Here is a 57,671-nt window from a genome sequence, read left to right as displayed (position 1 = left end):
CCGCTGGCTGGAGCAGTTCCTACCCACGGTGCTGGCCCACGCCGACGGTGCCACGGTGGTAGTAGCCGACAATGCCTCCACCGACGACTCGGTGGCCTTGGTAGCGTGCGATTTCCCACAGGTTCGACTTATCCAAAACGCTGACAACCTGGGGTTTTGCGAAGGATACAACCAAGCACTGGAGGTCCTGCGCACTACAGCAGCGTTTCGGTATTACGTACTGCTCAATTCTGATGTAGAAGTGACGGCCGGCTGGCTGCCGCCCCTGCGCACCTTGCTGGAGCAGCAGCCCAACGTGGCCGCCGTGCAGCCCAAAATCTTGCAGTACAGCACCGATACAGCGGAACGAGCACAGTTTGAGTACGCTGGCGCTGGTGGGGGCTACCTCGACCGCCTGGGCTACCCCTTCTGCCGGGGCCGGTTGTTCGACACGCTCGAAACCGACCGCGGCCAGTACAACGACGCGCGCCCGGTGGCATGGGCCACCGGCGCGTGCCTATTGGTGCGCGCCGCGGCCTGGCACGCTATGGATGGGCTGGATGCGGCCTACTTTGCTCATATGGAGGAGATAGACCTGTGTTGGCGCCTCTGGAACGCCGGGCACGAGGTGTGGTACCAGGGTAGCAGCACTGTTTTTCATGTGGGCGGCGGCACGCTGGCGAAGTCCAACCCGCACAAAACCTACCTTAATTTCCGCAATGGCTTAGCGCTGGTTTACAAAAACTCTCCTACCAGCGAGTTGCCAAGCGTGCTGGCCCAGCGGTTGCTGCTGGATTGGGTAGCCGCCCTACGCCTGCTCGCCCAAGGCCAAGTAGCCGATTGCCGGGCCGTATTGCGGGCACACTGGTATGTGGTGCGCCATGTGCGGCACTGGCAGCTGCGGCGACGCCAGTTTCCGCCCCGCCTGCGCATTGCCGAGCGCCCCGGCGTGTACCGGGGCAGCTTGGTTTGGGCCTATTTTGCTAAAGGCAAACGCGTATTTCCGGCGCTAAACAGGAAACTATTTAAGAAGATGTAATGGTAGTATCCGCTGCTCAACGAGTTATCAAACCGTTATGCCGAGCTCGTTGAGGCAGCTCGCGGGCCAGCCCTACCCCCATCTGACCTGATTAAAGGCGGCAAGCTAACGTTCCAAATGGCCGATACGCCCGCGCCGGCCGACGCACCCCTTTCGAGTGAAAATAAAGAAAGCCCGCAAAACGGATTTTACGGACCTTTCAGTACTGATGCCGAATGGATGTTGCCTACCTACAAATCCCACACCGTGTAGCGCTGGCGGCGCATGGCCTGGCGCACGTTCATCCAGAACGCCAGCACAAAATACAGCACGATGGGCGAGCCAAACGTGAAAAAGGATGCATAGACAAACGACAGGCGCACGCTGCTGCGGGAGAAGCCCAAGCGGTTTCCCAACGCATTGCAAACGCCGAAGCTTTGCTTTTCGATGAAATCCGTAATTCGCCTCATGGTTTCTCGTTCGTAGAAGTGAATACTACTCTAGCAGAAATTCAAAATAACACTAATTCAATCAGGTAACAAGCTCAACGACGCAAATCGGGCGAAAACGCAGCCTTCGGGGAAAGTTTTGCGTTTGTTGACCGACCTTTCGTCCGCATTATCCTCCCTGTATGAGAAATTCGCTGCGCCTTGTACCTGCCTTGCTGACCGTAGCCGTCTGTGTGCTACCGGGTTGTACGTTGCCCCGGATGCTAAAGGTTGCACAAGGCGGGCAGCAAGTGCGCGTGGCGCCCAGTGTACTGGAAAGCAACGGCGAAAATGTATTGTTTGAAGTGACGGCTAAAGTGCCCGCTCAGCACTTGCACAAAGGCGCTGCCTACCAATTGCAATTCTCCTACCGCTACGACAATGGCCTGTACCAGGACACGGTAGGCACGTTGCGCTTTATTTCGGGCGAGTACGTGTACGACGACTCAGTGAAAAACCAATTGGTCATTCGGCGGCAGCTGTCGTTTCCATACGCGGCGCGCAAGTCGCCGGGCGAGCTGGTGGTGCAGCCGGTGGCGCGGGAGCTGAAGCCAGACGGCAAGCAGCTGCCGGGCAAACCCTTTGTGGCGGCCCGCGGCATCGTAACAACCGACCGCCTGGTGGTGCGTGAGGACACGGCCATTGCCCTGCTACCCGAATCGGTGAGCAACAACATGAGTGGTACGCGGGTACTGCCGTTTTTCTTTGATGCGGGGCAGGCCAAAATCCGCAACTACCTGGGCACCAACGTAGCGGCGCTGGAAGATTTCATCGAGGCCAACCAGCACACCGAGAAAGTGATGATTGCGGCCGGTCACTCGCCCGACTCGCTCGACCGCCACGACCCGCGCCTCGCCGATAAGCGCGTGCGCGTGCTGCTGGACTACTATAAACACCACGTCGACACGGATTCCTACCTTAACTCCGTCAAGAATATCGACTTTGAGACCCAGGCCTACCACCGCCGCTGGGACCTGTTTCTGACGAAGGTGCAAAGCTCGGCCCTCAAGCCGGCGCAAATCGATTCGGTGGTGCAGCTCATCAACGACACGCCCGGCACCTACGCTCAGAAAGAGCAGAGCCTGCACCAGCTCAGCTACTTCGACTATATCGAGCAATATATCTATCCCGTGATGCGCTTCGGCACGGTGGCCGTGAAGTACACTGCCCCCAAGCGCTACGATTCGGAAATCTACTTGCTTTCCAAGAAGATAGTGGAAAAGCAGACCGAGCTAGATGCCCTCACGCCCGAGGAGCTACGCTACTCGGCCCAACTCACGCCCCTGTTAGCTGAAAAGCAGCGCATCTATGAAACCTCGGCCGCGGCTACCGGCAGCTGGCAATCCTACCACAACCTGGCGGTAGTGCTACTGCAACGCGCCGAGAAAGAGCCCACCGACAAAGTGCGGCGGGCCTACCTGCGCCGGGCGGCTGTCAATTTCACGCTGGCGGCACACCGCAACCCCACGGCCCAACAGTTTTTCTACGTGGCCACCGCCTACCACCGCGCCAACGACCGGCTGGAAGCCCTCCAGAACTACGATTACGCCATCAAGCTGGGCGGCCCGCGGCCGTTGCTGGAAAAGGTATTCGCCGATAAAGCCGCCCTGGAAATCGAAATCGGCCAGCTCAGCGACGCCTACGCCAGCCTGGGCTACTCCGGCACATCATATCAAAATACCATGAATCGGGCCCTTATTTACCTCTTGAAAGGCAATTACCCCGGCGCCGCTGGCATCTATCAGCAAGCTCAGGAAATGCGCCCCCAAGACCCACTGGTGCACTATTGCCTGGCCGTGGTAGCCGCCCGCCAGCACAACGAAGCGGCCGTGGGCAATCTGCTCCGCCAGGCCGTACAGCTCGACCGCAAGTACGCCAACCGCGCCGTGGAAGACCTGGAATTTGCGGAAGTGGCGAAGTCGAAGGCGTTTTTGGAGGCCGTGCGGTAAATCAATATATAATTATGAAGCTTCTAAACTTTACTATTAATAGCCTTATTACATTGAAATGGTCTGATGGTGGATATGCCGATTTACATAATGATTTTGTATTCAATCAATTAATCTACGAGCCGCAAATTGCTAGCGTAACTTTACATTGGACGAAATCGACAGAAGAATGGGCAAAACGAGTTCAGATTGCTTCGCTTAAGATTGTCTTCACCAACGTTAACTTTTTGTGCGTGAAGGAACGTGATGCATCTTACCCATTGTCGGATGATGAATGCCTTTCTGAAATTGGTTGGTCTCTACCAGATGAAAAGGACAATTTCGACAACTTCTACCTTGATCAAGACGCGCAATTCACCTACGATTTGATTATTTGCTTCCAGAGCGAATGGGCTGTAAAACTCAATGCCGATACTGCTCAATTATTTATTGATACGTTATAAGCTCTTTACCCGCACTCGCTCGGCTGTGCCGAGTGAGCCCTACGCTTGAGGGGCTTTGCCCCGAATCCGAATGCGCCGCTTGAACGAACCATACGTCGGGCAGACGCGCGCAGCAGAGCTGCTGGGGCGTAATGCTCACTCGGCACAGCCGAGCGAGGGCGAAGTGCGGCAGTAAACGCTAAACGCAACAACGATTCGTACGGGTGCGAAAACGTCCTTCGCACTGTTCAGGCAGACAAACGGGTAGGCGCGAATCCGATTTGCCCAACCCGGCTACTCGTCGTAGCTTTACGGGCCGGATATTGCCGGTTTTTCTGTTTTCTGATTGTTGTCATTTACTGTCTATGCGGACTATTCAATTCCGGGAAGCCCTGCGCGAAGCCATGTCGGAGGAAATGCGGCGCGATGAGCGCGTGTTTCTGATGGGCGAAGAAGTTGCCGAATACAACGGCGCCTATAAAGTAAGCCAGGGGATGCTCGACGAGTTCGGCCCGGAGCGCGTGATTGATACGCCGATTGCCGAGCTGGGCTTTGCCGGCATCGGGGTAGGCGCGGCGGCCAACGGCCTGCTGCCCATCATCGAGTTCATGACCTTCAACTTCTCACTGGTTGCCATTGACCAGGTGATTAACTCGGCCGCCAAGATTTACTCGATGTCGGGCGGTCAGTACTCCTGCCCCATCGTGTTCCGTGGGCCTACGGGTAGCGCCGGTATGTTGTCGTCGCAGCACTCGCAAAACTTCGAGAACTGGTTTGCCAACACGCCCGGCCTGAAAGTAGTAGTGCCTTCGGACCCTTACGACGCGAAAGGCCTGCTGAAATCGGCCATCCGCGACCCCAACCCCGTGATTTTCATGGAGTCGGAGCAGATGTACGGCGACAAAGGCGAAGTACCGGAGGAAGAGTACCTGCTGCCCATCGGCAAAGCCGCCGTGAAGCGCGAAGGCAAAGACGTGACGCTGGTGAGCTTCGGCAAGATGATGAAAGTAGCTTTCGGGGCTGCCGAGGAGCTGGCCAAAGACGGCGTAGACGTGGAAGTAATCGACCTGCGCTCGGTTCGTCCTATCGACTACGATACCATCATCGAATCGGTGAAGAAAACGCACCGCCTCGTGATTGTGGAAGAAGCTTGGCCCTTGGCTAGCATCAGCGCCGACATCGCCTTCATGATTCAGCGCCGCGCCTTCGACCACCTCGATGCCCCCGTGGAGCGTATCACCTGCGCCGACGTGCCCCTGCCCTACGCCCCTACCCTCATTGAGGCCTCGCTGCCGAACGTGTCGCGGGCTATCAAGGCCATCAAATCGGTGATGTACGCGGAGAAATAAAGTTGTGAAATTGTGAGGGGTGAAGTTGTGAAGTAAACACAGCTGTCATCCTGAGCTTGCGAAGGACCTTATCACGGCTGAACAAATGTGTTTGGCTGTGGTAAGGTCCTTTTGCGTTGACTATTCTCGAGCGCATCAACAACAGAACGTCATGCTGAGCGCAGCTGAGCGGAGTCGAAGCATCTCGGCGTGCTGACTAAAGATACTATCTGCCATCAGCACGCAAGATGCTTCGACTCCGCTCTGCTGCGCTCAGCATGACGTTCTTTTTCATTTCTTTGTCTTTATACCCTACCCCCATGAACTACCGCCTGAGTATCCGCCTGGAGCAACTGGAACGTGCCACGGAACGCCTGATCCAGTCGGCGGAGGCGCTGGGCGAGCGGGCGCACCAGTCGCCGGGGCCGGGGCGGTGGTCGGCGGCGCAGGTGGTGCAGCACCTGCTGGTGTCAGAAACGGGCATCAATCAATATTTGGAGAAGAAAATTCAGGAAGCAGAGGGGTTGCGGCACGCGGGGGTAGGGCACTTTCTGCGTAGCCGGTTGCTGCGCGTGCTGCTACGGCTGCCCTTCCTGCGTTTCAAGACGCCGGCCTACCTCGCCGCCAGAACGCCCGAAACGGCCCCGTCCCTACCCGAGCTGCGTCAGCAATGGGGTAGCGTACGGCGCCATCTGGAGCAAATCCTAAATGAATATCCCGAGCCCTTGATGCGCCGCGCCATCTTCAAGCACCCGCGCTCCGGCATGCTCACCATGGCTCAGACACTAGACTTTATGGTCGACCATGTGCTGCATCATCAAAAGCAGATAGAGCGAATTGGGAAGGTGGTGAAGTAGAGGCAGTAACTGAAGTCATCCTGAGCTTGCGAAGGACCTTTTCACGTGTGAACGATAGGCGTCACAACGACTCGTTCTACGGGCATAAGGTCCTTCGCAAGCTCAGGATGACACACGTTTTTTTAAGTACTCCTTACTACTTCGCCTCTTTCACAATATCCTGATAACTCTCGTGACGGGCGGCGCTGGCCATGGCAGCGGCCAGCTCGGCCGGTGGCACGGTGAGCTTGCGGCGCTGCAAATCCAGCCACGCACCATCTACAGTGACGGTGGCGGCTACTACCCCATCGGGCTTGCGAATGGTGTGAATGATGCGCCACCGCGAGCCGTCGGCGTTCAGTCCCGCCACTTCCGACGATACCGTGATGGACTCGCCCAGGCGTACTTCGCGCAGAAAACGCGTGTCTTCCCGAAACAGAATTGGCCCGAGTTGGTGCTCAGCAAAATACTGCATCGTGAAGCCCGCTTCGGATAAATATTCCAAGCGGGTATGGGCGGCGTAGTCGGTGTAGGCGGAGTGGCGCATGTGGCCGTTGGGGTCCATATCGGCCCACAGGGCAGTGTAGTTTTTTTCGTAGGCGGGCATACAGAAAATTAGCTGATTGTTGCGGGATAGAACGCGGGAGCCTTCCGGTTGTTCAAAAAACAGCCCCACTGGAAGGCCAGCGGGGCTGCATAATGCAACGCGTTCCTACCCTAAATAGCCGGGTCGGCGGGCACGTTGGGGTTGGTGAGGCGCTCCTGTTGCGGGTAGGGGTAGAAATTGCGGGTGCGCTCTACCAGCGAAGCCGGCGGCGCAGGCCGGCCCAAGCGGCGACTATCGGGTAGGCGCAAGCCGGTCATGAACAGCTCGGCGGCCCGCTGCCGGTAGATTTCCGTGAGCAGCGCATCGGCCGTGACGGCGCCGGCGTAGGCGGGTAGGCTCGCCCCTACCCCAAACGCGTCGGCGCTGGGGGCCTGGGTGCGCACGGCATTAATGAGCGTCACGGCCTGGGCCAAGTCACCGTTCTGACGTACAATGGCTTCGGCCTGAATCAGGCGCATCTCGTCGGGCAAGTACACCGGAATGGAAGTGGTCTGCGCGGCGAAGAAGCCCGCTACGGAGCGCAGTGTATCACGGCCTAACACAGGGTCTGATACTACATCTGTGGGATTGGTGAGGTAGAAGCTCAGGCGTGCATCGCGACGGTTCACCAGCGTGGTGGGTAGGCCGAAAAGATTGCGTGGCCGGAAGTTTCTACCAATTATAATGCTTTGATAAATCGGATTAGGATTTTGCACGTTGTAAATGAAGGCCGAGCGGCTGGAGAGGTTTACTGCCGCCGCGGCCGAGGCAGCGGCGGCGTAGTTGCCGGCGGCCAGATTGTAGCGCGCCAAGTGCGCGTTGATGGTGTTGGTCAGGTCCAGCGTACCGGCCGTTACTTTGGTCGTAAATTCCGCTGAGGGCGCGGTGGCGGTAATCAACTGCCGGGCTTCGGTGAGCAGGCGGATGGCTTCAGCCAGTAATTCCGCCCGTGGTACAAAGGTGGCCTGCCCGGTACGGTCGGAGCTGCTTGGGGCTTGCTCGAAGTATTGCGCCAGCGTACCCAAGGCAATGGCCTTGAACAGGTTGGCGTGGGCCAGCACGGCGTCGCGGGTGGCGGGGTCGGTGCTGAGCACGGTGGGCGCGTTGGCTTGCAGGTCCTCCGCCATCGACATCACCCGGTAGAGCTGCGACCAAAGGTTGCTCACGTAACTGTTGAAGTTAGGGAGGGCAGCCGTGCCGGCTTCAATTTCCAGCACACTAGTAAAAGTAGCCACCCCGCGCAGCTCGCGGGCGGTGGCGCCCGGTCCCAGAATCACGGAGCCTAGTGTGTTGTTGGCGTAGTACTGGCGCATGCCCACGCTCAGGGCCAGCAGGCCGTCGCGGGTGGTGAGCACCACGGCATCGGAGGCACTGTTGGGGTTTGGAATATTCAGGTCGCAGCCGGGTGCTGTGAGCAGCAGCAGACTGCCGGCCGCTAGCGTGGCCAAACGGGTTATGTATCGTTTCATCGAGAAGAAAGTCAGCAGTTAGAAGGTAGCACTCAGACCCAGGCGCACGGTGCGCGGAATGGGCACCTCCACGAAATCGAAGCCCCGCACCACGGTGCTTTGGCCGGCGGCGTTTACCTCGGGGTCGTAGCCGCTGTAGTTGGTGAACACAAACAGGTTGCGGCCCGCTACGGTAGCCCGGATATTCTTCAGCCCCAGAAACTTCGGTGCAAACAGGTAGCTCACCGAGGCCTCGCGCACTTTCACAAAAGAGCCGTCCTCAATCCAGTTCTCGAAGATGCTGAACAGCGCCGCGCTGGTGCCTTTGGGCACCTCGCCACGCAGCTCGGGCTCGTAGCCAGCCAGACCGCCGTACAGGTCCCGGTCGCCTACCCGCCGCGTGAAATTGAACACGTCGAAGCCCTGCACGGCGTCCAGCTGCACCCGGAAGGAGAGCTTCTCGTTCACCGTCACCTCATTGATCAGCGAAGCCAGGTACTTGGGATTGGGGTTGCCAATCACCTTGCTTAGCACGGAGCCCGTGGGCTGCCCGGCGGCGTTGCGCTGGGGCACGCCGTTGGTACCCAGCTCGCGTTGGGGTAGGCCGGCGGCGTTCAGCAGCAGAGAGCCATCGGGGTTGCGGGCGAAGTAGGTGCTGTAGAACACGCCCACGGGCTGGCCGTTCACTGCCGCTACCTGGCCGAAGCCGCCCGCAAAAGGCAGCACGCCGTTGCCCTCAATGCCGTTCACCTCGTTGCGGTTGTGGGTGAAGGTGCCAGTGATGTTCCAGAGCACTTTGCTGGTTTGCACGGGCACGGCGCGCACCAGCAGCTCCACGCCGCGGTTGTCCATGGTACCCACGTTCTCGTTGCGGTTGAGGTAGCCGGTGGTAGGCGACAAGGTGCGGTTGAGTAGCAGGTCGGTCACATGCTTGTCGAAATACGTGAACTCGATGCCTATCCGGTTGTTAAGCAGGCCAATATCAGTGCCTACCTCAAACTCGCGCTGGCGCTCCGGTATCAGGCCCGAGTTACCCAGCACCGAGCCGGGGTACAGGCCCTGCTGGCCGTTCAGGCTCACAGGTTGATAGATCGTAAATTGGTCGTAAGCGCCCAGGGCAGTCAGGTTGCCAGCCTGGCCCCAGGAGCTGCGCAGCTTCACCTGGGGGATGATTTCGGCCAGGCGGCTGTCTTTCCAGAATTTTTCCTCCGATAGCAGGTAGGAGCCGCTGGCCTTCAGGTAGCGCTGCCAGTTGCGGTCCTGGTTGATGTTGTCGTAAAATGGCGAGGCGGCGTCGTAGCGGATGGCGCCGGTGAGGTACAGGCGCTGGCCCAGGCCCAGGGTTTGCTGCAAAAAGTACCCCTCAATGCGGCGCTCGGCCCGGAAATCGTTGGCCAGGTAGGTACCGTTGGTAGAGGTTTCGGCCCCGATAACCAGCTGCTGAGCCGCAATGCTGGTGAGCAAGGTGCGGTCGAACTGCCAGGTGCCGCCCAGCGAAGTCGTTGACTCCAGCCAGTCGTTGAACGTGTGACGGTAGCCGAATGTCAGGTCGTTGTTGTATTGTAGCACCGTTTGGTCGCCGCGGCGGGCGTAGCCGCCCGTGTAGGTAGGCGTGGTGTTGCCTGGCGGAATGTAGGCCGTACCAATCTGCGTGTAGGTATCAAAGCCGAACACGTTGTCTACCGTAAAGCCCTCAAACGGCGTGAGATTCAACTGAATATCACCCACCACGCGCGAGGTGCGCTGCTGAAACTTGAAGCGGTTGATAGCCTCCAGCGGGTTGGTACGCGTCACAATACTGGTAGGCGTGGTGCTGGGGTAGACGCCCGTGGCCTCGTTGGGCGCGGGGTTGATGAAGTTGTTGCTGAAAATAAAGCCCGTAAGGGCGCCGTAGGCCTCGTTGATGCCGCCGTTGGGCACCTCGTTGCTGGTGCTGAGCGTGTAGCTGGCCCCGCCCGATACGCTGGCCCAGTTAGTAAGCGTCTGCTGCAAGCGCAGGCGGCCGGTGTTGCGGTTGAAGTCGGTGGCGTCGATGATGCCCTGGTTTTTGAAGTAGGAGCCCGACAGCAGATACTTGGTACTCTGGCTGCCGCCCGACACCGAGGCGTAGTTTTCGGTGCCCACGGCTGTCCGGAAAATCTGGTCCTGGTAGTCGTAGCGCTCTGCGGGCACCTGCGTCAGGTCGGAGGCCGTGGTGTTGGTAAAGCGGAACGGATACTTGTTGTAGTCCAGTGTTTTCCGCACTTTCGACACGATAAACTCGCTGGAAACCGTGACGGAAGGCTTGCCTTCCTTGCCGCGCTTCGTGAAAATCTGCACCACGCCGTTGGCCGCGCGCGAGCCATAGATGGCCGCCGCCGCCGCGCCCTTAATCACCTCGATGCGCTCAATGTCGTTGGGGTCGATGTCAGCGAGGCGGTTTTGGGCGTAGCCGCCCAGGTCCAGCAACTGGGGCGAGTCGTTGTTGATAATCACACCATCCACCAGATACAGCGGCTCCGAGGAGCCCAGAATAGTGCTGGTGCCGCGCAAGCGCACCGAAATACCCCCGGCCGGATTACCCGAGTTCTGCGAAATCTGCGCGCCGGCCACTTTGCCCTGTAAGGCCTGGTCGATTTGGGTAGGGGCGCCGGCCGTCAGCTCGCGCCCGCCTACCGTGCTAATAGCGTTGCCGAGCTGCTGCTTGCTGGTGGCCACGGAAGTACCCGTCACTACCACTTCTTTCAGGCCAATCAGGTCCTGCCGCAGCTGCACGTTGGCCGTCACGGTCGGCTCGGCGCCCAGCGTAATGGTTTGGGTGCTGTTGGCATAGCCTACCGAGCTGACGACCAACTGATACGTGCCTGGCGCCACGGCGGCGCGCAAATCGTAATTCCCTTCGGCATTGGTAGCGCCGCCTAACACCGTGCCCGTGAGGCGCACTGTGGCGCCGGGCACACCTTGGCTGTTGGCAATATCCGTGACGGTGCCCCGAATGGTGTAAGTTGTATTTTGCGCCCAAGCGGGCACACTGCTCAGCAATAGCACCAGCAGCCACCAACCGGCGGCCCCGCGGGGCCGCCTACCCAGGCGCTTAGAAAAGGATGCGTAGAGTTCACTCATGCACTACAAAAAGTTAGGGTGAAAGAAAGACCAACCGGCTGCGTGTGCCTGCGGAGTAGGCAGTACACATTGCCAGTCAATTGCTCAATGTAAGCGGTTTTGTCTTTTCTTGTAGCGCTTTCTCAGTATCAGCTTCTTCCTTTTTCTATGAACCCCAACCTGCTTCACCTCGTCCGGATTGCGCAACAGCCCGTGCGCCGCATCATTGGTCTGATGTCGGGCACTTCGCTCGATGGGCTGGATGTGGCCTTGTGCCGGTGCGAGGGAAGCGGCTTGCATACGCGGGTACAGGTAGAGCATTTTCACACCGTGCCCTACCCCGAAGCAGTCAAAAACCAAATCCGGCAGGTGTTTGCCAGGGCCGAAATCAGCTTCGAGCAGCTGTGCCTGCTGCACCCCTGGATTGGCCACCTGCACGCCGACATGGTGCTGGACTGCCTGCGCCAGTGGCAGGTAGCGCCCACCGACGTCGACTGCATTGCCAGCCACGGCCAGACGGTGTACCACGCCCCCCACCACCAGCACGGCCGCCCCGATTTTCCCAACGCTACCCTCCAGCTCGGCGACGGCGACCATGTGGCCATCCGCACGGGCATCCTCACCCTCAGCGACTTTCGGCAAAAGCACTTGGCGGCCGGTGGCGAGGGCGCACCCCTGGCCGTGTACGGCGACTATCTGTTGTTCTCAAAGGCCGACGAGGACCGCATACTGCTGAACATGGGCGGCATTGCTAACTTCACCTACCTACCCGGCTCTCTGCAATTAGCCGGTATCTTCTCCACTGATGTTGGCCCTGGCAATACCCTGCTCGACGCTTTCACGCAGCACCACTTCCCCCCCCTCAGCTACGATGCCGACGGCGCGCTTGCCGCCCAGGGGCAGGTGCACGAAGCGTTGTTGGCCGCCCTCCTCGACCATCCGTTTTTTCAGGCTGAGTTTCCGAAGACTACTGGCCCCGAGCTATTTAACAAGGAGTACGTGCGGCAGGCGCAGCAGCGTAGCCACTGCCCTACCCTCGCGCCACACGATTTGCTGGCTACCCTCACGCAGTTTAGCGCTGAGGGGATTGTACGGGCAGTAGAAAGATGTTTCCCTACCCCCAACCTCACGGTATATGCCAGCGGCGGCGGCATGCACAATCCCGTGCTGATGCGTTCCCTACGCCAGCGCCTCCCGCACTGCCGCTTCACCACCACCAACGAGCTGGGCATCCTCCCCGATGCCAAAGAAGCCGTGCTCTTCGCTGTACTGGCCAACGAAGCCCTGGCCGGCACACCCGAAACCTTCCAGGGCGGCCAGCCCGGCAACCCCGCCGTGAGCATGGGCAAGATTTCCTTTGCGCGGTGAGTGGTGAGATGGTGAAGTGGTGAGATGGTGAAGTGGTGAGTAGTGAGTAGTGAGTAGTGAGTAGTGAGTAAAGAATACGGGTGTCATCCTGAGCTTGCGAAGGACCTTTTCACATGTGAACGACTAACGTTTTTACGACTCGTTCTGCAGGCATAAGGTCCTTCGCAAGCTCAGGATGACAGACGCTTTCTTATAGTCACTACTTCACCATTTCACCATTTACAACAAGGTGAGGCGCACGAGGTATTGGTCCTGCTCGTCGTGGTCCAGGAACTCGACGGTGTAGCCGGCGGCTTCGGCGTAGTCTTGCAGGATGCTGGCATCGGCAAAGAGCCAATGGAAAGGTGCGCCGGTTTCTTCTTTGTAGCTCATGCGGTACTCTACTTCACCGTAATAAGGGCCATTGAGGTTGAGGACAAGGGCGCCTTCTTCGTCTTCGTAGAGGTAGGCAATGTCGGCGGAAGTAGCTAGGATCTGGCCGCCGGGCGCCAGCAGGCCGCGGGCGTGCACCAAAAATTTCTCGAGCCCGTCGAGGGTTCCCACCAGCCCCAGGCCGTTCATCAGCATTAGAATGGTATCGTAGGGCTGGTCGTCGCGCAGGATGGGGTCGAACAGGTCGTGGCAGGCCACTTGCTGCACGCCGCGCTGCTGCATCACCTGCACCGCGCCCGGCGAGGCGTCTAGCGCTTTCACTGTGTAGCCGCGCTGTTGCAGTTCTAGGGCGTGGCAGCCGGCGCCAGCGCCTACGTCTAGCACCCTACCTTGGCAGACCTCTAGGGCTGTGCGCTCCAGCTCGGGCATTTCCCAAAGCGTACGAAACAAGTAACTAGCTGGCAGGGGCTCGTCTTCGGCCACGTTGCTGTGCACTGTAAGCGTAGCCGATAGGTGGCCGTGGTGAAAGTCGAGCAGGGCGTGGCCCAGGGGGTCGTGGGCAACAGAGGGAGAAGAAGACATATGAGCTGGCAAAAGACCGAAGAACTACTTCCGTTTGGGGATGCAAGTTACGCTGCATTGTGTGAGTGCACACTTCATTTGCGGGTTGCTGTATCCTTCGCTGGGTGCGCTGCGTTTGTAGGAAGTACACTCACTCCTACCTTATCCCCTTCGGCCATGGCCAGCAACCTCGACTACCTGAACCCCGATCTGCTACCCCTCGAAGAAAAACTGAACGCCTACCTCGAAGCCGAGCAGGAATATCGCCGGGCCGCTACGCAGGCAACTAATCTGCCCGTTGACCACGCTGCCACCTCATCAAACGCCGACGGCGACTTTGCACAGCGCCCCGCCACTGGTAGCTTCGACCAGGCTACCGACGAGGTAACGCAGCAATTAGACAACATGCGCGCGGATTTGGACGCGCTGCGCCACCAGATTATCGAGTTGCTGCCCGTGCGCGACGAGTTCATGAAAGTAAACCTTGGCTACGGTCCTAGCCGGGTAGGTGCCTTTCGCCTACCCAACGCCCCGGCCGACGCACCGGAATATGAGTTGCGCATTGTGCATTAAGTAGAACGGCCGTTTCCTACCCTACCTGCTTCAACAAGCAAAAGCCCCGCTGCTCCTGTGTCACCTACAGAAGCAGCGGGGCTTTTCTATTGTCTAAAGAGTAACTCCTACCTCGGAGAGCTACCCAATTGAGCATAAAAAAAGCGGAACCAACGGCTCCGCTCTTTCCCACAACCAAAACACCTAAAAACTATTCTTTCGTGTTGGCTATATCAAATCGCGGGCCAACTATTTTCATCCATCTTCTTCTAACGGTATTATTCAAATGAAATTTTCTATCTAATTAATAAAATCACACCCACTTGCAAATAATTAGCGCTTTGCGGATTAGGTAGTACTATTTTTGAAGAGGTTGTGGTGAAAATAGAGCTCTTGACACGGGTTTATTTTTCTTCTTATAATAATACTACAAAGCACTCCAAATTCCTTTCCACTTCACCTTTTCCAGACGCATATGAAAGCACTTTTATCTAGTAGGTACCGATGCTATAGTACCTTCGTTAGGTATGTAGCAGTGGCTTTGTTTGTAGCGGGATACAGCAGGCCAGCCGCAGCGCAGTTTCCACGCCAAGTTAGCTTTAGTACTAGTTCTGCTTCTGGCTTTAGAGTAGGCGGTAGTGCCACGCTTACCAGCACCAACGCTAATGGTACCGATGGCGTCTTACGCCTCACCAGTAACGTAGCCGACCAAGCTGGCTTTGCCATTGACGACTCCAAATTTCCGGCACCATCTGGCTTTAGTATTTCTTTTGAGTTCTTCTCATATGGCGGAACAGGTGCCGATGGTTTCTCAGTTTTCTTAATTGACGCCGACAAAACCACTGCTGCGGCATTTACTAGTGGCGCTTCCGGTGGCTCGCTCGGCTATGCTCAAAAAAGTATTGCCCCCGTCAGTAAAGGGGTACCAAATGGCTACATTGGTATTGGCCTTGATGAGTTTGGCAACTTCTCGAACCCCACAGAAGGGCGCGTAGGCGGCCCAGGGTCTGTGCAGGACGCCGTTGTTATTCGAGGCTCTGGCTTAGGGCAGGATGCCGCCAGTACCACGGACTATCCCTATTTAGCTGGTAGTGGTCGGTTGCCCTACAGCTTGGATGTAAACACAACCACACGCGTCACGGATCCTAACGACGCTAATTACCGTCGGGCTTATATCGATGTGGTACCGCAGAGCGACGGCACGTACAAAATTAAAGTACGTATCCAGCACGGGTTAATTGTTGAGACTGCCATTAACAATATAACCGTACCAGTACCACCTGCTAATCTGCGTATTGGCTTTGCAGGCTCTACGGGGGGAAGCACCAACTTTCACGAGATTCGGAACCTGAGCATTTTGCAAGCTCCGATTGCCAACGATGACCGTGTAGCAACTAAATATGGTCAGCCGATTACGTTTAGTGCCATAGCCAACGACGCTTTCTTCTCCTATAGCAATTACAATCCAGGTGGCGTTGATTTAAATCCTTCCGTAGCAGGTATTCAAAATACGTATACGGTAAATGGACAAGGCACCTTTACGGTTACCAACGACGGGCAGGTTACGTTCACGCCTGTTAGCACGTTCTCTGGTATAGTGACAATTCCTTATACGGTGCAGGATGGAGCAGGCGCTAGCGCTACTCCTGCGTACTCGTCGAACCCGGCTAACATCACGGTTGTTGTAACAGGTGCTGATGTGGCCACAACGATTAGTGGGCCCTCTTCTGTGAACCCAGGGTCTACTACTTCTTATGCCGTAACGGCTACAAACAATGGGCAAGAGGCCGCTATTGATCTGATTCCTACGCTAACGTTACCAGCCAACGTTACCTACGTTTCGGGGGGTTCTTATAACGCCACTACTCGAGTGGTTTCGTTTCCTCAAACTACACTCAACTCCGGCGAGTCGGTGACGAACAACGTGGTGGTGACTATGCCCACTACTACTGGTAACCAGACGTTCACTTCTAATTACACATATCCAACCGGCGCTGCTATTCCCGATGCAGTATCAACTAATAACAGCTCAACCCTGACGGTTGCCACGACAGGCGCGGGCAATGTGGCGGGCGTGTGCTCCGTACCAGGCAAAGATGGCCCAGCCACGCTCACATCCACTACTGTTCCGAATACCTACTACGCCGGCTCCGGCACTGCTACGGCTGGCAATAAATTCTTGACTGTCAGCACTACTCCTACGGGAAGCGCCACTCCTATTACTGCCGGAGATCTACTGCTCATCCTACAAACACAGGGTGCTCAGATGACCACAGCAAACGACGCTACGTTCGGTGACGTTAATAATATTACGGCAGGCACCTACGAATACGCTGTAGCAGCTAGTGAAGTTAATGCGACTACTGGCCAGTTAGACCTAGCCGGTGCTTTGCAGAATACCTATACGACTAGTACCACAACAACCAATAGTCAGACTACTGCCTACCAAACGTTCCAGGTTATTCGCATCCCGCAGTATTCAGCCCTGACCATATCGGGCACCGTAACGGGGGCGGTTTGGAACGGTAACACAGGCGGCGTATTAGCGCTGGAAGTAGCAGGCGCAACTAACTTTACCAATTCTGGCTCTCTGAATATGGATGGTAAAGGGTTCCGTGGTGGAGCAGCCAGAACGAGTACCAGCAACGGGTCTGCTACCGTATACCGATCTACAGGCAATGGCTATGGCACTAAGGGTGAAAGCATTGCAGGCCTTCCCGTTGCTACATATGATGGTTCTGCTTCAAACCCTGCAAATCCAAGCTATAATATTTTTGCTGTTGGCAGTAACTCTTTTGGTAAAGCAGCCAATGGTGGTGGCGGCGGTGTCCGGGTTAATAGCAACCATAGTGGTGGTGGCGGCGGCTCTAACGGCGGCGCTGGTGGAGCAGGACAATCTTACGCAGTGAGTGGAATCACCTACCCAGGAGGTATTGCTGGGGTAATTAATGGTGCATCCACTAGCCGCTTGTATCTGGGTGGCGGCGGCGGCAGTGGCACTACTACCTCAACAACATCTATTTTGCCCTCAAGTGGCCAAGTTGGCGGTGGTATCATTCTCCTACGCACTGGCGTAGTAAGCAACGCTGGTAACATATCAGCTAATGGTTTCAATGCCGCTAATACGAGTGGCACTAATACTAGTGCTGGTGGTGGTGGTGCTGGGGGCACTGTGGTAGTACGCGGCAATGCTACACTGAACCAATTGACCATTACCGCTACAGGTGGAAATGGTGGTGCCGCTACCAACACCACCACCAATGCTACCAATATACTGGGCTACGGCGGCGGCGGCGGCGGCGGGGTTATCCTCAGTAATGCGGCCGTTGGCACTAGCTCATCGGTAGCTGGAGGGGCATATAACGGTGGCAACACTGGTACTGGCGCTGCCGGTATTACCAACACTTCCACTGCCTTAGGTACTGATTGCATGCCTAGCCTCAGGGTAGCACTGAGCACGACCACTCCCCAAGTAAACCGTTCGGCTGCGATGCAGGCAGCGTATGTGCTGGTGGTTTCCAACACGGGGGGCGGCGTAACGGGTGCTTCGGTCACGGCAACAATGAATTCCTTATTCACCTATACCAACACCGCCGGTACCACGAAAGCAGAACTGGTCCTGGCTGATGGTACCACTCTACCTGTTGCAAATTCAGATTACAGCGTCAATACAACTACTGCTAACAGCCCGGTATTTTCTGGCCTAAACATTCCTTCGGGGGCTTCCTTGCGCATCTCCTTCCTGGCAGCTGTTGCATCCTCTGCCGTGAATGGCACTGCGTATCAAGCTAGTGGGAACACGACGTATCTTGACCCTACACGTACGACAGCCAGTCGTACCGTTGGTCCGGGTAGCGCTATGGCTACCGGTGCAAATGCGCCTGGTAGCAACTATGCCTCCGCAAGTAGCACGCGGGAGGACGTCACTATCACGCAGCCCCTACCTGTGGAGCTAAAGCAGTTCAATGTGGCTGCTGTCCGCCAGGATGCACAACTGACGTGGAGCACGGCTTCGGAAAAGAACAACGACCGGTTTGAGGTAGAGCGCTCCTTAGACGGGGAGGTATTTGAGCGTATCGGCACGGTAAAAGGAGCCGGCTACAGCACGCAGGTAAAAACTTACCACTACTTCGATGCAAACGCTGCGCGCCTGAGTGCCGGGCACCCATTGTACTACCGTCTGCGCCAAGTGGATACGGATGGTACCGATGCTTACAGCCCCGTACGGGCCATCCAGTTTGCAGCGGCGCTGGAAACCACCGTTAGCGTATATCCCAACCCTACCCACACGCAGGCCACCCTGGAGCTTACCAGCCTACCAGCTGGCAACTACCAGGTACGAATTCTGGATATGACGGGCCGCGTGTTGCGCGAGCAGACCCTAGCGGGTAAACAGCTGCACCAACTCTCCGTGGCTGACCTGCCAATGGGCACTTACCTAGTGCAGGTGCGCGGAGCCAACACCAGCCTAACGCTGCCGTTGTTGCGGAACTAGTCTACCCTGTTAACCAGTTGAAAAGCGGTCTGGCACCTTGCCGGACCGCTTTTTTTGTGCATTTTGGCCCGCTTCTGCCCCTTTTAAGGGTAGGGGCCCCGTTTTTCTGCTCCTGTTTTCCTGATTTCGTATCCAGATGGATTCTCCCCAACCTGAGTTCATGCGCGAAGCCATTCGCCTTTCTATTGAAAAAATGCAGGCCGGCCACGGCGGCCCGTTTGGTGCCGTGGTGGTGAAAGATGGGCAAATTATTGCCCGCGGCTTCAACCAAGTGACTAGCACCAACGACCCTACCTGCCACGCCGAGGTAGATGCCATCCGAAAAGCCTGCACAGCGCTGGGAACGCACCAACTAGATGGGTGCGACCTGTATACCTCCTGCGAGCCGTGCCCCATGTGCCTGGGCGCTATCTACTGGGCCCGCCCTCAACGTGTTTTTTATGGCAATACCAAGCAAGATGCTGCTGCGGTGGGTTTCGACGACCATTTCATCTACGATGAAATAGAGAAACCTCTCCCCGAACGCAGTATCCCAATGGAGCAGATACTACCCGACGAGGCGATAGAAGGCTTTCGGGCGTGGCAGCGGCATGAGAGCCGCACAGCGTATTAGCTTCAATTGAGTATGTGTCCAGATGCAGAATATGCTAAATCATATTTTACATCTGGACATAATTCGTGTTTAAACTTGATATAATACTATATACATAAGCTTTATGGCTTTCTAATTGATACACCATGGTCTGTACGTTCTATCTACCAGACCAGCTTGAAAACTCATTTACTTTATCTTTTCCTGTTATGCTTTGCGTGCCCAGCCGTGGCGCAACAAGGCAGTTGGATACCAGCCAACGCAGACTCTTCTTACCCACGCACGCTGTTGAAAGCGGCCGAACTACCTGCCGTGCAAACGTCTTTAGGTACTTCGGCAAACTACATTCTGTACAGCGGGCTGTTCAATAGCATCAACACCGTAGCACCTACGGATACGACCAGCACCAATGGCCGGCGCGACCGGGCTACGTTTGCTAAAAACACAGCGTTTGTGCTGCTAGTAGACCGGCGCCCAACCTCCCCCGGCCAGCTAGCACCGCTCACAGCCAACGAACGCGCTGCACTGCTTACCAACGCCTCTACCCTGCTGGCTACCCTCAACTTTCAGGTATCGGCGTGGCCCTCGTACAACGACTGGCAGTGGCGCTCCAAAGAACTGATAGACTACCTGATAGCGTATGATTTGCTGCGCGGGGCCGGAGTTTCGGAACAGGAACTGGCTACAGCTCGGGCCAAGCTGCAGAAGTTTGCCGGCAACCTGCAAACGCAATCTGTGGCGTCGTTTTTTGGGGTAAGATTCTATACTACCGTCAAGAACAACCACACGCTGATGACGGCGGCGGCCCTGGGCATGGCAGCCGTCGTGCTCAACGACGCGACTAGTGCCAATACCAACCAGCAACCCGCTACCTGGATTGCCACCGGCCTATACAACATCGACAATGTGCTGTGGCAGGATGCGCAACGCCAGTCGGACCCGGCGGCGGTGGCAGGCTACGCCGAGGGGCCATATTACTTCAAGTACGCGTTTCTGAACTGCCTACCTTTCTTCCGGGCGATGGGGCATTTTTTGCCGGCCGGCTCCCTACCCTACACCTTCAACGGCACCACGCGCACCATCCCTAACCCCTACTACGACCCGCGCTATGACCGCCTCTACCAATGGATATCGGCTATCCTGATGCCTGATGGTCGCTTTCCGGCCCTGGAAGACTCCTACGTGGACATGGGCATGCCCGAGCTGGCACTGACCGGCAACCCGGCCTATGTGCGCCCGCTGCACCTGAGCAAACTGGCTCCTAATCAGTTGAATTCCCTGACGGCGCAGCTCCGCGACGTGACCGTAGACATGCGCGCCGCCTACCTCGCCGCCAACGTGGCTCCTACCCCTGCCCCATCTACTACCCTCACAGCCTTGCCGCAAAGCGGCAACCTCGTTTTCCGGTCAGGATCCGATTCGCTGGCCTCCTACCTGCACTTGTATGGCAAAAGCCAGCAGGCGCGCACCACCTCTGGTGGCCACCGCCACGCCGATGCAGGCAGCTTTGTACTGCACGCCTACGGCCAACTGCTGGCGCTGGATGCTGGCTACCTCAGCTTCGACCGCCGCAACGAGGTGAAGGACGCCACCAGCCACAATATGGTGCTGGTAGATGGCGCCGGGCCAGCCTCGGATGCGACCAGCGCCGTGGGCACCGTGCAACGCACCTTTCAAACCGAAAATCTAAGCTACGGCGAAGTGCAGTCGGCGTATGCAGGCACAACAGTTACGCGCAAAACGCTGTTTGTGCGTAATAGCTACTATTTGCTAGCCGATTTTGTGCAGTCCGCTACACCCCATGCGTATACCTGGCAGTTGCACGGCTATGGCCTGGAAAACGGCACTGCCACCACGGGCACCTTTCAAAATAACCTGGCGGCCCATGAAGGCACGTGGCTTAAAAACGGCGTGCAGCTGCTGGCCCACGTAACGGCTACGGCTGGCGCCACTGGCTACACCACCGCTACCAGCACCCACGAAGTCACCTACAACACGCCCGAGAACCACACCACCCTGCTCGTGCGCAAAGAAGGCAGCGCCCAAACGCAGTTTCTGGCGGCGCTGTATCCCTACACCGATCAGCCTACCCTCAACCCCGGCACTACCAGCACATCTACCACAGCCGCCCTGGCGCTGGCTTCTGATTTTCAGGACGTGGTTTTTGCGCAGGCCGACACAGTGCTGACGCAAGACGAAAGCGACCTACTACCCCAGGCCGTCAGTGCCGATGGTTTGCTGACGTTTTATTCGTTGGATAAAGCCAACCAGTTTGCCCAACTCTTTCTTCAGCAGGGTACTACTATCCGCTACGGTTCCGCAACCGTGCTAGCGTCGTCGCGGCGGGCCGATATCAGCTGGCAACGCCTGAGCACCAACCAGTATGGCGGCTATGTGAGCCGCGCTACTACTCTTACGCTACCGATGTCTACCGCCCCTCAAGTGGTAACGGGCACCGGCGTAGCAGAATATCAGTATGATGCAGCCGCGCAGCAGCTCCGCGTTACGTTAACAGAAGCTACCGATTTCCGGGTAGCGGCCACGCCCGGCACGCCACTACCCGTGGTGCTGACCAGCTTCGGGGCGCAACGCCAGGAGGCAGGCGTGCAGCTGCACTGGCAAACCGCCACCGAAAGTCAGAACCGAGGCTTCGCTGTCCAACGTTCTTCCGACGGCGTTGTGTTTACTACCCTGGCGTCTGTAGCCGGAGCCGGCACTAGCAACACCGCGCACCACTATGCCTACCACGATGCCACCGCGCCCCAACCCCTAACGTACTACCGCTTGCAACAGCAGGACCAGGACGGCACCGTTAACTACTCGCCCACAGTGGCTGTAGTGGCTTATCTTACCACTCTAACTGTAGCTCCCGTACCCGCACAAGATTTTCTGACGGTAACCTACCCCGATTCACCTGCCGAAATTCACCTTTCCTTATTCGACCAACAAGGACGCCAGGTCTTGCAAACCAACTTCCGGCGGCAAACGCAGCTCAGCGTAGCAGCACTACCCAATGGCCTCTATATCCTGCGTGCTACGGATGCCAATGGGCAGCCGGTAGGTAGGGCCCAACGAGTGCTTGTTGCACACTAATATTTCATTAAAGCATAACGGCCCGCATCTAGTAGATGCGGGCCGTTATGCTTTAATGAAAGTAGAGGTAGTTAGAATTTACCGCCGCCTTTGCCCATACCGCCCATCATACGGGCCATTTGGGCCATGCCGCCTTTGGTTTGGCTCATTTTGTTCATGGTGCGCATCATTTTGCGCATATCCTCAAACTGCTTCATCAGGTTGTTTACCTGCTGAATATCAGTGCCGCTACCCTTGGCCAGGCGGCGGCGGCGCGAACCATTCAACAACTCGGGCTGGGCGCGCTCCTTGGGCGTCATGCTCTTGATGATGGCTTCAATCGGCTTGAATGCGTCATCATCAATATCCACGTCCTTGATGGCTTTGCTCATGCCGGGAATCATACCTACCAAGTCCTTTAGGTTACCCATCTTCTTGATCTGCTCCAACTGAGACAGGAAGTCGTCGAAGTTGAACTGGTTTTTGCGGATTTTCTGGTTGATGCGCTTGGCCTCGTCCTCGTCGAACTGCTGTTGGGCACGTTCTACCAGCGAAATCACGTCGCCCATGCCCAGAATACGCTGGGCCATGCGGTCGGGGTAAAACAGGTCGAGCGCCTCCATCTTCTCACCCGTCGAGATGAACTTGATGGGCTTCTCCACCACGGCCCGAATCGAGAGGGCCGCGCCACCGCGCGAGTCACCGTCGAGCTTGGTGAGCACCACGCCGTCGAAGTTCAGGCGGTCGTTGAAGGTTTTGGCGGTGTTCACGGCGTCCTGGCCAGTCATGGAGTCCACCACGAACAGGGTTTCAGAGGGGTTGATGGCCCGCTTCACCTGCTCAATCTCGCGCATCATCTGCTCGTCCACGGCCAAGCGGCCGGCGGTGTCGATGATGACCACCTTCTTATTGTTCTGCTTGGCGTAGGCAATGGCATTCTGCGAAATCTCAACAGGGTTCTTGTTTTCCACTTCGCTATATACCTCCACTCCAATCTGCTCGCCCAGCACCTTCAGCTGGTCGATGGCAGCGGGGCGGTACACGTCGCAGGCCACCAGCAGCACGTTGCGGTTCTGCTTTTTGATGTGGTTGGCCAGCTTGCCGGCAAACGTTGTTTTGCCCGAACCTTGCAAACCTGATAGCAGCACCACAGCCGGCTCGCCTTTAATCACGATGTCCTGCTTCTCGCCACCCATCAGCTCGGTTAGCTCGTCGTAGACAATCTTGGTCATCAGCTGGCCCGGCGACACGCTGATGAGCACATCGCGGCCCATGGCCTCGTCCTTGATTTTGTCGGTTACTTCCTTGGCTACCTTGTAGTTCACGTCGGCATCCACCAGGGCACGGCGGATTTCCTTCACGGTAGAAGCAACGTTGATTTCCGTGATGCTACCCTGGCCTTTCAGGGTCTTAAACGCACGGTCGAGTTTGGTGGAGAGATTATCGAACATCGGTTGATGTAGTGTTTTTCAATGAGGTGAGATACTGCTTTGTGGGCTACGAGGCCTTGGGCAGCACAATGGTTTCGACTATGGTGAGACGGCGCACAATGTCGATATAGTTGGGCAGGTCTTTCTCAATGTGCCCTACCCGGCGGTTGATAGAATCCACAGTTTCAGTGAGGTGGCCGGTGTGCTCAATCACCGTATTCAGGCGCTGGTTGGTGTAGCGCACCTCCTCCGTCAGGGTATCTACTCGGTCCGTCAAGGTGTCTACCCGATCCGTCAGGGTGTCGACGCGCCGGTTGGTGTTGCGTACTTCTTCCGTGAGGGTTTCAAAATGCTTATCTACCCGTTCGAATCCGTCGCTCATCACCTGCACCACGCGCGTCAGCATCCCCTCAAACCGATTGCCCATTTGCTCAATGGCCCGCTTGTTTTCTTCGGTTTGCCGATCCACAGCTTTCAAAACGTCGGCCATCATAGCCAGCAAGTCAGAATTGTCGTTTGCCATTGGCGGGCAGGGTAAGGTAATGAAACACGTAGTGAACAATTAGTATACAAAATTAGCCAGAAAACCCCGGAAAGCCGCGGCTGCGTACCTTCGCGCCTCCATTTGAACTATCCCGTGCCCGTATCTGCTCCCCGTCCGCTTCGTTTGCTGGTGATTACGTACTACTGGCCCCCCTCGGGTGGGGCGGGTGTGCAGCGTAGTCTGAAGTTTGTGAAGCACCTGCCGGCGCTGGGTGTGGAGCCTACCGTGGTGACCGTGGACCCCGAGCGCGGCGCCTACCCCGTGCTGGATGAGTCGCTGCTGGCAGAAGTACCGGCCGGCGTGCGCGTGCTGCGCACCGATACGTCGGAGCCCTTTGGCAGCTACAAGAAGCTCACGCGGCGGGAGCAGATTCCGTACGGTGGCTTTGCCAACGAAAGCAAAACCAGCCTCACGCAACGGCTATTCAAATTTGTGCGGGGCAATTTTTTCCTACCCGACCCGCGCCGGGGCTGGAACCGCCACGCCCTGCGCGCCGTAGCGAAGCTACTAGCCCAGGGCGAGCAGTTCGACGCGGTGCTCACCAGCTCGCCGCCCCACTCCACCCAGCTCATTGGCCTGGAGCTGAAAAAGCGCTACGGCCTGCGCTGGGTAGCCGACATGCGCGACCCGTGGACCGATATTTACTACCAACAGGAGCTGCACCAGACCGCGCCCGCCCGTTGGCTCGATGCGCGCTACGAGCGCCAAGTGCTGGAACACGCCGACGTGGTGCTCACCACCAGCCCCGACACGCGCCGCCTGCTCCTGGGCAAGTCGAAGAAGCTGGAACCAAGCAAGTTTCACGTCATCCCGAATGGCTACGACGAGAGCGACTTCCGCCAGCCCTCTACCCCGCCCACCGATGCCCTCCTCATTACCCATACTGGTACCATCTCCGAGACCTACCATGTGCAGGAGCTGCTGCGCGCCGTGGCTGCGTGTGCCCAGCGCCACCCCGCTGTGCCGTTGCGGCTGCGCTTTGTGGGCAAGGTATCGGAGGGCGTGCGGCAGCAGGTAGCCGCGGCCGGCCTAGCCGGCCGAACCGAGTTCCTACCCTTCGTACCGCACCAGGAGTCGGTGGGATACTTGCTGCGGAGCACGGCCCTACTCATGGCCATTCCCGACGTGCCGAATAACCTGGGCATTCTGCCGGGGAAAATCTTTGAGTACCTGGCAGCGCGCAAGCCCATCATCTGCGTGGGGCCGGCCGGCTCCGACGCCGACGAGATTCTGCGCCAGTGCGGCGCCGGCCAGGCCTTCCCCTACCTCGACTACACGGCCATGCTGGCGTATTTGGAATCTTTGGTAGCACAGTGGCAGACCAACCTTAACCTGGATTTGCCGGGCAGTGCCCATACCCGCTATTCCCGCCGCGCCCTCACCGAGCAGTTGGTGAAGCTACTATAGGGGCGTCTTGCAGGTGCCCCTCGTCGCTGAGGTTACTGGATAGCGTGTAAGATATCGGGTCGTGCAACGATGGGCGCGTGCAACGCGCCCCTACCATGGCAATCGGCTGAGTAGTTGCGCTTTCCAATCGCGCCAGCTGGAGCGGGCTAGTTTCCTACCCTGCCACTCGCTCAGGGCCGTAGCTAGGCGCTGCGCCAGGGTGCGATAGTGCGCCCGCTGGTAATGGCGCAAGTTGTTGGTGACGTCAGCGGGTGCCTGCACGAAGTCGCGCACGTCGATGAGGTAGCAGTTGTCGGTTTCGGCCACAAACTCGGCCAAGACTTGGTTCATCTGTTGATGCCGTTCTTTAGCGCCGGTTTCGGCGGAGCCGGGCACTTCTATTTCGGCACCGTTGAGGAAAAATATCGGCACCGAAGACGGAATCTGCGCCCGCAGCCAACGCAGGTTCTGCCGAAAATCGGCGGACGTCTCTTGTCCTACGCACACAAATTCCTGCTGAAACTGTCGTAAAAACGCCTCGTCCATACCCCGGAATTTTCGGCGGGCAAATTTCGCGGCTTGGGTGGCAGGATCCTGGGACGTCAGGTCGTAGTAGCCACCGAAGGGCACGGCTAGGCCGGTACTTTTTTCGCGGTATACTTCCTGGGTGTAATCCATCAACGGACTGTATACCAGCGCATCGTAGCCACCATCCCATAGCTTTGTGTCAAAGGCCTCGGCGCCGAGGAAGGGTAGGCGCGCTATACGCTGCTGCTCCTGTTTGGGCAGCTCCCTACCCAGGCGCAGCAGCGCCAAATGCTCTACATGCACGGGCACCTGGTTTTCGTTCACGTAGTTGAATTCCTCCATCACTTCCAACTGAAACGCCTGCAAAAACGGCGTGAGCTGGCCTAAATCACAGCCGCCTTTCAGCAGCACACGCCGGCGCTGGGCAGCATTGGCTGTTGCGGCAGGAGTGGTTTCTTCCGGCGTCGGCGTTACGATGGTAATCCAATCGGGACGGTCGGTTTGGGTGAGTTCGGTGGCTACCTCCCCCTGCACCTCAAGGGTAGGAAAACCCAGGTGGGCATACGTAAACTGCTCGATGCCCAGGTGCAGAATCCGGCAGGAAAACACGAATTGCAGCAGGCGATTACCATCCTGCTCAACGGCATACACACCCACCAAGCCATAGTCGCCAAACTGGTCGCGCACACGCACAGTGCCCCAGCGCACAACCGGGTTCTGGAAGCTGGCGTGTAGCTCGTCTTTGGTCACGCGCTGCTTGGTAAAATTTAGCTGATTAGAGCGGTTGATCAGCTCCTCCACGCGGTCCATATCGGGCAGCACCGCCGCACCTTCCCGAAACTCGATCTGCACCTGCGCGTCTCGCAGAAAGGCTAGGTTGTCGTGATACGTGGCGCGGGCCTGCTGCTGGCGTTCCAGCAGCTTGTACTGCTCCAGGCGCGAGAAGGTAGGGTCGGGCTTACCAGCGGCGCGAAGCTGCGGGGCGAGCTGGGGCAGGTCGACGGGGTCGGCCACTTGCAGGGTAGGGTTGTAGTAGAGGGCCTCGGCGCGGTTTACAGGGTTATCGTCGAGAAACAGCGCGTTGGGTGCCCGCAGCTGCATATCCTCCAGCAACTGCTTGATAATGGCGCCTTTGGGCTGCCAGCTTACGCGCAAAAACACAAACAGGTCGCGAATGCCCAGCTCCGTCAACTTGGCTTCTACGGGAGCCAGATCATTCTTGGAAACCACGGTATGCACCAGCCCTCGCGCAGCCGTATCGCGCACCAGGGCCAGGTTTTCCTCCACGGCTTCTACAGCACCTTCCGAGAGTGTGCCGCGCCAAAACGTATCGTCTAAATCCCAGATAATGACTTTAATAGGCTCCGGCATGGCGGTTTCTGTTGTTCGTATTCGGTTTTCGGCGGTGCGCTGCCTACTCTTGTAACCGGCAAAGCTACTGAGTGTCCCGCGAAACGTGCCGGCGTTGAACGTCGACAGCAGCATGTCATTTCGAGACTTGTCAAGAAATCTCGCGTGCTGCTGTTGTAGCGATACTGTTCTTTCGATTGAAATTACTGCGGCACGCGAGATTTCTCAACAAGTCTCGAAATGACGGACAAACGACTATGTAGTCTCTCCCATCAACGAACAACTGCGTACTTTTGCCCTTCTACCAATTCCCTTATGGCCCTCGACCTTAATCATAAATCGGTGCTGCTGACGGGCGGCACCGGCTCCTTCGGTAAGCAGTTTGTACGCACCGTGCTGGAAAAATTCCCGCAGGTACGGCGCCTCATCGTTTTCTCGCGCGATGAGCTGAAGCAGTACGAAATGGCCCAGACGTTTCCTACCTCTCAGTACCCGGCCATGCGCTATTTCATTGGCGATGTGCGCGATGCAGCGCGATTGAAACGGGCCTGCGAGGGTGTGGATATCATTGTGCACGCCGCCGCCCTCAAGCAGGTGCCAGCCGCCGAGTACAACCCGATGGAGTGCATCAAGACCAACATCTTTGGGGCCGAAAATGTGATAAATGCGGCGCTGGATTGTGGCGTGAAGGAAGTAGTAGCCCTCAGCACCGACAAAGCTGCTGCTCCTATTAACCTCTACGGCGCCACCAAACTATGCTCGGATAAGTTGTTTGTGGCCGCCAACAACATGAAGGGCGGCCGGGATTTGCGGTTTTCGGTGGTGCGCTACGGCAACGTAATTGGCTCACGCGGCTCTGTGGTGCCGTTCTTTTTGCAGCAGCGCCATACCGGCGTACTGCCCATCACCCACCCCGACATGACGCGCTTCAACATCTCCCTGGACGAAGGCGTGGACCTGGTGCTGTACGCGCTGGAACACGCCTGGGGCGGCGAGATTTTCGTGCCGAAAATTCCCTCCTATAAGATTACGGAAGTAGCCGAGGCCATTGGCCCCAACTGCCGCCAGGAGATTGTGGGCATCCGGCCGGGCGAGAAGCTGCACGAGGAAATGATTACCGAAACCGACTCCCTGAGCACGGTGGAGCTGGCTAAATACTACGTTATTCTGCCCTTCACCCCCATCTGGGATGTGGAAAAGTTCATCCAGCATTTCCAGGGCCAGCGCGTGCCGGTGGGCTTCCACTACGACTCTGCCAATAACAGCGAGTGGCTGTCGGCAGAGCAGATTCGTGCGGAAATCCGCCAGCATGTCGATGCGGATTTTGAGGCTGTTTAGTTGTCAACGCGTCTGTCATCCTGAGCTTGCGAAGGACCTTATACCCGCAGAACGATTTTCGTAACAACGACTCGTTCTGGCGTGACAAGGTCCTTCGCAAGCTCAGGATGACAAACACTTTACTATCAAATTTCCATGCCTACCTCCCCCATCCCCTACGGCCGCCAGCACATCACCGACGACGACATTCGGGCGGTGACGGATACGCTGCGCTCCGACTACCTCACACAGGGGCCGAAGGTGGCAGAATTTGAGCAGGCTTTTGCCGACTACATTGGGGTGCGCTACGCAGTGGCCGTCAGCAATGGCACGGCGGCGTTGCACCTGGCGGCGCTGGCGCTGGGCGTGCAGCCCGGTCAGCGCGTGATTACCACGCCCATCACGTTTGCGGCCTCGGCTAACTGCGTCCGCTACTGCGGCGGCGAGGTGTATTTCGCTGATATCGACCCAGAAACGGCGCTGATTGACTTAGCCGCTGTGCGCCGCCTGTTGGAAGCTCATCCAAAAGGGTATTTCCACGGTCTGATTCCGGTGGATTTTGCAGGCTTGGCGGTGAATCTGGAAGAAGCGCGCCAGCTCTGCAACGAGTTTGGGATGTGGCTCTTGGAGGACGCAGCGCATTCGCCGGGCGGGTTTTTCATTGATAGTCAGGGTAGGGAGCAGCGGTGCGGCAACGGGCAGTTTGCCGAGCTGGCTATTTTCTCGTTTCACCCCGTCAAGCACATTGCCATGGGCGAAGGTGGCCTCATCACCACCAACGACAAAGCGCTCTACGACAAGCTCTTGCTGTTGCGCACCCACGGCATCACCAAAGACGCCGACTTGCTGGAGCAAAACGACGGTGGTTGGTACTACGAGATGCAGACGCTGGGCTTCAACTACCGTCTACCCGACATGCTGGCTACCCTAGGCCTAAGCCAGCTCCACCGCGCCGATGCCGGCCTGACCCGCCGCCGCGCGCTAGCCGCCCACTACGATGCAGCATTTGCCGCTATGCCCGGCGCCCAAACGGTAGCCGCCGGCCGCTTTGGCCACGCTTATCATCTGTATATCATTGAGGTAGCCGACCGCAAGGGCTTGTATGACTACCTGCGCGAGCGACAGATTTTTGCGCAGGTGCACTACATTCCGGTGCACCTAATGCCCTACTACCGCGCCCTGGGCTGGCAACCCCACGACTTTCCGCATGCTGAGGCCTACTACGAGCACTGCCTCAGCCTCCCCATGTTCCCTACCCTCACCGACGAGCAGCAGCAGTACGTTATCGACTGCGTGCGGGAGTTTGTGGCGGGGTAGTCTTCTCTACATAAATACGATGTTTTTGGCTTATGAATCTAGCAACTCCCAACATCGGTATTATCTCCCAGGCCCGCATGACCAGCACGCGCCTACCCGGCAAAGTGCTGCAACCCATTGCCGGGCAGCCGCTGCTGCACTACCACGTGCAGCGTTTGCGCCAGGGTGGATTGCCACTCTACCTGGCAATTACAACCAATCAGGAAGATGATGTGCTGGCCGATTTTGCAGCATTCAATGGCATTTCCTACACCCGCGGCGACGAGCACGATGTGCTAGGGCGCTACCACCAGTGCGCCCACGAGCACGGCCTCGACGTGATTGTGCGCGTCACCTCCGACTGCCCCCTGCTTGATGGCCCGCTGGTGGCCTCCTGCGTACGCGAGTACGTGCGCCTGGCCAATCCCTACCTCTACCTTTCCAACGTGCTGCGCCGCACCTATCCGCGGGGCTTTGATTTCGAAATCTTCTCGCGGCAGTTGCTAGAGGAAGCCTTTCAGCGGGCTACCCTGCCCAGCGACCGGGAACACGTGACCCCTTACATCCACCAGAATCGCTCGGGGCAGGTGCATTTCCGGCACTCCAGCCGCGTGCCCAACCGCAGCCATTACCGCCTCACAGTAGACACGGCCGAGGATTTTGAGTTGATTAAGGTGCTGATTGAACAATACGGTGCCGATAAACTTGGCGTAGACGACCTCATTCAACTGCTGGACGAGCATCCTGAATTGGTTGCCCTGAACGCTCATGTAGAGCAAAAAAAAGTATAATAGATTCGAATACAGCGAGAATACCAGAACCTCATGCTGAGCGCAGCCGAAGCATCTCTACTGCTTTTGCTCTCGAAGGCTCAGCCTGCAAGACTTGCCACATGTTATTCGGAATACTGCTCTACTAAAGCGGCAGAGATACTTCGGCTGCGCTTAGCCTAACTACCCACACGCTCTTTTCTACACCTCACTTTTTCTTCCCGCTTGAAAAACCGTCTCCTACTTCGCGCCGATGGCAACCCACGTATCGGCCTGGGTCATGTGATGCGCTTATTGGCGCTGGCCGAAATCCTACAAAGTCGGTTTCACAGCGTATTCGTGATACAGGAGCCCGATGCAGCGGTACGGGAGCTGCTGCTGGCTACCTGTGATGAGGTAGTAGAGATGCCACCTATGCCCGCCGGCGGTGAGCCGGCCTGGCTGCGCCAACACGCTCTGCAACCCACCGACGTGCTGGTACTCGATGGCTATGATTTCGAGTTGACCTACCAACAAGCTGTGCGACCAGCCGTGCATAAGCTGGTGTGTTTGGATGATCTGCATGCTTTTCCCTCTCTGGCCGATTTGGTATTGAATCCGGCTGGGGGCGTCACGGAGGCCGAGTATGAGCTGCGCCTGCCCAATGCTCGTTTGCTGGCCGGACCAGCCTATGCGCCGCTCCGCGCTGCCTTTCGCGAGGCCGCCTTCTTACCCCCAACAACAGCCGATACCGGCACGGTGCTACTCTGCCTGGGCGGTGCCGACCCTACCCACCAAACGCAGCGCGCCGCCACGCGGCTCCTGCTATTGCCCACCGTGCGCCAGGTGCATGCGGTGGTAGGCAGCGCCTACGACCAGTGGGAAAGCCTGCAACAGTGGGCCGACGACCAGCCGCGCCTACTGCTCCACCGCAACCTGCCTGCTCCTGCCCTACGCGACCTCATGCGCCAGTGCGGCACGGCCGTATGCTCGCCCAGCACCATTAGCTACGAGTATTGCACGGCCGGTGGCGGCCTGTTGTTTCTGCTCCCCACCGCCACCAACCAGCACGACCTCGACCGGTTTCTGCGCGGCGCGGGGTTGGCCCTCCCCTACCTCAGTGTAGGCAACGTACTCACCTCGCCCGAAGCCAGCCGCATTGCCGAGCAGCTGCGCGAGGCCCAGCACCAGCACTTCGATGGCCACACACCGCAACGCTTGCGCCAGGAGTTTGCGGCCCTGCTGCTCCCGCCGCTGCCGCTCCGCCTGCGCCCTGTCGTTGCCTCCGACTCGGACCAACTTCTGGCTTGGGCCAACGAGCCGGCCGTGCGGCAGTATTCCTTCATCCCTACCCCCATCGAGCGCGCCGACCATGAGCGGTGGTTTGCCAACCGCCTTCACGACAAAGACACACTCCTGCTGCTGGCCGAAGACGAAACCACTCAAGAATCAGCCGGCCTGATTCGCTTTATGGTAGACGAGGACACGGCGCTGCTGAGCTATTTGCTGGCGGCCACGCACCGTGGCCAAGGGCTGGCAGCGGGGTTACTGGTGGCCGGCGTGCGGACATTACAAGCTCAGTTTCCGGAGGTGCGGCGAGTAGAAGGGCAGGTACTAGCAGCCAACGTGGCCTCGGTGCGGGCCTTCGAGCGGGCGGGATTTGCGCAGCAAACTGCTACGAATACTTCAGCTGAAAATTATACTTTTATCTGGCATATATCTTGAACCCAATTTATTATTTCATTTTACGCCAGCATCTAACGTGATTATTTCTACTGTACTGGATAATTCTGATCGGGCTAAACAGGCCATCATGTTACTGTGGGCTACTGCTTTTCTACTCGCTTTCTTTACGCTACTCAACCTGCTGGTTCCGGCAGATGCGGAGGACGACCTACTAGCTGTAGTTCAAGGTATCGTAGCTCTCGTTCTACTGGGACTTTCAATTATAACAGCCGTTTATTTCATTCGCTGGTTTCGCAGAGCATATGCTAATTTAAAAAGGGCTGGTCGCCGCATACAACATGATGATGGGTGGGCTGCAGGAGCGTGGTTTGTTCCATTCTTGAATCTATTCCGCCCCTATTCTATCATGAAGGAAGTATGGAATGGCACCTTCCAGCTGGCTTACGCTCAACAACCGTCCCATCCACTACTACGTTGGTGGTGGATAATTTTTGTACTTACCAGCACTTTAGGACGAGTTGCCAACTCCTCATCGCGCCACGCTGAAACTGCGTAACAGCTTGAGACAACGGCTATGTATGATGCTGTGCATACCGTCTTTATCATCGTATTCATCGCACTTACGATTGCCTGCATCAAACGCATTGCCGTAGCCGAAGAACAACTCCTTTTGCGCCAGCAGATAGACGCCATCGGCGGGCCGGCGCCCGAGCCGCTGAATTACTACCCTGACGACGAAATGCTGGCCTACTAACGCTTGCGGCGCGGCCGATTCAGGAGGGCTTCGTTACTTTGTAGTATGCCTACCATCACCCTCGGTGGCCGCGCCATCGGCCCCGACCACCCGCCGTTTATCATTGCCGAGCTAAGCGGCAACCACAACCAAAGCTTGGAGCGCGGCCTAGCCATTGTAGATGCCGTGGCCGCAGCCGGTGCGCACGCCATCAAGCTGCAAACCTACACCGCCGATACCATGACGCTGCCCGGCGCCTACCGCATCGACGACCCCAATTCCCTGTGGTACGGCCGCGAGCTGCACGAGCTGTACCAGGAGGCCTACACGCCTTGGGACTGGCACCAGCCGCTGTTTGACCGCGCCAAGCAGCACGGTATGCTGGCGTTCAGCTCGCCGTTTGACGAGTCGGCCGTGGATTTTCTGGAAACGCTGGACGTGCCCGCTTATAAGATTGCATCCTTTGAAAACACCGACTGGCCTCTGCTACGCCGCGTGGCTGCCACTGGCAAACCCGTAATTATGAGCACCGGCGCCAGCACCCTGGCCGAAGTAGCCGAGGCAGAGCAGGTGCTACGCGCCGCTGGCTGCCAAGAGTTGGTACTGCTGAAATGCACCAGCACCTACCCCGCCACGCCCCTCAACACCAACCTGCGCACCATTCCGCACCTGGCGCAACTGTTTCCGGCCTCGCCCATCGGCCTTTCCGACCATACGGCTGGGGTAGGCGCCGCCGTGGCCGCCGTGGCCCTGGGTGCCTGCGTAATAGAGAAACACGTAACCCTGCGCCGCGCCGACGGTGGCGTAGATTCGGCCTTCTCCTTGGAGCCGGAGGAAGTGGCCACGTTAGCAACGGAAACCGAGCGCGCCTGGCAGGCACTGGGGCAGATCCAGTACGGCGTGCAGCGCGCCGAAGAAAAATCGCGCCTCTACAAACGCTCCCTGTACGTGGCCCAGGATATTGCGGCCGGCGAGGTCTTCACCCCCGACAACCTGCGTGTGGTGCGCCCCGGCCTTGGCCTACCCCCGCGCTACTACGATCAGCTCCTGGGCAAGCCCGCCCGGCAGGCGCTGGCCGCCGGCACTCCGCTGACGTGGGAGATGCTGTAAACCCGTCATTTCGACTAGCGGGAGAAATCTCGCGTGCTGCTACCAAAACGTCTGAGCGGAGTTGAAGCATCTCTACCGTGAGTAATTTCTAACAACAAAGCGGTAGAGATGCTTGAACTCCGTTCAGCAGGACGTTCTTCTTTTCATCTCCCTAATGCCTTCCCCCACCGCTCGCCTGCGCGACATCCTGCAACTGCGCTTTTCGCCGCTGTTTGCCGGGTTGCCGGCGCGCACGCTGGAAGGTATTTCGCCGCGCAGCGTGTGGAAGCGGCTGGCGAAGGTAGCGGGCTACGCGGCGCTGCGGCTGGTAGGCAACGTCTTCCGGCCTATCCGCAATGCGGAGGACCTGCACGGCAAGGTGTGGCTGTACGTGGTGAGTCAGAACAACTACGAAGCCCTGCACTTCCTGAGCGAAGCCCTACCCGGCGCCGTACTGGTAGCTGGGCAAAGCAAGCAGATTGGCCGCTACAACCAGCAGGTAAACCGCCTCTCGTTGCGGCGGAAGCTGCTCTACTACGGGCAGTTTCCGGGCGTATTGCTGGACTTGTGGAAAATGGAAGGCCAACTGGCCTGGCGGTTTTTCGACCTGATTTTCAATGCCATTGGGTACTATGAGGTGTACTGCCGCGCACTGCGCCACTACCAGCCCCGCGCCGTAGTATTCGCCAACGACCACAACGACGACGCCCGTGCCCTGCTGCTGGCCTGCCGCGCCGAGGGTGTGCCCACCGCCTACGTGCAGCATGCCAGCGTGAGCACTAGCTTTCCACCCCTAGGCTTCGATCTGAGCCTTCTCGAAGGCCAGGACGCTCTGGACAAGTACCGCCAGTGCGGCCCCGTGCAGGGCCAGGTAGCACTAGTGGGCATGCCGAAGGCCGATGCGTTTCTCAGCCAAAAAAACGAGAATCTGCAGGTGCAATGTGTGGGCGTGGCCACCAACCTGCTCGACGAAACGCCCGCCATTATGGAGGCAGTGGACTACTTACTGCGGGAGTTCCCTACCCTCACCTTCACCTTCCGCCCCCACCCCGGCGACCCACGCGATTTTGCTTTGCTGCGGCAGCAGCACCCTACCCTGCGTTTCTCCGATGCCCGTCAGGAAAGCGTATTCGAGTTTCTGCGCCAGCAGGATGCCCTGGTAGCCGCCGATACCTCCACTCATCTGGAGGCTACCCTGCTGAACGTAGCCAGCATCTACTACCGCTTCGGCACCCACACCGGCACCGATGACTATTATGGGTACGTAGCCCACGGCCTGGTGCCCCGCGCCCACACGCTAGCGGCGTTGGGCACACTGCTGCGGAACTATCAGCAGCACAAGCCCCTGCACCTCTACCAGCAGGCCGCCTACTACAATGCTACCCTCGGCACCGCAGAGGAGGGCCACAGCCAGCAACGGGCCGTACGATTGTTGCGGGAGTGGCTGGGCGAAACATTTTAGAACAGAGTTTTCAGTAGGTTTGGTGTTCTTTCTTCATGGATTCCGGCCCCAGTATGACTTTCTCGCTGAAAGCCTCTTTACAATCTTCTGTTATTCAGCGTCGTTTATATGCGCTAGCCTTCATGCTGATTTGTGGGCTAGGTATTGCGCTCCGCCTTATTCAGTATCCGAATATTCCACCTGGCTTCAACCAGGATGAGGCCAGTAGTTTGTACGAAGCGTACTGCTTGGCCGAAACCGGCATGGATAGATGGGGGAACGTATTGCCGCCTTATTTTCCATCGTGGGGAAGCGGCCAGAATGTACTGCTCTCCTACTTATCTGCTCCGGTTGTTAAGGGACTGGGCTTATCCGTTTTTTCTGCGCGTTTGGTGCCCGTTATGCTGGGCATTCTGACGTTGCCTTTGCTGGGATGGGGGTTACGCCCCTTAGGGCGTTATCCCGCGCTGTTAGGTATGTTCTTAGTGGCTATTGTACCCTGGCACTTCATGTTGTCGCGGTGGGCATTAGAGAGCAACCTAGCTCCTTTCTTTATGCTTCTTGGCTGCGTACTACTGATCCGGGGGATACTTACTGGTAGGCGACGCTGGATTGTACCCAGCTTAGTGCCTTTTGCTCTGGCACTCTACGCATACGGCACTACCGTCATTGTACTTCCTACCATGCTGGTGCTGCTGCTTTGTTTTTACTGGAGAGTATTCTGGCAGCAGAAGACAGCGTGGCTGCTGGCCTTCGTTCTGTTTGCAACAGTGGCTTTTCCGTTTGGAGTATACCTCACGGAAAACCATGTGCTACACCGCAACCTTGCCTGGACTGACTCTTTGTTCTTTGCAACCCCCTTGCTGCCATCAAACCGCCTCGCGCAACTCACTGAAGATGACGCACAAGAACAAAACAGAAGGGAGCAACAGCAGGCCTTATTGAACACGAACCGGGCTTTTATCAATACGGGGTTTCAAGATGGTAGCGTGTACAATGTACTCCCTGGCTTTCCTCCACTACTGTTATTTTCATTACCCCTTGGCCTGGCAGGAATGGTAGCGGCTGTATTTGTGCTTGTCCGACAACTACGCTACCGGACATTTAGCGCTGCCGACGTCGTTGTGACCGTCTTTTTTTGCTGGGGTTTGAGCGCTCTGCCTATGCGGTGGTTATTCATCCTGAATGTTAACCGCTTCAACCATTTCTACTTGCCTTTGCTGGTTTTGGCTGTCTGGCTGGTGCATTTGATTATTACCAATACAACCAGCCAAGTCTCTAAACCATTACTCCGAGTTCTGGTGGTAGGGTGGCTAGCCGTAGAAGGCGGCTTGGCAATTGACAACTATTTCACTTTATACCGAAGCAGTTCCGTAGGCCCCTTCTTTAATAAAGGCTTAGACCAGGCGTTTGCAGCTGCAAAACAATTACCTATTAATCAGATTAGAATCACTGAGAGTATGCCGCTGCCGTATGTATACACGCTGTTCTTCACTCAGTATTCTCCTCAAGACTTTCAGCAATACGCTGATTATCAGATAAACAACGGGGTGTATCAGGTCTTTCGGTTTGGCAAATACGTTTTCACTGACGACCGTCTCACACCGCATCAGCCGCACGGTTACTTGATGCGCAGGGGAGAAGTTCCTGCCGATGTCCCAGGCCGCCAAGTAGTGTTTAGCAACGACGATTGGGAAGTGGGAATACTCCAATAGGTACTTACTCCTCACTCATACCCGTAGCCTTTACCCAGTCATACGCAATCCTTCAGCCGGCTACTACCCCACCCAATAGCACAGCCCCGCCACCACCCCGCCCACCAGCGTGTTGAGGAAGTTAACCGCGTTGTTACTCAGGCGATGCTGCCGCTCCAGGGTAGCGCCCAGCACCGAGTCGGCCAGGTTGCCGATGGTGCCGGCCAGCACCAGCCAGCCAACCTCCCTACCCCAGCCAAAGCTGAGGCTGTATAGTCCCGCGATGAGGGCACTACCCGCCACGCCGCACAACGTTCCTTCGAGGCTCACCACGCCGTTCAGGCCGCGGGTATCGAGGCGTAGCGTGAGGATGTTGTAGTAGCGGCGGCCATAGATGTTGCCCAGCTCCGAGGCCAGCGTGTCGGCGGTGGCGGCGGCGAAGCTCCCGGCCAGCAGCAGCTGAAACGCAGTAGCTTGGGCAGGCCACCACCAGCTGGCCAGGCCAGCCAGGGCGGCCACGCCGGCATTGGCAACCACCTGCCCGGCCGTGCGCCGGCCTTTGTTTTCCTCTGCTAATCCCGACCGGCGCTTTTCGGCCAGGTGCCAGCCGGAAGCCGCGGAGCCCAGCAGGAAAAACGCGGCCAACATGCTCAACCCACCAAAGCCGCCGCCCAGATAAATCAGCCCGCCTAGCAGCCCACCCGTGAGGGCGGCGCCGGGTGTCAGCTTGCCGGCGCGCACGCTGTAGAGCATGCCCGCGCCAAGCAGCAACAAAACGGTACCAAGCCGTAGCAGCATCATAGTGGGGGTAGGAAGCGCAGGCGGCGTGAGCGGCTGCGCAACGGGTTCTGGGAAGAATCAGCAATATTAGCCAATAGGCCGAAAAGTAACTTTCCATGACCTACCCCGTTCGCTTGGCGCTTGGCCCAGTGGTGTTGCCCGTGCACCTGCTGCTGGAGATGCTGGCCTACACCATCGGCTACCGCTTCTACCAGCACCTGCGCACCCGCTCCCATGACCGCATCTCCGATGAGCACCGCCTCTGGATTTTCGTGGGCGCGGCGGCCGGAGCGCTCTTAGGCTCGCGAGTGCTGGGGCTGCTGGAGCACCCCGCGCTGCTGCTGCACCCGCCCGGCGGCTGGCCCTACTACCTCACCAACAAAACCATTGTGGGTGGCTTACTTGGCGGCCTCGTCGGCGTAGAACTCACCAAAAAGCGCCTGGGCGTTACGGCTTCCAGCGGCGACCTGATGGTATTTCCTATCCTGCTGGCCATGTGCATCGGCCGGCTCGGCTGCCACTTCTCGGGGCTCGAAGATGGCACGTTCGGCACGGCCACTACCCTACCCTGGGGCACCAACTTCGGCGACGGGGTGGACCGCCACCCCACCAACCTCTACGAAATCACCTGGCTCCTGCTGCTGGGCGCAGCTCTGTGGCTCACCGAGCGCCGCCAGCCGCTGCCGGATGGCTGGCGGTTTCGGTGGTTTATGGTTGGGTATTTGGTGTTTCGGCTGCTGGTGGAGTTCATCAAGCCTACCCCCGCGCCGAGTGGCTGGGGCCTTACGGCCATTCAGTGGGCGTGCGTGCTGGGGTTGGGGTATTATGGGTGGCTGTTTGGGCGAACAAGAATAATATTATTTTTACAATAGCCGCGCAGCCAAGCTAATCATTATAATTCACTTAAAAAATACACAGATGCAAAAGCTTGATTATATACTTGACCAATGTAAAAAGTACAAAGAAATGATAGCAACTCTGCCCTTTATAGAAAATGACGTAAGAAAAGCTTTCTTTGAATTAAATCAAGCAAACCTAGATTTATATTACAAGAACATGTGCTGGATATATTTAACTAAAGCTATTAATGATAATGAAATCAAGATAGATTACAGCAACAAAAGCATTCATACACATGTCACCGAGCTAACAAGTACAACTAAAATATTAGGAGATTTTTACAATGCTAGAAACTATGGCAACCGCGGCTTGGTAACCAGTGCTTGGTCTACGTTTGAATTTTGTCTAACTTATCTATGCGATGGTTTATTTGATCAAGAGATGAAAGAGCAAGTATTGAATAAAGATAATTTGGAGGTAAGAAAATGGCTAAAACCATATAAAATAAAAGAAAGCATTTTACTAAAAATCGACAGAATTTTAAGTAAAAATCACTTAACTCATCTATCTGTAAACAGGAAGTATGATAAAGTATATTCTATTTACAAAGAGCACTATTCCGGCAACATGGATGAAGACAAAAGCTTCCTAAGTTTTTTTGGGAAATATAGGAATGCAATTCATACTAATTATATATATCACGGCAAAAAATATTCGTATGAATTTAATGAAATTGAATACATTTTTAACAACCAACAACCGATAACACATAATATTGACCTTGATATAACTCATCATTTCGACCTTGTATTAAATTTATCAGAAGTTGTGAAGAGATTATTTCTTTGTACTGATATTACAAAGTTCGTAAAGTATCCTCTAGAAAATGAACCCTAATTAACTATCCATGCCCAAACGCCCCTATACCTACTACGACTTCACCCTGAGCCTGTGCCCGCATTGCCTGCGCCGGGTAGAGGCCAAGATTGTTTTTGAAGACGGCGGCGTGTACATGCTCAAGCGCTGCCCCGAGCACGGGCGGCAGCGGGTGCTCATTGCCACCGATATTGAGTACTACAAGAGCATCCGCAACTACGTGAAGCCCAGCGAAACGCCGCGCCGCTTCAACACCGCTACCCACTACGGCTGCCCCTACGACTGCGGCCTCTGCGCCGACCACGAGCAACACAGTTGCCTCACCGTCGTTGAGATAACCGACCGCTGCAACCTGACGTGCCCTACCTGCTACGCCGAGAGCAGCCCTACCCACGGCCGGCACCGCACCCTGGAAGAGGTGGAGGCGATGGTAGACGTGCTGGTAGAAAATGAAGGCGAGCCCGACGTAGTGCAGATTTCGGGTGGGGAGCCTACCCTGCACCCGCAGTTCTGGGAGATTCTGGATATGTGCAAGCGCAAGCCCATCAAGCACCTGATGGTGAACACCAACGGCGTGCGCCTGGCCAAAGACCCCGCCTTTGTGGCCCGGCTGGCTACCTACGAGGGCGCGTTTGAGGTGTACTTACAGTTTGATTCTTTCCGGAAGGAGGTGTTAGAAACCATGCGCGGGCGCGACCTGCGCGAGGTGCGTTTGCAAGCTCTGGAGAACCTGAACCGCCACAACCTCAGCACTACCCTGGTCGTGACCTTGCAAAAGGGCCTCAACGACGACGAAATGGGCGAAATCATCGACTTTGCCTTACAGCAGCGGTGCGTGCGCGGCGTCACGTTTCAGCCCACCCAAGCCGCCGGCCGTCTCCAGAACTTCGACCCAGCCACCGACCGCCTCACGCTCACCGAAACCCGCCAGGGCATCATCAACCAAAGCCTGTTTACGGCCGAAGATCTACTACCCGTGCCCTGCAACCCCGATGCGCTGGTGATGGGCTACGCCCTGAAGCTCGGCGGCGAGGTGTTTCCGCTTACGCGCTACGTGCAGCCGGCCGAGCTGCTGCAAAGCGGCGGCAACACCATTGTGTATGAGCACGATCCGCGCCTGCGTCAGCACCTGCTCAAGCTGTTCAGCACGGCCAATACGGTGGATACCATCACGCCCGAGCTGAACCAGCTGTTGTGCTGCCTACCCACCATTCAGGCGCCCAACCTGAAGTATGAGAACCTTTTCCGCGTTATCATCCTGCAATTCATGGATGCCTGGAATTTCGACGTGCGCGCCATCAAGAAATCCTGTGTGCACATCGTAAGCAAAGACTTGAAAATCATCCCGTTCGAGACGATAAACATGCTCCACCGCGACGAAGAGAAGCTGGCGCGCCTGCAAGTGCTGCGCGATATTCCGGTGCTATGACACAAGAAGCCGAGAAGCCGAAGAGTCTTTTTGGCCGCATTCTGCTCCTGAATTTGGGAATGGTGTTGCTGCTGCACGTTGGGCGGGAAATACTGGCGCCACAAGAAGGCGTTTTCCCTTTGCTGTTTTGTCTGGCCTTTGTAGATTTTATGGGTGCGCTCTTTTTTATGGTGCAAGGGAAGCAAGGCAGTAATGTTGCTGCCTGTCTGCTGGCAACCCTTCTTGTGTTTATCATCGGTTTCAGCGACTGCGCCAGCCACTTTCACCTCGATACCCGCTGATTTTCAGTGACTATGGAATCGGGCAAGCCTACCCCCAAACCCGATCATATTCTGCGCAACAACCTGCTCGCACTCTTGGTAGCAGCTGTTTTGGCTGCCCTTGCCACTGGTCTACTACGAGATTCTATAGTATTCATGGCTCTGTTCGCTTTTGTATACATAGTACAGGCGCTGATCAATATTACGCTGGGCGTTTGGCATCTTTTCTGGCCGGTGGAAGGTAGCGCAGCACCGTATTTTCTAAGCGCTTTGTTGGTGCTGCTGATAGGTTTCGGCGCGTGCGCTGGCATGTTCAGCATGGCAGTGGGGTGACACAGGAACCAGCTTGATAGCCGAAGCACCTTATACACAGCCTATCCTTACAGGAAAAGCAGCTTCTCCTTTCTACTTGCGTCGATGATGCGTAGTTTGCCTTCTTAGCTGCTCTCCTATGATACCACACCTACGTTCTTATTTGGGCCTGACTGCGGCCGTTTTCCTACTTCCTACCCTACCCCTACTCGCCCAAACCACGCTCCCGGCTGCGCAGTCGGCCTACGCCGAGCCGGCCGTATCGCCGGACCGGCAGGAGCTGGCGTTTGTGTCGGGCGGTGATATTTGGACGGTACCGGTGGCGGGCGGCGAGGCACGCCTGCTGGTGGCCCACCCGGCCACCGAGGGTAGGCCGCTCTACTCGCCCGATGGCAAGGAGCTGGCCTTCACCTCGACGCGCACCGGCAACGGCGACGTGTACGTGCTGACGCTGGCGACTGGCGCCCTCCGCCGCCTGACGTTCGACGATGCCCCGGAGCAGCTCGACGCGTGGACTGCCGATGGTAAATGGCTCTACTTCTCCTCCACCAGCCACGACATTGCCTCCATGAACGACATTTACCGGGTGCGCCTCACCGGCGGCACGCCCATGCCGGTAAGTGCCGACCACTACGCCAACGAGTTCTTCGCGGCGCCCTCTCCCGATGGCCAGACGCTGGCCTTCTCGGCCCGCGGCATTGCCGACCGCCAGTGGTGGCGTCACGGCCACAGCCATTTGGATGAAGCCGAAATCTGGCTGCGGCGCGAACAAAACGGCGCGCCTACCTACACGGCCCTTACCCACGGCGGCGCCAAAGACCTGTGGCCCATGTGGGCGACTGGCGGGCAGCAATTGTTCTTTATATCAGACCGCAACGGGGCCGAAAACATCTGGCGGATGGACGCCAATGGCAGCAACCCTACCCCCGTCACCAGCTTCAAGGACGGGCGGGTACTATGGCCCACCATTTCCACTGATGGCCAACTGATTGTCTTTGAGCGCGATTTCAAGATTTGGTCGATGGACACGCGCAACGGGCAGGTGCGCGAGGTGAATATCCGGCGGCGGGGGGCACCGGCCGGCAACGTGGTGGAGCGCCAGCGCTTCACGGACCGCTTGCAGGAGCTGGCCCTCTCGCCCGATGGCAAAAAGGTCGCGTTTATCATTCACGGGGAGGTGTTTGCCGCGTCGGCAGCGGAGGGGGGCGAGGCGGTGCGCATCACCACTACGCCCGGCGCCGAGTCGGACGTGTCGTGGCTGCCCGATAGCCGCGGGCTGGTGTACGTGGGCGAGCGAAACGGCACGGCGCACGTGTATCGTTACGACATCAGTACGGGTCAGGAAACGGCCCTCACGAGCGGCCCCGCCAACGATGCCGCCCCGCGCCTCTCGCCCGACGGCCGCCAGCTGGCCTACGAGCACGACGCCAAGGAATTGCGCGTGCTGGACCTCGCTACCAAGAAAGAAAAGGTGGTAGCCTCCGCCAGCTTCGACCGGCCGCCCCTGCACGCCGACCGGTCGTTTACTTGGTCGCCGGATGGTAAGTGGCTGGCCTTCATGCCGAACCGGGGTAGGCGCTTCACCAACGTATCGGTGGTGCCGGTGGCGGGCGGCGAGGCCCGGCCGGTGAGCTTTGTGGCCAATGCCAACAGCACGGCCGTGTCGTGGAGCCCCGATGGCAAGTATATCTTGTTCGACACCGGCCAGCGCACCGAGGACGCACAGATTGCCCGCATCGACCTGCAACTGCGCACGCCGCGCTTCCGCGAAGACCAGTTCCGCGACCTGTTCCGCGACCCGGCCCCATCCGTGCCTACCCCCGCCGACAAAAACACGGCCCCACCCCTGAAACCAGCCGCCCCTGCTGGTCCCGGCAAAGCCGCCACGGCCGCTCTGCTCGACTCGACGGCCAGCAAAGGAAAAGCGTCTGCAACGCCACTTAAAAGCCCGGTCAGCATCAACTTCACCGATATTCGTCGACGCCTGAGCCTGCTGCCGATTGGCCTGAACGTAGGTGCCCACCGCATCAGCCCCGATGGCAAGTGGCTGGTGGTCACAGGCTACGCGGCCAACCAATCGAACCTCTACCTGTACTCGCTGGATGAGCTGGGTAAGGAAGGTAGCGTGGCCCGCCAGCTGACATCCACGACGGGCAGCAAGCGCGAAGCGCAGTTTTCGCCCGATAGCAAGAAAATCTACTATCTCGATCAGGGCAAGATTCAGGTGGTACCAGTGGAGGCTGGTGGCAAAGCACAGTCCCTGGCCGTATCGGCCGAGATGGAAGTGAATTTTGATGAGGAAAAGCTGGCGGTGTTCGATCAGGCATGGAGCTATTTGCACGACCACTTCGCCGATGCCAAGTTCAACGGCGTAGACTGGACCGCTGAGCGCGCCCGCTATACTCCCCTCATTGCCGGCGCCGAAACATCCGACGAAGCCCGCCGCCTCACCAACCTGATGATTGGCGAATTGAACGCCTCGCATTTGGGCCTGAACCCCGGCAGCTCGGGCAGCGGCGGCATTGCGCCCTCTACCGGCCGGCTGGGCCTGCGCTTCGATGCGGCTGAGTACGAGCAGCACGGCCGCCTGCGCGTGACGGAAGTGCTACCCCTGAGCGCGGGTGCCTTGGCCGGCATCCGTCCCGGCGAGGTTCTGGAAGCCGTTGACGGCGTGTCGATTACCGCTACTAGTAATCTGGAAGACCTGCTGCAATACAAAGTAAACCGTCGCGTGACGCTACGCCTGACCGGCTCAGCGACACCTACCCCAGCCGTGGTAACCAAGCGCGGCAAGAAGCAAAAAGCAACGGCCGCGCCACCCGCTACCCCTACCCGCGAGGTAGTGGTGCGCCCCCTCAGCCGCGACACCGAAAAGGGTCTCGCCTATCGGCAATGGGTAGAGGAGCGCCGCGCCTACGTGGATAAAATCAGCGGCGGGCGGCTGGGCTACGTGCACATGTACGATATGTCGGCGGGCTCCTTGGCCCAGCTCTACCTCGACCTCGACACCGAAAACCTGGGCCGCGACGGCGTGGTAGTGGACGTGCGCAACAACAACGGCGGCTTCGTGAACGTGTACGCCATCGACGTGCTGGCGCGCCGCAGCTACCTCACCATGACGCGCCGCGACCAGGACGGCCCCATGCCCGCCCGCGCCTCCCTGGGCCAGCGCACCGTGGAGCGGCCTACCATCCTGGTCACCAACCAGCACTCATTGTCTGACGCCGAGGACTTTACGGAAGGCTACCGCGCCCTGAAGCTGGGCAAGGTGGTAGGCGAACCCACCGGCGGCTGGATCATCTTCACCTACAACGTGTCGTTGCTCGACGGCTCCAGCCTGCGCCTCCCCAACACCACTATCCGCGCCGCCCGCGACGGCCAGATCCTGGAAATGAACCCGCGCCCCGTAGACGTGGCCGTGAAGCGCCCCATCGGCGAAAGCTACACCGGCCGCGATGTGCAACTGGACACGGCCGTGAAGGAGCTGCTGGAGCAGTTGGGCAGCAAAGCAGGTAGCACAGGTGGGCAGTAGTCACCATTTTCATAGTTGTCATCCTGAGCGTAGCGAAGGACCTTATGCCCGCAGAACGGGTCGTTGGTACGTCTGCACGATAGACGTACCAACGACTTGTTCTAGCGTGAGAAGGTCCTTCGCAAGCTCAGGATGACAGATATGATGGGCCGAATGACAGCCGTATTTCTAATACATTTACTTGATGCCTACCGCACCCGACTGGCCACTTCCTTACGCCGCTCCCGTTTCCCGCGAAGCACGCGTAGCCTACGTACTTCGGCACCTGCGCATGGCCTACCCCATGCTACCCGACATCAGCATCGGCTACGCAGACACGCAGCCGCAAATCCTAGTACAAGAAGCATCTAACGGTTTTTTCGAACAGCAACGCCCCTACCCGGCCGCGCCCAATTACCGCAAATGGTTGGGCCGAAAGATTCCGTTTTTCTTCGACCCGCACCCTGAAAAACCACTGCCGGATTTGTTACCCGAAGGTCGTGCTATCATCCACGCGGATGTGCTTTCGGCGGCGTTCTTTCTGCTTAGCGGCTGGCAGGAATACTACTGCGAGGAGCGCGACCAGCATGGCCGATTCCCCTACGCGGCCAGCGTGCAAAAGCAGTACGACTTCGTGACGATACCAGTAGTCAACTACTACTTCGACGTGCTGAAAACGGCCGTGGAGCACGCAACCGGCCAATCCCTACCCCCGCGCCGCTGGACTAATAATGCACCCTTCGCCACCTGCATTACCCACGACGTTGACAACCTCTACAGCGCCTGGAAAGCGCCTGCCAAAGCCGCCCTACAGCGCCGCGACTGGCTAGGGTTTGGGCGGCAGTTGTGGCGGCATTTCACGCAGAAAGACGCCTGGGACAACTTGGAAGAAGTGCAGCAAGCGGTAGCGCAGTACGGGGCCAAAAGCACGTTTTTCTTCCTCACCGAACACCGAAAAGCAGCTGACGCCCCCCCCAACGCTGACTATCGTATTGGGCGGCTTCTGCCGCGGCTGCAACAACTAGCCGCAACAGGTACCGAATTGGCCTTACACGGCAGCATTGGTACAGCTATCAATGAAATTAAGTTGCTATTGGAACGCTCCCGTTTACCCTTTTATACGCAGGGCAACCGCTTTCACTATCTAAGTTGGGTGCCGCTTCGTACGCCGCTTAGCCTGCACAATGCTGCTTTTATGTATGATTCGACGCTCGGCTTTGCTGAACACTTTGGCTTTCGCAATTCCTATTGCTTACCCTTTATTCCGTATGATCTGCTGTGCGACGGCAGCACCAACTTCATCGAACTTCCGCTGAACGTGATGGACACCACGCTTCATAACCCGCGCTATCTCCAACTCGACCCCAATGAAGTGCTACCCGCGCTGCTCCCGATGCTTCTGGAAATAGAACTGTTCGGCGGCGTGTGCACGGTACTCTGGCACAACCAAAACTTCGACCCCGCCAACACGCACAACGGCCCGCGCCAGTTCCACGAGCTGATGCGCTACCTTCGCAGCCGAAGCGCCGCCTTCCTGACGGGCACGGAGGTGAGTAGTGAAATGGTGAAATGGTGAGTTTGACGTTGTGGCGGCACCCGTGGTGTGGCCACAACGTCAAACTTGTACCGCTGGCACCATCAGAACGTCAAGCTCACCATTTCACCTCTCACCATTTCACCACTCACCTTGGGCATCGTTCGGCGGCAGGGGCTGCGTAATACTATCATTTCCTACTTCGGGCTGGGGCTGGGGTTCGTGAACACCACGTTTCTGCTGCCGCGGTTTTTGGAACCAGGGCAGCTGGGTCTTGTGCAGGTGCTGGTGAGTATTGCCACCATCTACGCCCAGCTCTCGGCCTTTGGGTTTGCCAGCGCGGGCATTCGGTTCTTCCCCTACTTTCGCGATGCCGAGCGGCGCCACCACGGTTTTTTGCCGCTCTTGCTGGGAGTACCGCTGCTAGGGTTTGGGGTAATGACGGCGCTGTTTTTCCTGGGTAAGCCGCTGCTGCTCAGCCTCTACACCGAGCGAGCCGCCATAGCCGCTTACTACCCCTGGATAGCCGTACTGGCCTTCTTTACGCTGCTTTATTCCTTGCAGGATGCCTACCTGAAAGGGCTGTACCACACGGCGTTTTCGTCGTTTTTGCAGGAGGTGCTGCTGCGCGTGCTGATTGCGGGTGTGGCCTTGCTGTTTGGTCTGGGCTACATTTCCTTCCCGCAGTTTGTGTTGGCCTACCTAGGGGTGAATAGCGGACTTACGCTGCTACTAACGGCCTACCTTGCCTACATTCGGGAGCTGCATTTGCGGCCTACGCGGGCGGTGCTACACGTGCGGCCTGTGCGCGAACTGCTGGGTTTTGGGGCGTTTGCGCTGCTCTCCAATATTTCCGGCACCGTCATCACCACTATCGATGCCCTGATGCTGGGCTCCAAGGAAAGCCTGGCGGCGGCGGGCATCTATGCTATTGCCAGCAACATCAGCATTGCGCTGGTTATTCCTTCGCGGGCGCTCAACAAAATTGCGTTTCCGCTGCTGGCCGATTACTGGAAAGACCAGGACCTGCCGCGCATGGCGGCTTTCTACCGCAACACCACGCGCCTGCTCACAGTGCTGGGCTGCTGGCTGGCCCTGGGCATCGGCCTGAATCTGGATTTTATTTACCACTTGATTCACCGGCCGGCCTACGCGGCGGGCACGGTGGCGGTCTTGCTCCTGCTGGCCGGTCGCTTGCTCGACAGCATCACGGGCCTCAATGGGCTAATCGTCGTGACTTCGCCGCGCTACCGCTACGATTTGATATTCAACGCGTCGCTGGCACTCGCTACGGTCGGACTGAACCTGTTGCTGATTCCGCGGTTTGGACTGACGGGTGCGGCACTGGCGGCGCTGCTGGCACTGGCGGGCATCAACCTGGCGCGCACGTGGTTTGTGTGGCACAGCTACCGGATGCAGCCCTTCACGTGGCGTATTGTCGGGGTGCTGGTGGTAGCAGCCGTAGCCGGCACAGCGGCGTGGCTGGTGCCGTTTGTGCATTCCTACCTTGTTACCATGGCCATGCGCTCCGTGGTACTCACGGGGCTGTATGGCGGCTTGCTACTGGTATTGGGCTTAGTGCCCGAGGCCAAGCCGTGGCTACGCAAGTTGCGCGGCCGCTGAGCCCTGTGGTTTTCAGGCATCATCTCATCCCTGGCTGTGCCTGGAATGATATGTTTGTCTTTTTGAAATGCGGTTCTTCTACCCCGTTCATTTCTTATTCGGATAGTCACTTGCTACCTTCGCCCTACCCTTTCAACTCATCAACTGCCATGTCTACTACGCCTACCCCGCAAGAACTGGAAAAACAAGCCGCCGCTACTGCTGCCCTCCGTTGGGTGCGCGATGGCATGCTGGTAGGCCTGGGCACGGGTAGCACGGCGGCGCCTTTCATTCGGGCGCTGGGTGAGGCCATGCGCACCGGCCAGTTGCGTGTGCAGGCTACGGCCACCTCCGAAGCCAGTGCCACTCTAGCCCGCGAGGTAGGGATTCCGCTGGTGCCACCTCAGCGTGGTATGCGCTTCGACTTGACAGTAGATGGCGCCGATGAACTGGACCCACAGCTGCGCCTGATTAAAGGCGGCGGCGGGGCACTACTGCGCGAAAAAGTATTGGCTACGGCATCCAACTACCTCCTGATCGTAGCCGATTCGTCGAAAGCGGTGCCGCAATTGGGTAAGTTTCCGCTACCCTTGGAAGTGGTGCCGTTTGCCCTACCCTGGGTGATGGATGCCGTGGCGGAGCTGGGGGCCAACCCTGTGGTGCGCGTCAGCAAAACTGACGCCGCGCAGCATATACTGTCTGACCAAGGCAACTTGTTAGTAGACTGCCATTTCGGGCAGATAAACGACCCGAAGCAGCTCGCCACGCAGCTCAAGACCATTCCCGGCTTGGTAGAACACGGGCTATTTTTAGGTTTGGCCAACGCCGCGCTGGTAGCCCACGGCGAGCAAGTGCAGGTAATACAAGCTGGCGCAACGCCTGTGCCTATAGCGTCTTTCACCGACCTTCCACGGTAGCAGCAAAACAGGTAGGAGGTTGCTGCGTTCTGTTATACAGCTACACCCGAGAGTGCAGACTGCTGCCTGGGCCAATGGAACTCCATTTCCGACTCGGTGAGCAGTTTGTTCTGAATCTCCATGGTGGGCGAGTGTTGCGTAGAAAGCGACCCACGGAAGCGAAACTTCACCTCACGCAGCCAAGCATAGGCCGACTCTACGTCATCGAACATAACCACCACTGGTCCTTCTATCTGATATACAGCAGTATTAGTCCACGATTGGGTATCTATGTTGGGCGAGTACGTCCAGGCAATGTATTCAATTGTGGACAGCTTCAGGCGTGGCAGGCACTCTGCTGCCAACCAGGAGGCCACTTCCGGCGACAGGCTGGTAACACTGCTATTATCGTTGAGCACGCGCACGTAGTTCTTTTGCAGGAAGCATTGCGCCACGGCTACGCAGCCCTCTTGCACTGATTCCAGGGTCAGGTCGCCTTGCCAATCCAAGTATAGCCAGTCATTTTCAGCATCATAAAAAACAGAAAGTGCTGGTGTAGTAGCGAGTAACTGTAGATGCATAGGGTGGGTGTAGAGTAAGAAAATCAGCAGGAAGGACGGCAAGCGCGTTTAGAACAATTTGATCATTGTCTCTTTTTGAAAGTATAGCAAAAGGCAGGCCTTTAATGCAAATTTTATTTCGTGGTTGTATGCAAAAAAGCAAAATAACAGCAGAATAAAACAAGTATGAGGCAGCGCATGGCGGCAGATTCAGCCTTTTACCTTTTTGTTCCATTCCAATACGAAAGACAAAATTTTACACTGTTCGTAAATCCAATAAAAATCTCTTTTCGTAGGTATATGCCTCATAGAAAAAAGCATTTCAGTGGCCCAGCCCAAACCATCCGTAGAAAACCTGTTTCAAAATGAAATTTACCTGGAGGCCATCTTGCGTCAGCAGGCGCAGCAGTTGGTAGGGCGCCCCGGTTGGCCCAACACCGCGGCTGCCGTGTATCAGTGCCTGCTCAATCAAATTGCAGCCGACGTGTCGGCTGGTCCTTGCCTACGCTAGCCATCCGCTCAATTTGTTGTTTGCCCAACCAGCGCAGCCGGTAGCAATTGCGAGCCGTTTTACCTAACTGCTCCAGAAGTTGATAATTGGCCACTGCGCCCACCGCAGCGCCTACCACCGGGAGTAGCTGCGCCAGCTTGGCCAGATCAATATAATCGCGGTATTCCTGCTGAAACGTGCGCCAATCAAACTCAGCGGCTGTAGGTGGGAGCGTTTTCACGTATGCGTCCCAGTTAGCTAGTCGGCGGTATACTACAGTGCGCGTATGCTGGCTGGAAAACGTAAGTTGAAAGATATAGAGCAGGTACAGGCGTTCTGGGTACACACGTACATCGTGCCCATAGAGTGCCGCTATATCAAACAATAGCTTGAGCTTGATACCCAATAGTAGCGGAAAATCGGCTAATCCGAGCAGAAATCCGCCGGCGCCCGTGGCAGCCCCCTCCACGGTGGCCGCATGGCGGTAGTACCGGATGCGCCTTTCCACCAACGTTTCCCGCTCTTGCAAAGAGGCCACTAGCAAGGGCCGACGCGTGATGTAGGTAGAGCCTGCCAGCACGCCGCGCACCATGTGCTTGATGGTGGCTGTCACAGCTTGGTGCACGCGTTCGGGCAGCAGGCCATTCAGTCGGGTTTGTACACGGTGCGTTAGTCGGTTCAGCCAGGAGGGTGGCCGTTGCATCCGTTTTTGCCACGCTTGCAGCTCGGCGTAGGCTTGCTGTTCGTAGGGTGTCGTCGTCATATAGCCATCCGTTGGAGTGTCTGACTATATACGGGCGCAAACCTACCCGGACCGTGGCGCCCTACCCTCGCAATTGGTAGATACGCTCTATTATCTCCACCACTTTCACGCCCTCCGAGGCATTGGTCATCACACCAGCGGGGTGCTTTACTGCCTGCACGATGTCGTCAATCACCTGCACGTGGTTGGCGGCGCTACCCTGGTAGGTGCCATAGTGATTGGCTGGATTGGTAGGCGGCAAGGGGGGCAGCTCATAATTGCGCAGGTGACAGGCAGCCACCTGATCCAGATACTGGCCGCCCAGACGCACACTGCCGTGCTCGGCCACCACGGTCAGCGAGCTTTCCAGGTTCTGATCCCACACGGCCGTGCTGTACTGCAAGGTACCTGCGCCACCGCGCGCCAAGTCAAATGTCACCAGCCCTGAGTCTTCGAACTCTGTGAGGCCCTGATGATTGAAATCGTAGAAGCGGGCCGCAATGTTGGTGATGTCGCCGAATACCCAATACAGCAGGTCTATGAAATGGCTGAACTGCGTGAACAGCGTGCCGCCATCTTGCGCCTGCGTGCCGCGCCAGCTGCCCGGCTGGTAATACCGGGCGTCGCGATTCCAGAAACAGTTGATTTGCACGAGGTATATCTGACCAAGGCGACCTTCTTCGTAAATTTGCTTCAGCCAGCGGGCAGGGGGCGAGTAGCGGTTCTGCATCACCCCAAACGCCAGCCGCCCTACCTGGGTGGCGGCCTCTACCACGGCCTGAGCATCGGCGGTGCGCAGGGCCAGGGGCTTTTCTACCACCACATGCAGGCCGTGTTGCAAGCCAACCAGCGCCTGCGGCGCGTGCAGATGGTTGGGAGTCGCAATGGTCAGCACATCGGCAGCGGGACCGGCCGCTAGGTAGGCATCCAGCGACGCAAAAACCGGTATGTCGGGAAACTCCGTTGCCACCGAGGCGGGCAAGGCCGGATTGATGTCGATGAGGGCAACCAGTTGCGCGCCGGCCTGGCGGGCAACCAGCGCCGCGTGGCGGCGGCCGATGTGTCCCACTCCACAAACAACGAAACGGACGGCGGCAGGAGATTCAGCCAACGGGGTTTGAGAAAGAAGCGAAAGAGCCGCAAGCTGCAAAAAAACGGGAGGTTTTGCACGCGCGGCCCTACCCTACGTTTTTGCAGCTACTCCATAGGCAGGTCCCAAACAGCAACAACATGCACGACCACAAGTTGAATAGCCACTTACAGCAACTTCTGCAACTCCAGGAAGTTGCTGTTGTTTACCGTTTTGCCCGTGCAACCAAGTTGTTGGGCGCTTTTCTGAATGTTGGTGACGCGTGAGCCAGGGTTGGGGTGCGTGCTCAAAAACTCGGGCGTGCTGCTTCCACCTTGCTTCTCGGCCTTGATGAAAAAGCCTGCCGCCCCATCGCAGGAATAATACCGTGTGCCGTTGAGGTAAATGGTAGAATACTTATCCGCCTCAGTTTCAAAGCCCCGACTGAAACGCAGCTGCCCCAAGCCAGCGGCAATCTGCGCCAACTGCCCAGGATTTTTACCTAGCAGGATATTGGAAAGCAAGCTGATACCAAATTGCTGCTGCAATTGCTGAATGCTGTGGCGCCGGTCGGCGTGCGCGATTTCGTGGCCCAGCACGCCCGCCAGCTGGTTTTCGTTGTCCAGAAACTTGATCAGACCCGAGAACACATAGATGTGGCCACCGGGAGTAGCAAAGGCATTCTGTGTGGCGTCGTCCTTGATGAGCTGCACATCCCACGGGAACTGCTTGCGGTACTTGAGGTTACCGTTATCGAGCACGCGGTTCACGACGCCATCCAGCAATTGATAGGCGCGCTTGTTTTTGCTTCGCTCCAGCAACTGGCCTTTGGCGCGGTAGGTGGAGTCGGTTTGCTGGGCTACCTGGGCACCCAGCGCAATGTCCTGCTGCACGGGTAGCAGGATAAAACCCTGCTTAGGCTGATTGACGGCAGCTACGGCTACCGCCGAAACAATAGATAGAGGCAACCAGAGCTTAAAGAAAGAGCGGCGCATTGCGAAAAAGAAAAGAGGAATAAAGAGAGGTGAGTAGTACGAAGCAAAGAAAAAATGGTGCCAGCTCCGCTCGCAATGATTCTCTCACAGCCTACTTCATTTAAGCTCACTTCTCAAATCAACAGCGCTTTATAGCCCAAGTAAATGATTGGCAGCACGCTACCAAAAAAAGCCACTACCCCCCAGGCCGTTAGCGGCTTCCCGACCAACCGACGACGTACCAGCGACACCTGCCAGCTCAAAAAAGGTAGCACGTACAACACGAGCAGTAGCATCACAAGTAGTAGAAGCACGTTCATACTACAATAAGGCGCTGTCCTCTGGGCAGGCATTGTCCGCTGATACAACCACCAGCAATACCCCACTATTGCGCTTGAAATCACAAGCGTTGCAATCAGGAAAACACCTTCCTGATAGCGCCACCATAGTTGCCTGGTCATGTTTATGCTTAATCCGGCGTATGTTCTTCAGGTAACCCAGCCCGAACCGTTCGGGCAATGTAGCTTACCTGTTCCTCCGTCAGGGTAGGGTGCACGGGCAGCGCCAGCACCGTGCGGCACAGCTGCTCTGCCACCGGAAACTGCCCCGGTCGGTAGCCTAGGTAGGCATACGCCGGCTGCTGATGCACCGGCAATGGGTAGTACACCGCCGTGGGTACGCCGTGCTGATGCAGGTAGGCCTGTAGCTGGTCGCGGTGGGTTGCAGTGGGTAGGGTGATGACGTATTGATGAAAGATGTGCGTGCTCTGTGGGTCGCGGGCGGGCGGGGTTACCCTCGGCATATTCGCAAAAAGCGCATCGTAGCGGGCGGCTATGCGCTGGCGGGCAGCAGTCCAGGCGGCGAGGTAGGGTAGCTTCACGCGCAACAGCGCCGCTTGCAGGGTATCGAGGCGGGAGTTGAGGCCGATGTGCTGGTGGTGGTACTTGCGCACCTGGCCGTGGTTAGCGAGTTGGCGCAGCAACTCAGCCCGCGCTGCATCGTGGGTGAACAAAGCCCCTCCGTCGCCGAAGCCGCCGAGGTTTTTGCTGGGGAAAAACGACGTGGTCCCTACCTCTCCTACCGTGCCGGCCAGCCGCACCTGTCCGTTGCTGAGCGTGTAGACAGCGCCCAGGGCCTGCGCGTTGTCTTCGACCAATGCTACCCTCTGTTGATCAGCTAGTGCCCGCAGCGCTTCCAGGTTGGCGCACTGCCCAAACAGATGCACCGCCACGATGGCGCCCGTGCGGGGCGTGAAGGTCGCTGCCACGGCTGCCGGGTCCAGATTGAACGTGCCGGGCAGCACATCGGCCACCACCGGACGCAGGCCCAGCACGGCGGCCGCTTCCAACGTGGCCACGTAGGTAAAGGCTGGCACAATCACCTCTGCGCCCGGCGGTAGCTGTAGGCTCATGAGGGCCAGTTGCAGGGCGTCGGTGCCGTTGGCGCAGGGCACTACTGCGGCCCTATCCAAGTGCTGGCTTAGCTCGTTGGCGAAGGTGGCTACCTCATTTCCCTGGATGAAATCGCCTGCCGTTAGCACCCGCTGGCACGCGGCGAGCAGGGCAGGTTGCAACGGTGCGTGTTGGGCCGCGAGGTCCAGGAACTGAATCGGTAACATAGCTGGCAAGTTAGTGAGGATCAGCCAGCCACCACCACAGCTATGCCTTGTCTATTCGCAACCCTTGCTAGCTCATCAGCGTTAAAATTAGCTAATCCCATCGGGTTCAGCTCCCTACTAGGCGGTTGAGCCGCAACTCTCACTCCCATGCTAAAAAGAACTTTCTCCGCCTCTGCTCTCGCCGCCAGTCTATTATTGGGCGGCCTCACGTTCACGCAGATGAGCTGTACCGAAAACCAGCAAAAAGAAGTGTCGCAGGAAAGCGACCAGGCGTATAACGACTTCAAGGGCTTCGTTGACGAAACGGAGATGAAAGCGAAGAACGTTGCCAACGAAACTGAAGCCGATTACGAGCGCGAAACCGCGCAACTGAAAGCTGATTACGACGCCAAAGTAGCCGCCGTAGACCGCTACGCCGACAGCTACGATGACCAGCGTAAGCAGGAACTCGACCAGCTACGCAGCCGCTACACCACGGCTTCGGATGCCCGCACGGCTACCTGGACTAGTCGCCCCGCCGTGGCTGCCGATGGTAGTGCTACGATGCCCACCGACGGCACAAGTGTTAAGATGGGTAAATACTACAAACCCATGACGTCGGAAATTGCCGTGATGACGCCGCAAAACGCCCGGGCAAAGTATAACGCATTCGTGAACATGGTGGATAAAAACAAATCCAGCTATGATATCGACGACTGGAACAACATCAATGCCGACTGGCGTGCGATGGATGCCCGTTATGATCAGATCAAAGACCAGATTTCCGGTGAAGACAAGCGGCAAATTGCCGAGGAAAAAGGCAAGTACGCAGCCTTCAAATCAGTAGATAAAACTAAAATCCGGGCGGAGCAAGGTGCCAACGCGGTAGCCAATACCGCCGAGGACGTAGCACACGGTGCCAAAGAAGTGGGCAAAGATGTTGGCCACGGCGCCAAAGAAGTGGGCAAGGACATCGGCCATGGAGCAGCCAAAGCTGGTAAGGCAGTTGGCGGTGCCGTGAAAGGCGTGTTCAAAGGAAAAGACAACGAATAAGCTCGTATGCTTTTCGCTAGTACTAAAAAGGCCGGCTGTTTATGCAGTCGGCCTTTTTTTGTCTATTCCTTTCCTACCCTGGCAAATTCTCGCAGTATCCAATACAGCTTTAGCAGGTCGAAATACAGCATGCGGGGCGTGGCAGAGCATAGATTAGCACGTAGGTGCGGCTGCAAGTGTAGAAGCAGTCCGACAGCCAGTCGGCGCAGGCCCACTTGTTGCAGGCGCAGGGCTGTACGCACCAACCGGCTATCGGCCCCTACCCCGTCTTTGTGGTAGAGCAGCACTAGGTTGTGCACCGCCGCCCGCGACTTACGCAGAAACACCGGCGCTGGGTCTAGCCCGTCGTGTATCACTGGATTGTCGAGGTGATGTATTGGTACGCCAGCCTGGGCCAATTGCCAGCCTAGCTTGCTGTCCTCGTGGCCGTAGCGGATCAGCGCTTCGTCAAACCCAAACCGCTGGAATATATCTGCTCGGATAAGCAGGTTGTTCAGCATAAGCTGCGAAGGAGGCAGCGAGCGGCGGCGGGCAGCAGGCAACGCCTCCCGCTGCTGGGCGTAGTGCCAGCGTAAGCGCAAAGCGGGCTCGGCAGGTAGGCCCCCGGCATACATGATACCACCTACCACCACTGGCGCCAATGCTTGGGCAGCGGCATAGCGGGCCACAAACTGCGCATCGGGTAGCAAACTATCGTTGTCGAGCATCAGCAACCACTCGTGGCGGGCGGCGGCGGCCAGCTGGTTGCGAATAGCTGCGCGGCCCACGTTGCGCGGTAGCTCGGCGTAGCGCACGTTGGGCAGCTGCGCCAGCAAGCGGTTTTCGGCCTGAATCTTTGCTTGCGACGCATCGTCCAGCAGGCATATTTCCACGGGGCCGTTCCAGTGCGGCAACTGCTGGTGCAGCTGCTGCACTAGCAGCGTTACTACCCTGTTGTACACCGGAATCAGGATAGACAGGCCGGTTTTCAAGTAGTAACTAGCAATTAAAAATTAAGAATTCTCCATTCCGCTTACTCCCCTAAAATCAGCAGCCGTAGAATCCAGCAGCTGGCCGTCTTGGCAACGCAGCACGCGGCGCGGGTAGTGCTGGATAATCTGGTAGTTGTGCGTGGCCATGAGCACGGCTGTGCCGGCATTGTTGATTTCCACGAACAGACGCATAATGCTGTCGGCCACGTCGGGGTCGAGGTTGCCGGTAGGCTCATCAGCAAGCAGCAGCAAGGGCTCGTTGAGCAAGGCGCGGGCAATCACGACGCGCTGCTGCTCGCCTCCGGAAAGCTGGTGGGGCATCTTGCTGGCCGCGTTGGCCAGCCCTACCCGCATCAGCACCTCCGAAATACGCTGCTTCTTGCGGGCTTTGCCTCTCCAGCCAGTAGCGTTCAATACAAATAGCAGGTTATCAGCCACCGACCGATCGAACAGTAACTGAAAATCCTGAAAAATGATACCCAGCTTACGGCGTAGGTAGGGCACTTTGCTGGCCGCCAACTTCTGCAACGGGTAGTCGACCACGGCGGCCATGCCGCCGCCTAGCGGCAGGTCGGCATACAAGGTTTTCAACAGGGAGCTTTTGCCCGAGCCAGTACGCCCTACCAAGTAGGCAAACTCGCCTTTGCCCAGTGTAAACGTCACGCGCTGCAACACGGTATTAACGTCCTGCATGATATAGGCATCGTGAAGCTCAACAACGGCGGACATAGAAAGCAAAAATTAAAAAGATAGCGCTCAGAGATACCCAACGCTACCTTTCGTGA

At 57.5% G+C, this 57,671-nt stretch carries 47 protein-coding genes (1 of these 47 running past the window's edge); 30 read left to right on the top strand and 17 right to left on the bottom strand.

Annotated elements, in window-relative coordinates:
• Positions 1-1,018 carry the 3' portion of a glycosyltransferase family 2 protein gene (locus tag H8B15_RS00500; protein WP_216859030.1) on the top strand. 74 nt of this gene lie to the left of the window's left edge, so only the last 1,018 of its 1,092 coding nucleotides appear in the window; its start codon lies beyond the left edge, outside the window; its stop codon occupies positions 1,016-1,018.
• A 230-nt stretch (positions 1,019-1,248) separates the two neighbouring features.
• Here the strand turns inward: H8B15_RS00500 and H8B15_RS00495 are convergent, their stop codons facing one another.
• Positions 1,249-1,467, bottom strand: a complete 219-nt coding sequence (locus H8B15_RS00495) for a PspC domain-containing protein (RefSeq protein ID WP_185283241.1) — start codon at positions 1,465-1,467, stop codon at positions 1,249-1,251.
• A gap of 239 nt (positions 1,468-1,706) precedes the next feature.
• Between H8B15_RS00495 and H8B15_RS00490 the strand changes: the two genes are divergently transcribed.
• The 4 genes from H8B15_RS00490 (at position 1,707) to H8B15_RS00475 (ending at position 6,041) form a co-directional block, all read left to right on the top strand.
• A complete protein-coding gene (locus tag H8B15_RS00490) occupies positions 1,707-3,434 on the top strand; it encodes a tetratricopeptide repeat protein (RefSeq protein WP_187317702.1) in 1,728 nt (575 codons plus the stop codon).
• A gap of 14 nt (positions 3,435-3,448) precedes the next feature.
• A complete protein-coding gene (locus tag H8B15_RS00485; RefSeq protein ID WP_187317701.1) occupies positions 3,449-3,877 on the top strand; it encodes a hypothetical protein in 429 nt (142 codons plus the stop codon).
• 344 nt (positions 3,878-4,221) lie between these two features.
• The gene (locus H8B15_RS00480; RefSeq protein WP_187317700.1) at positions 4,222-5,205 is read left to right on the top strand and encodes a pyruvate dehydrogenase complex E1 component subunit beta; all 984 of its coding nucleotides are present in this window, start codon (positions 4,222-4,224) and stop codon (positions 5,203-5,205) included.
• A 299-nt stretch (positions 5,206-5,504) separates the two neighbouring features.
• Entirely contained in the window at positions 5,505-6,041 is a 537-nt protein-coding gene (locus tag H8B15_RS00475) for a DinB family protein (protein WP_187317699.1), read from the top strand.
• A 136-nt stretch (positions 6,042-6,177) separates the two neighbouring features.
• Here H8B15_RS00475 and H8B15_RS00470 read toward each other — a convergent pair whose 3' ends face one another.
• The 3 genes from H8B15_RS00470 to H8B15_RS00460 all read right to left on the bottom strand — a co-directional run bounded on the left by H8B15_RS00470 (position 6,178) and on the right by H8B15_RS00460 (position 11,156).
• Positions 6,178-6,627 carry an acyl-CoA thioesterase gene (locus tag H8B15_RS00470; RefSeq protein WP_246455258.1) on the bottom strand — a complete coding sequence of 150 codons (450 nt, stop codon included), beginning with the start codon at positions 6,625-6,627 and terminating at the stop codon, positions 6,178-6,180.
• A gap of 110 nt (positions 6,628-6,737) precedes the next feature.
• Complete coding sequence (locus tag H8B15_RS00465) at positions 6,738-8,075, bottom strand: RagB/SusD family nutrient uptake outer membrane protein (protein ID WP_187317698.1); 1,338 nt, start codon at positions 8,073-8,075, stop codon at positions 6,738-6,740.
• An 18-nt stretch (positions 8,076-8,093) separates the two neighbouring features.
• A complete protein-coding gene (locus tag H8B15_RS00460) occupies positions 8,094-11,156 on the bottom strand; it encodes a SusC/RagA family TonB-linked outer membrane protein (RefSeq protein ID WP_187317697.1) in 3,063 nt (1,020 codons plus the stop codon).
• Between the two features lie 147 nt (positions 11,157-11,303).
• On the opposite strand from H8B15_RS00460, the gene H8B15_RS00455 reads away from it, so the two are divergent.
• Entirely contained in the window at positions 11,304-12,503 is a 1,200-nt protein-coding gene (locus H8B15_RS00455) for an anhydro-N-acetylmuramic acid kinase (RefSeq protein ID WP_187317696.1), read from the top strand.
• Positions 12,504-12,722: 219 nt separating this feature from the next.
• Here H8B15_RS00455 and H8B15_RS00450 read toward each other — a convergent pair whose 3' ends face one another.
• Entirely contained in the window at positions 12,723-13,457 is a 735-nt protein-coding gene (locus H8B15_RS00450; protein WP_187317695.1) for a class I SAM-dependent methyltransferase, read from the bottom strand.
• A gap of 156 nt (positions 13,458-13,613) precedes the next feature.
• On the opposite strand from H8B15_RS00450, the gene H8B15_RS00445 reads away from it, so the two are divergent.
• From H8B15_RS00445 to H8B15_RS21215, 4 genes are all read left to right on the top strand, one after another.
• Positions 13,614-14,009 carry a hypothetical protein gene (locus tag H8B15_RS00445; protein ID WP_187317694.1) on the top strand — a complete coding sequence of 132 codons (396 nt, stop codon included), beginning with the start codon at positions 13,614-13,616 and terminating at the stop codon, positions 14,007-14,009.
• Between the two features lie 514 nt (positions 14,010-14,523).
• Positions 14,524-18,483 (top strand): T9SS type A sorting domain-containing protein, encoded by a 3,960-nt coding sequence (locus H8B15_RS00440; RefSeq protein WP_187317693.1) that lies wholly within the window; start codon positions 14,524-14,526, stop codon positions 18,481-18,483.
• Between the two features lie 136 nt (positions 18,484-18,619).
• On the top strand, positions 18,620-19,096 hold the full coding sequence (locus H8B15_RS00435; RefSeq protein ID WP_187317692.1) for a nucleoside deaminase: 477 nt from the start codon (positions 18,620-18,622) through the stop codon (positions 19,094-19,096).
• Positions 19,097-19,387: 291 nt separating this feature from the next.
• Positions 19,388-22,168: a heparinase II/III domain-containing protein gene (locus H8B15_RS21215; protein WP_187317691.1), complete on the top strand. Its 2,781-nt coding sequence runs from the start codon at positions 19,388-19,390 to the stop codon at positions 22,166-22,168.
• A gap of 71 nt (positions 22,169-22,239) precedes the next feature.
• Here the strand turns inward: H8B15_RS21215 and ffh are convergent, their stop codons facing one another.
• On the bottom strand, positions 22,240-23,598 hold the full coding sequence (gene ffh, locus H8B15_RS00425; RefSeq protein WP_187317690.1) for a signal recognition particle protein: 1,359 nt from the start codon (positions 23,596-23,598) through the stop codon (positions 22,240-22,242).
• A 46-nt stretch (positions 23,599-23,644) separates the two neighbouring features.
• Positions 23,645-24,100 carry a hypothetical protein gene (locus H8B15_RS00420; RefSeq protein WP_187317689.1) on the bottom strand — a complete coding sequence of 152 codons (456 nt, stop codon included), beginning with the start codon at positions 24,098-24,100 and terminating at the stop codon, positions 23,645-23,647.
• 114 nt (positions 24,101-24,214) lie between these two features.
• Between H8B15_RS00420 and H8B15_RS00415 the strand changes: the two genes are divergently transcribed.
• The gene (locus H8B15_RS00415) at positions 24,215-25,528 is read left to right on the top strand and encodes a glycosyltransferase family 4 protein (RefSeq protein WP_343069118.1); all 1,314 of its coding nucleotides are present in this window, start codon (positions 24,215-24,217) and stop codon (positions 25,526-25,528) included.
• Between the two features lie 90 nt (positions 25,529-25,618).
• Here H8B15_RS00415 and H8B15_RS00410 read toward each other — a convergent pair whose 3' ends face one another.
• Positions 25,619-27,520, bottom strand: coding sequence for a hypothetical protein (locus tag H8B15_RS00410; protein WP_187317688.1), 1,902 nt, complete (start codon positions 27,518-27,520; stop codon positions 25,619-25,621).
• Positions 27,521-27,700: 180 nt separating this feature from the next.
• On the opposite strand from H8B15_RS00410, the gene pseB reads away from it, so the two are divergent.
• The 9 genes from pseB to H8B15_RS00365 all read left to right on the top strand — a co-directional run bounded on the left by pseB (position 27,701) and on the right by H8B15_RS00365 (position 37,411).
• Positions 27,701-28,723, top strand: a complete 1,023-nt coding sequence (gene pseB / locus H8B15_RS00405) for a UDP-N-acetylglucosamine 4,6-dehydratase (inverting) (RefSeq protein ID WP_187317687.1) — start codon at positions 27,701-27,703, stop codon at positions 28,721-28,723.
• A 135-nt stretch (positions 28,724-28,858) separates the two neighbouring features.
• A complete protein-coding gene (gene pseC, locus H8B15_RS00400; protein ID WP_187317686.1) occupies positions 28,859-30,019 on the top strand; it encodes a UDP-4-amino-4,6-dideoxy-N-acetyl-beta-L-altrosamine transaminase in 1,161 nt (386 codons plus the stop codon).
• A 32-nt stretch (positions 30,020-30,051) separates the two neighbouring features.
• Positions 30,052-30,789, top strand: a complete 738-nt coding sequence (locus tag H8B15_RS00395) for a cytidylyltransferase domain-containing protein (RefSeq protein ID WP_187317685.1) — start codon at positions 30,052-30,054, stop codon at positions 30,787-30,789.
• 204 nt (positions 30,790-30,993) lie between these two features.
• The gene (gene pseG / locus H8B15_RS00390; RefSeq protein ID WP_187317684.1) at positions 30,994-32,472 is read left to right on the top strand and encodes a UDP-2,4-diacetamido-2,4,6-trideoxy-beta-L-altropyranose hydrolase; all 1,479 of its coding nucleotides are present in this window, start codon (positions 30,994-30,996) and stop codon (positions 32,470-32,472) included.
• 37 nt (positions 32,473-32,509) lie between these two features.
• Positions 32,510-32,989 (top strand): DUF4328 domain-containing protein, encoded by a 480-nt coding sequence (locus H8B15_RS00385; RefSeq protein ID WP_187317683.1) that lies wholly within the window; start codon positions 32,510-32,512, stop codon positions 32,987-32,989.
• Positions 32,990-33,019: 30 nt separating this feature from the next.
• Positions 33,020-33,187 carry a hypothetical protein gene (locus H8B15_RS00380; protein ID WP_187317682.1) on the top strand — a complete coding sequence of 56 codons (168 nt, stop codon included), beginning with the start codon at positions 33,020-33,022 and terminating at the stop codon, positions 33,185-33,187.
• A 45-nt stretch (positions 33,188-33,232) separates the two neighbouring features.
• Complete coding sequence (gene pseI, locus H8B15_RS00375; protein ID WP_187317681.1) at positions 33,233-34,276, top strand: pseudaminic acid synthase; 1,044 nt, start codon at positions 33,233-33,235, stop codon at positions 34,274-34,276.
• Positions 34,277-34,430: 154 nt separating this feature from the next.
• Positions 34,431-35,717, top strand: a complete 1,287-nt coding sequence (locus tag H8B15_RS00370) for a glycosyltransferase family protein (RefSeq protein WP_246455257.1) — start codon at positions 34,431-34,433, stop codon at positions 35,715-35,717.
• A 35-nt stretch (positions 35,718-35,752) separates the two neighbouring features.
• A complete protein-coding gene (locus H8B15_RS00365) occupies positions 35,753-37,411 on the top strand; it encodes a glycosyltransferase family 39 protein (protein WP_187317680.1) in 1,659 nt (552 codons plus the stop codon).
• A 63-nt stretch (positions 37,412-37,474) separates the two neighbouring features.
• Here the strand turns inward: H8B15_RS00365 and H8B15_RS00360 are convergent, their stop codons facing one another.
• A complete protein-coding gene (locus H8B15_RS00360) occupies positions 37,475-38,191 on the bottom strand; it encodes a DUF92 domain-containing protein (RefSeq protein WP_216859029.1) in 717 nt (238 codons plus the stop codon).
• Positions 38,192-38,286: 95 nt separating this feature from the next.
• Here H8B15_RS00360 and H8B15_RS00355 point away from each other — a divergent pair, with 95 nt between their 5' ends.
• From H8B15_RS00355 to rpiA, 9 genes are all read left to right on the top strand, one after another.
• A complete protein-coding gene (locus H8B15_RS00355; RefSeq protein ID WP_187317679.1) occupies positions 38,287-39,042 on the top strand; it encodes a prolipoprotein diacylglyceryl transferase in 756 nt (251 codons plus the stop codon).
• Positions 39,043-39,088: 46 nt separating this feature from the next.
• A complete protein-coding gene (locus H8B15_RS00350; RefSeq protein ID WP_187317678.1) occupies positions 39,089-39,907 on the top strand; it encodes a hypothetical protein in 819 nt (272 codons plus the stop codon).
• A gap of 10 nt (positions 39,908-39,917) precedes the next feature.
• A complete protein-coding gene (locus H8B15_RS00345; protein WP_187317677.1) occupies positions 39,918-41,315 on the top strand; it encodes a radical SAM protein in 1,398 nt (465 codons plus the stop codon).
• Complete coding sequence (locus H8B15_RS00340; RefSeq protein WP_187317676.1) at positions 41,312-41,596, top strand: hypothetical protein; 285 nt, start codon at positions 41,312-41,314, stop codon at positions 41,594-41,596. Before H8B15_RS00345 ends, H8B15_RS00340 begins: the two co-directional genes overlap by 4 nt.
• Before the next feature lie 12 nt (positions 41,597-41,608).
• Complete coding sequence (locus H8B15_RS00335) at positions 41,609-41,908, top strand: hypothetical protein (RefSeq protein WP_187317675.1); 300 nt, start codon at positions 41,609-41,611, stop codon at positions 41,906-41,908.
• 118 nt (positions 41,909-42,026) lie between these two features.
• The gene (locus H8B15_RS00330) at positions 42,027-45,419 is read left to right on the top strand and encodes a S41 family peptidase (protein WP_187317674.1); all 3,393 of its coding nucleotides are present in this window, start codon (positions 42,027-42,029) and stop codon (positions 45,417-45,419) included.
• A gap of 184 nt (positions 45,420-45,603) precedes the next feature.
• Positions 45,604-46,974, top strand: coding sequence for a DUF7033 domain-containing protein (locus H8B15_RS00325; RefSeq protein ID WP_187317673.1), 1,371 nt, complete (start codon positions 45,604-45,606; stop codon positions 46,972-46,974).
• 27 nt (positions 46,975-47,001) lie between these two features.
• Complete coding sequence (locus H8B15_RS00320; RefSeq protein ID WP_187317672.1) at positions 47,002-48,555, top strand: oligosaccharide flippase family protein; 1,554 nt, start codon at positions 47,002-47,004, stop codon at positions 48,553-48,555.
• A 149-nt stretch (positions 48,556-48,704) separates the two neighbouring features.
• Positions 48,705-49,451 carry a ribose-5-phosphate isomerase RpiA gene (gene rpiA / locus H8B15_RS00315; protein ID WP_187317671.1) on the top strand — a complete coding sequence of 249 codons (747 nt, stop codon included), beginning with the start codon at positions 48,705-48,707 and terminating at the stop codon, positions 49,449-49,451.
• Between the two features lie 32 nt (positions 49,452-49,483).
• Here rpiA and H8B15_RS00310 read toward each other — a convergent pair whose 3' ends face one another.
• The 6 genes from H8B15_RS00310 to H8B15_RS00285 form a co-directional block, all read right to left on the bottom strand.
• Entirely contained in the window at positions 49,484-50,011 is a 528-nt protein-coding gene (locus H8B15_RS00310) for a hypothetical protein (RefSeq protein ID WP_187317670.1), read from the bottom strand.
• 443 nt (positions 50,012-50,454) lie between these two features.
• The gene (locus tag H8B15_RS00305) at positions 50,455-51,243 is read right to left on the bottom strand and encodes an EcsC family protein (RefSeq protein WP_187317669.1); all 789 of its coding nucleotides are present in this window, start codon (positions 51,241-51,243) and stop codon (positions 50,455-50,457) included.
• 61 nt (positions 51,244-51,304) lie between these two features.
• The gene (locus tag H8B15_RS00300; protein WP_187317668.1) at positions 51,305-52,333 is read right to left on the bottom strand and encodes a Gfo/Idh/MocA family protein; all 1,029 of its coding nucleotides are present in this window, start codon (positions 52,331-52,333) and stop codon (positions 51,305-51,307) included.
• Positions 52,334-52,479: 146 nt separating this feature from the next.
• Entirely contained in the window at positions 52,480-53,286 is an 807-nt protein-coding gene (locus H8B15_RS00295) for a M48 family metalloprotease (protein WP_187317667.1), read from the bottom strand.
• 113 nt (positions 53,287-53,399) lie between these two features.
• A complete protein-coding gene (locus H8B15_RS00290) occupies positions 53,400-53,585 on the bottom strand; it encodes a hypothetical protein (protein ID WP_187317666.1) in 186 nt (61 codons plus the stop codon).
• 149 nt (positions 53,586-53,734) lie between these two features.
• On the bottom strand, positions 53,735-54,883 hold the full coding sequence (locus H8B15_RS00285) for a DegT/DnrJ/EryC1/StrS family aminotransferase (protein WP_187317665.1): 1,149 nt from the start codon (positions 54,881-54,883) through the stop codon (positions 53,735-53,737).
• A gap of 147 nt (positions 54,884-55,030) precedes the next feature.
• On the opposite strand from H8B15_RS00285, the gene H8B15_RS00280 reads away from it, so the two are divergent.
• A complete protein-coding gene (locus H8B15_RS00280; protein WP_187317664.1) occupies positions 55,031-55,915 on the top strand; it encodes a DUF6565 domain-containing protein in 885 nt (294 codons plus the stop codon).
• A 62-nt stretch (positions 55,916-55,977) separates the two neighbouring features.
• Here H8B15_RS00280 and H8B15_RS00275 read toward each other — a convergent pair whose 3' ends face one another.
• Both H8B15_RS00275 and H8B15_RS00270 read right to left on the bottom strand, forming a co-directional pair.
• Positions 55,978-56,886: a glycosyltransferase family 2 protein gene (locus H8B15_RS00275; RefSeq protein ID WP_187317663.1), complete on the bottom strand. Its 909-nt coding sequence runs from the start codon at positions 56,884-56,886 to the stop codon at positions 55,978-55,980.
• Between the two features lie 21 nt (positions 56,887-56,907).
• Positions 56,908-57,615, bottom strand: coding sequence for a cell division ATP-binding protein FtsE (locus tag H8B15_RS00270; protein WP_187317662.1), 708 nt, complete (start codon positions 57,613-57,615; stop codon positions 56,908-56,910).
• Between the last annotated feature and the right edge of the window lie 56 nt (positions 57,616-57,671).

This window comes from Hymenobacter citatus (genome assembly GCF_014333615.1).
Lineage (GTDB): Bacteria > Bacteroidota > Bacteroidia > Cytophagales > Hymenobacteraceae > Hymenobacter > Hymenobacter citatus.
Note: the sequence above shows the minus strand (reverse complement) of the source record. Positions and strands in the feature narration are given on the sequence as shown.

Excerpts from the sequence above, each read along its gene's own strand:
- H8B15_RS00485 (WP_187317701.1), top strand. The coding sequence starts at position 3,449 with ATGAAGCTTCTAAACTTTACTATTAATAGCCTTATTACATTGAAATGG.
- H8B15_RS00420 (WP_187317689.1), bottom strand. The coding sequence starts at position 24,100 with ATGGCAAACGACAATTCTGACTTGCTGGCTATGATGGCCGACGTTTTG.
- H8B15_RS00370 (WP_246455257.1), top strand. The coding sequence starts at position 34,431 with ATGCCTTCCCCCACCGCTCGCCTGCGCGACATCCTGCAACTGCGCTTT.
- H8B15_RS00470 (WP_246455258.1), bottom strand. The coding sequence starts at position 6,627 with ATGCCCGCCTACGAAAAAAACTACACTGCCCTGTGGGCCGATATGGAC.
- rpiA (WP_187317671.1), top strand. The coding sequence starts at position 48,705 with ATGTCTACTACGCCTACCCCGCAAGAACTGGAAAAACAAGCCGCCGCT.
- H8B15_RS00310 (WP_187317670.1), bottom strand. The coding sequence starts at position 50,011 with ATGCATCTACAGTTACTCGCTACTACACCAGCACTTTCTGTTTTTTAT.
- H8B15_RS00285 (WP_187317665.1), bottom strand. The coding sequence starts at position 54,883 with ATGTTACCGATTCAGTTCCTGGACCTCGCGGCCCAACACGCACCGTTG.
- H8B15_RS00450 (WP_187317695.1), bottom strand. The coding sequence starts at position 13,457 with ATGTCTTCTTCTCCCTCTGTTGCCCACGACCCCCTGGGCCACGCCCTG.
- H8B15_RS00360 (WP_216859029.1), bottom strand. The coding sequence starts at position 38,191 with ATGATGCTGCTACGGCTTGGTACCGTTTTGTTGCTGCTTGGCGCGGGC.
- H8B15_RS00365 (WP_187317680.1), top strand. The coding sequence starts at position 35,753 with ATGGATTCCGGCCCCAGTATGACTTTCTCGCTGAAAGCCTCTTTACAA.
- ffh (WP_187317690.1), bottom strand. The coding sequence starts at position 23,598 with ATGTTCGATAATCTCTCCACCAAACTCGACCGTGCGTTTAAGACCCTG.
- H8B15_RS00305 (WP_187317669.1), bottom strand. The coding sequence starts at position 51,243 with ATGACGACGACACCCTACGAACAGCAAGCCTACGCCGAGCTGCAAGCG.
- H8B15_RS00345 (WP_187317677.1), top strand. The coding sequence starts at position 39,918 with ATGCCCAAACGCCCCTATACCTACTACGACTTCACCCTGAGCCTGTGC.
- H8B15_RS00465 (WP_187317698.1), bottom strand. The coding sequence starts at position 8,075 with ATGAAACGATACATAACCCGTTTGGCCACGCTAGCGGCCGGCAGTCTG.
- H8B15_RS00475 (WP_187317699.1), top strand. The coding sequence starts at position 5,505 with ATGAACTACCGCCTGAGTATCCGCCTGGAGCAACTGGAACGTGCCACG.
- H8B15_RS00340 (WP_187317676.1), top strand. The coding sequence starts at position 41,312 with ATGACACAAGAAGCCGAGAAGCCGAAGAGTCTTTTTGGCCGCATTCTG.
- H8B15_RS00495 (WP_185283241.1), bottom strand. The coding sequence starts at position 1,467 with ATGAGGCGAATTACGGATTTCATCGAAAAGCAAAGCTTCGGCGTTTGC.
- H8B15_RS00350 (WP_187317678.1), top strand. The coding sequence starts at position 39,089 with ATGCAAAAGCTTGATTATATACTTGACCAATGTAAAAAGTACAAAGAA.
- H8B15_RS00455 (WP_187317696.1), top strand. The coding sequence starts at position 11,304 with ATGAACCCCAACCTGCTTCACCTCGTCCGGATTGCGCAACAGCCCGTG.
- H8B15_RS00480 (WP_187317700.1), top strand. The coding sequence starts at position 4,222 with ATGCGGACTATTCAATTCCGGGAAGCCCTGCGCGAAGCCATGTCGGAG.
- H8B15_RS00435 (WP_187317692.1), top strand. The coding sequence starts at position 18,620 with ATGGATTCTCCCCAACCTGAGTTCATGCGCGAAGCCATTCGCCTTTCT.
- H8B15_RS00295 (WP_187317667.1), bottom strand. The coding sequence starts at position 53,286 with ATGCGCCGCTCTTTCTTTAAGCTCTGGTTGCCTCTATCTATTGTTTCG.
- H8B15_RS00395 (WP_187317685.1), top strand. The coding sequence starts at position 30,052 with ATGAATCTAGCAACTCCCAACATCGGTATTATCTCCCAGGCCCGCATG.
- H8B15_RS00460 (WP_187317697.1), bottom strand. The coding sequence starts at position 11,156 with ATGAGTGAACTCTACGCATCCTTTTCTAAGCGCCTGGGTAGGCGGCCC.
- H8B15_RS00325 (WP_187317673.1), top strand. The coding sequence starts at position 45,604 with ATGCCTACCGCACCCGACTGGCCACTTCCTTACGCCGCTCCCGTTTCC.
- pseI (WP_187317681.1), top strand. The coding sequence starts at position 33,233 with ATGCCTACCATCACCCTCGGTGGCCGCGCCATCGGCCCCGACCACCCG.
- H8B15_RS00490 (WP_187317702.1), top strand. The coding sequence starts at position 1,707 with ATGCTAAAGGTTGCACAAGGCGGGCAGCAAGTGCGCGTGGCGCCCAGT.
- H8B15_RS00445 (WP_187317694.1), top strand. The coding sequence starts at position 13,614 with ATGGCCAGCAACCTCGACTACCTGAACCCCGATCTGCTACCCCTCGAA.
- pseB (WP_187317687.1), top strand. The coding sequence starts at position 27,701 with ATGGCCCTCGACCTTAATCATAAATCGGTGCTGCTGACGGGCGGCACC.
- H8B15_RS00290 (WP_187317666.1), bottom strand. The coding sequence starts at position 53,585 with ATGAACGTGCTTCTACTACTTGTGATGCTACTGCTCGTGTTGTACGTG.
- pseC (WP_187317686.1), top strand. The coding sequence starts at position 28,859 with ATGCCTACCTCCCCCATCCCCTACGGCCGCCAGCACATCACCGACGAC.
- H8B15_RS00335 (WP_187317675.1), top strand. The coding sequence starts at position 41,609 with ATGGAATCGGGCAAGCCTACCCCCAAACCCGATCATATTCTGCGCAAC.
- H8B15_RS00355 (WP_187317679.1), top strand. The coding sequence starts at position 38,287 with ATGACCTACCCCGTTCGCTTGGCGCTTGGCCCAGTGGTGTTGCCCGTG.
- H8B15_RS00270 (WP_187317662.1), bottom strand. The coding sequence starts at position 57,615 with ATGTCCGCCGTTGTTGAGCTTCACGATGCCTATATCATGCAGGACGTT.
- H8B15_RS00410 (WP_187317688.1), bottom strand. The coding sequence starts at position 27,520 with ATGCTGCTGTCGACGTTCAACGCCGGCACGTTTCGCGGGACACTCAGT.
- H8B15_RS00330 (WP_187317674.1), top strand. The coding sequence starts at position 42,027 with ATGATACCACACCTACGTTCTTATTTGGGCCTGACTGCGGCCGTTTTC.
- H8B15_RS00280 (WP_187317664.1), top strand. The coding sequence starts at position 55,031 with ATGCTAAAAAGAACTTTCTCCGCCTCTGCTCTCGCCGCCAGTCTATTA.